The sequence below is a fragment of the Pseudomonas sp. GD04019 genome, assembly GCF_029837695.1.
Lineage (GTDB): Bacteria > Pseudomonadota > Gammaproteobacteria > Pseudomonadales > Pseudomonadaceae > Aquipseudomonas.
This window is the reverse complement of sequence record NZ_JAOEEA010000012.1, coordinates 111,996-167,428: the sequence shown is the minus strand read 5'-3', so window position 1 is coordinate 167,428 and position 55,433 is coordinate 111,996. Positions and strand designations below refer to the sequence as shown.

56 protein-coding genes and 1 other RNA gene (2 of these 57 cut by a window edge) are annotated in these 55,433 nt (G+C 66.0%); 9 read left to right on the top strand and 48 right to left on the bottom strand.

Annotated elements, in window-relative coordinates; translation table 11 throughout:
- Positions 1–867, bottom strand: the start of a protein-coding gene (gene dnaX, locus N7607_RS18935; RefSeq protein ID WP_279867413.1) for a DNA polymerase III subunit gamma/tau. The gene continues 1,287 nt to the left of window position 1, outside the view; the window shows 867 of its 2,154 coding nt (coding positions 1–867); the start codon lies at positions 865–867; its stop codon lies off the left edge, out of view.
- 195 nt (positions 868–1,062) lie between these two features.
- Here dnaX and imuA point away from each other — a divergent pair, with 195 nt between their 5' ends.
- The 3 genes from imuA to N7607_RS18920 are packed head-to-tail and all read left to right on the top strand — an operon-like array spanning position 1,063 to position 6,156.
- Positions 1,063–1,668 (top strand): translesion DNA synthesis-associated protein ImuA, encoded by a 606-nt coding sequence (gene imuA, locus N7607_RS18930; protein WP_279867411.1) that lies wholly within the window; start codon positions 1,063–1,065, stop codon positions 1,666–1,668.
- Between the two features lie 7 nt (positions 1,669–1,675).
- Positions 1,676–3,082: a DNA polymerase Y family protein gene (locus N7607_RS18925; protein ID WP_279867409.1), complete on the top strand. Its 1,407-nt coding sequence runs from the start codon at positions 1,676–1,678 to the stop codon at positions 3,080–3,082.
- Positions 3,079–6,156 (top strand): error-prone DNA polymerase, encoded by a 3,078-nt coding sequence (locus tag N7607_RS18920; RefSeq protein WP_279867407.1) that lies wholly within the window; start codon positions 3,079–3,081, stop codon positions 6,154–6,156. The genes N7607_RS18925 and N7607_RS18920 overlap by 4 nt, the downstream gene beginning before the upstream one ends.
- Positions 6,157–6,219: 63 nt before the next feature.
- Here the strand turns inward: N7607_RS18920 and ffs are convergent.
- Both ffs and N7607_RS18910 read right to left on the bottom strand, forming a co-directional pair.
- An RNA gene (ffs, locus tag N7607_RS18915) (signal recognition particle sRNA small type) lies at positions 6,220–6,316 on the bottom strand.
- Positions 6,317–6,408: 92 nt separating this feature from the next.
- Positions 6,409–8,043 (bottom strand): methyl-accepting chemotaxis protein, encoded by a 1,635-nt coding sequence (locus N7607_RS18910; protein WP_279867406.1) that lies wholly within the window; start codon positions 8,041–8,043, stop codon positions 6,409–6,411.
- Between the two features lie 216 nt (positions 8,044–8,259).
- Here N7607_RS18910 and N7607_RS18905 point away from each other — a divergent pair, with 216 nt between their 5' ends.
- Positions 8,260–8,538, top strand: a complete 279-nt coding sequence (locus N7607_RS18905) for an HU family DNA-binding protein (RefSeq protein ID WP_279867405.1) — start codon at positions 8,260–8,262, stop codon at positions 8,536–8,538.
- A 134-nt stretch (positions 8,539–8,672) separates the two neighbouring features.
- A complete protein-coding gene (locus N7607_RS18900) occupies positions 8,673–8,981 on the top strand; it encodes a TRL-like family protein (RefSeq protein ID WP_279867403.1) in 309 nt (102 codons plus the stop codon).
- 36 nt (positions 8,982–9,017) lie between these two features.
- On the opposite strand, the gene ligA is transcribed toward N7607_RS18900, so the two are convergent.
- From ligA to smc, 3 genes are all read right to left on the bottom strand, one after another.
- Positions 9,018–11,375 carry an NAD-dependent DNA ligase LigA gene (gene ligA, locus N7607_RS18895; RefSeq protein WP_279867402.1) on the bottom strand — a complete coding sequence of 786 codons (2,358 nt, stop codon included), beginning with the start codon at positions 11,373–11,375 and terminating at the stop codon, positions 9,018–9,020.
- A gap of 68 nt (positions 11,376–11,443) precedes the next feature.
- Positions 11,444–12,250 carry a cell division protein ZipA gene (zipA, locus tag N7607_RS18890; RefSeq protein ID WP_279867400.1) on the bottom strand — a complete coding sequence of 269 codons (807 nt, stop codon included), beginning with the start codon at positions 12,248–12,250 and terminating at the stop codon, positions 11,444–11,446.
- 186 nt (positions 12,251–12,436) lie between these two features.
- Complete coding sequence (gene smc / locus N7607_RS18885) at positions 12,437–15,925, bottom strand: chromosome segregation protein SMC (RefSeq protein WP_279867399.1); 3,489 nt, start codon at positions 15,923–15,925, stop codon at positions 12,437–12,439.
- Positions 15,926–16,111: 186 nt separating this feature from the next.
- Between smc and N7607_RS18880 the strand changes: the two genes are divergently transcribed.
- Complete coding sequence (locus tag N7607_RS18880; protein ID WP_279867397.1) at positions 16,112–16,744, top strand: hypothetical protein; 633 nt, start codon at positions 16,112–16,114, stop codon at positions 16,742–16,744.
- 112 nt (positions 16,745–16,856) lie between these two features.
- Here the strand turns inward: N7607_RS18880 and N7607_RS18875 are convergent, their stop codons facing one another.
- From N7607_RS18875 to ccmA, 10 genes are read right to left on the bottom strand one after another with little or no spacing between them, the layout of a single operon-like run.
- On the bottom strand, positions 16,857–17,180 hold the full coding sequence (locus tag N7607_RS18875; RefSeq protein ID WP_279867395.1) for a hypothetical protein: 324 nt from the start codon (positions 17,178–17,180) through the stop codon (positions 16,857–16,859).
- Positions 17,177–18,373 (bottom strand): c-type cytochrome biogenesis protein CcmI, encoded by a 1,197-nt coding sequence (gene ccmI, locus N7607_RS18870; RefSeq protein WP_279867392.1) that lies wholly within the window; start codon positions 18,371–18,373, stop codon positions 17,177–17,179. The genes N7607_RS18875 and ccmI overlap by 4 nt, the downstream gene beginning before the upstream one ends.
- Positions 18,373–18,855 (bottom strand): cytochrome c-type biogenesis protein, encoded by a 483-nt coding sequence (locus N7607_RS18865; RefSeq protein WP_192398456.1) that lies wholly within the window; start codon positions 18,853–18,855, stop codon positions 18,373–18,375. The genes ccmI and N7607_RS18865 overlap by 1 nt, the downstream gene beginning before the upstream one ends.
- Positions 18,852–19,385, bottom strand: a complete 534-nt coding sequence (locus N7607_RS18860; protein ID WP_279867390.1) for a DsbE family thiol:disulfide interchange protein — start codon at positions 19,383–19,385, stop codon at positions 18,852–18,854. The genes N7607_RS18865 and N7607_RS18860 overlap by 4 nt, the downstream gene beginning before the upstream one ends.
- Positions 19,382–21,355 carry a heme lyase CcmF/NrfE family subunit gene (locus N7607_RS18855; RefSeq protein ID WP_279867428.1) on the bottom strand — a complete coding sequence of 658 codons (1,974 nt, stop codon included), beginning with the start codon at positions 21,353–21,355 and terminating at the stop codon, positions 19,382–19,384. The genes N7607_RS18860 and N7607_RS18855 overlap by 4 nt, the downstream gene beginning before the upstream one ends.
- An 11-nt stretch (positions 21,356–21,366) precedes the next feature.
- Positions 21,367–21,822: a cytochrome c maturation protein CcmE gene (gene ccmE / locus N7607_RS18850; RefSeq protein ID WP_279867389.1), complete on the bottom strand. Its 456-nt coding sequence runs from the start codon at positions 21,820–21,822 to the stop codon at positions 21,367–21,369.
- Positions 21,819–21,995 (bottom strand): heme exporter protein CcmD, encoded by a 177-nt coding sequence (gene ccmD / locus N7607_RS18845; protein ID WP_137972875.1) that lies wholly within the window; start codon positions 21,993–21,995, stop codon positions 21,819–21,821. The genes ccmE and ccmD overlap by 4 nt, the downstream gene beginning before the upstream one ends.
- Complete coding sequence (locus tag N7607_RS18840) at positions 21,992–22,750, bottom strand: heme ABC transporter permease (protein WP_279867387.1); 759 nt, start codon at positions 22,748–22,750, stop codon at positions 21,992–21,994. Before N7607_RS18840 ends, ccmD begins: the two co-directional genes overlap by 4 nt.
- A gap of 13 nt (positions 22,751–22,763) precedes the next feature.
- A complete protein-coding gene (gene ccmB, locus N7607_RS18835; protein ID WP_279867385.1) occupies positions 22,764–23,435 on the bottom strand; it encodes a heme exporter protein CcmB in 672 nt (223 codons plus the stop codon).
- Positions 23,432–24,067: a cytochrome c biogenesis heme-transporting ATPase CcmA gene (gene ccmA / locus N7607_RS18830; RefSeq protein ID WP_279867384.1), complete on the bottom strand. Its 636-nt coding sequence runs from the start codon at positions 24,065–24,067 to the stop codon at positions 23,432–23,434. Before ccmA ends, ccmB begins: the two co-directional genes overlap by 4 nt.
- A gap of 150 nt (positions 24,068–24,217) precedes the next feature.
- On the opposite strand from ccmA, the gene N7607_RS18825 reads away from it, so the two are divergent.
- Together N7607_RS18825 and N7607_RS18820 are read left to right on the top strand one after the other, a co-directional pair.
- Positions 24,218–25,768 (top strand): flagellar hook-length control protein FliK, encoded by a 1,551-nt coding sequence (locus N7607_RS18825; protein ID WP_279867382.1) that lies wholly within the window; start codon positions 24,218–24,220, stop codon positions 25,766–25,768.
- Positions 25,765–26,109 carry an EscU/YscU/HrcU family type III secretion system export apparatus switch protein gene (locus N7607_RS18820; RefSeq protein WP_279867380.1) on the top strand — a complete coding sequence of 115 codons (345 nt, stop codon included), beginning with the start codon at positions 25,765–25,767 and terminating at the stop codon, positions 26,107–26,109. Before N7607_RS18825 ends, N7607_RS18820 begins: the two co-directional genes overlap by 4 nt.
- Here N7607_RS18820 and N7607_RS18815 read toward each other — a convergent pair.
- The 15 genes from N7607_RS18815 to flhA form a co-directional block, all read right to left on the bottom strand.
- Positions 26,063–26,530, bottom strand: a complete 468-nt coding sequence (locus N7607_RS18815; RefSeq protein WP_279867378.1) for a rhodanese-like domain-containing protein — start codon at positions 26,528–26,530, stop codon at positions 26,063–26,065. The genes N7607_RS18820 and N7607_RS18815 overlap by 47 nt on opposite strands.
- Before the next feature lie 120 nt (positions 26,531–26,650).
- A complete protein-coding gene (locus N7607_RS18810) occupies positions 26,651–27,055 on the bottom strand; it encodes a DUF2802 domain-containing protein (protein WP_137972868.1) in 405 nt (134 codons plus the stop codon).
- A 3-nt stretch (positions 27,056–27,058) separates the two neighbouring features.
- Entirely contained in the window at positions 27,059–27,538 is a 480-nt protein-coding gene (locus N7607_RS18805; protein ID WP_137972867.1) for a chemotaxis protein CheW, read from the bottom strand.
- A 79-nt stretch (positions 27,539–27,617) separates the two neighbouring features.
- The gene (locus N7607_RS18800; RefSeq protein ID WP_279867376.1) at positions 27,618–28,442 is read right to left on the bottom strand and encodes a CheW domain-containing protein; all 825 of its coding nucleotides are present in this window, start codon (positions 28,440–28,442) and stop codon (positions 27,618–27,620) included.
- 85 nt (positions 28,443–28,527) lie between these two features.
- Entirely contained in the window at positions 28,528–29,316 is a 789-nt protein-coding gene (locus N7607_RS18795; protein WP_279867374.1) for a ParA family protein, read from the bottom strand.
- Between the two features lie 52 nt (positions 29,317–29,368).
- Positions 29,369–30,253, bottom strand: a complete 885-nt coding sequence (motD, locus tag N7607_RS18790) for a flagellar motor protein MotD (protein ID WP_279867373.1) — start codon at positions 30,251–30,253, stop codon at positions 29,369–29,371.
- A 17-nt stretch (positions 30,254–30,270) separates the two neighbouring features.
- The gene (locus N7607_RS18785; RefSeq protein ID WP_192398473.1) at positions 30,271–31,011 is read right to left on the bottom strand and encodes a flagellar motor protein; all 741 of its coding nucleotides are present in this window, start codon (positions 31,009–31,011) and stop codon (positions 30,271–30,273) included.
- Entirely contained in the window at positions 31,011–32,135 is a 1,125-nt protein-coding gene (locus N7607_RS18780; protein ID WP_279867371.1) for a chemotaxis response regulator protein-glutamate methylesterase, read from the bottom strand. The genes N7607_RS18785 and N7607_RS18780 overlap by 1 nt, the downstream gene beginning before the upstream one ends.
- A gap of 39 nt (positions 32,136–32,174) precedes the next feature.
- Positions 32,175–34,394 (bottom strand): chemotaxis protein CheA, encoded by a 2,220-nt coding sequence (locus N7607_RS18775; RefSeq protein ID WP_279867369.1) that lies wholly within the window; start codon positions 34,392–34,394, stop codon positions 32,175–32,177.
- A gap of 29 nt (positions 34,395–34,423) precedes the next feature.
- Positions 34,424–35,212: a protein phosphatase CheZ gene (locus N7607_RS18770; RefSeq protein WP_279867368.1), complete on the bottom strand. Its 789-nt coding sequence runs from the start codon at positions 35,210–35,212 to the stop codon at positions 34,424–34,426.
- 19 nt (positions 35,213–35,231) lie between these two features.
- Positions 35,232–35,606, bottom strand: a complete 375-nt coding sequence (locus tag N7607_RS18765) for a chemotaxis response regulator CheY (RefSeq protein WP_171016308.1) — start codon at positions 35,604–35,606, stop codon at positions 35,232–35,234.
- An 83-nt stretch (positions 35,607–35,689) separates the two neighbouring features.
- On the bottom strand, positions 35,690–36,436 hold the full coding sequence (fliA, locus tag N7607_RS18760) for an RNA polymerase sigma factor FliA (RefSeq protein WP_279867367.1): 747 nt from the start codon (positions 36,434–36,436) through the stop codon (positions 35,690–35,692).
- Positions 36,433–37,266: a flagellar synthesis regulator FleN gene (fleN, locus tag N7607_RS18755; protein ID WP_137972858.1), complete on the bottom strand. Its 834-nt coding sequence runs from the start codon at positions 37,264–37,266 to the stop codon at positions 36,433–36,435. Before fleN ends, fliA begins: the two co-directional genes overlap by 4 nt.
- Before the next feature lie 96 nt (positions 37,267–37,362).
- Positions 37,363–38,688, bottom strand: coding sequence for a flagellar biosynthesis protein FlhF (gene flhF / locus N7607_RS18750; protein WP_279867365.1), 1,326 nt, complete (start codon positions 38,686–38,688; stop codon positions 37,363–37,365).
- Positions 38,689–38,700: 12 nt separating this feature from the next.
- Positions 38,701–40,824 (bottom strand): flagellar biosynthesis protein FlhA, encoded by a 2,124-nt coding sequence (gene flhA, locus N7607_RS18745; protein WP_279867364.1) that lies wholly within the window; start codon positions 40,822–40,824, stop codon positions 38,701–38,703.
- A 182-nt stretch (positions 40,825–41,006) separates the two neighbouring features.
- On the opposite strand from flhA, the gene sodC reads away from it, so the two are divergent.
- Positions 41,007–41,528, top strand: coding sequence for a superoxide dismutase [Cu-Zn] SodC (sodC, locus tag N7607_RS18740; protein ID WP_279867362.1), 522 nt, complete (start codon positions 41,007–41,009; stop codon positions 41,526–41,528).
- A gap of 4 nt (positions 41,529–41,532) precedes the next feature.
- Here sodC and flhB read toward each other — a convergent pair whose 3' ends face one another.
- The 17 genes from flhB to fliF all read right to left on the bottom strand — a co-directional run.
- The gene (gene flhB, locus N7607_RS18735; RefSeq protein ID WP_279867361.1) at positions 41,533–42,669 is read right to left on the bottom strand and encodes a flagellar biosynthesis protein FlhB; all 1,137 of its coding nucleotides are present in this window, start codon (positions 42,667–42,669) and stop codon (positions 41,533–41,535) included.
- 12 nt (positions 42,670–42,681) lie between these two features.
- Positions 42,682–43,458: a flagellar biosynthetic protein FliR gene (fliR, locus tag N7607_RS18730; RefSeq protein WP_279867360.1), complete on the bottom strand. Its 777-nt coding sequence runs from the start codon at positions 43,456–43,458 to the stop codon at positions 42,682–42,684.
- The gene (fliQ, locus tag N7607_RS18725) at positions 43,458–43,727 is read right to left on the bottom strand and encodes a flagellar biosynthesis protein FliQ (RefSeq protein WP_279867358.1); all 270 of its coding nucleotides are present in this window, start codon (positions 43,725–43,727) and stop codon (positions 43,458–43,460) included. Before fliQ ends, fliR begins: the two co-directional genes overlap by 1 nt.
- A gap of 11 nt (positions 43,728–43,738) precedes the next feature.
- Positions 43,739–44,527 carry a flagellar type III secretion system pore protein FliP gene (gene fliP / locus N7607_RS18720; protein WP_279867357.1) on the bottom strand — a complete coding sequence of 263 codons (789 nt, stop codon included), beginning with the start codon at positions 44,525–44,527 and terminating at the stop codon, positions 43,739–43,741.
- Complete coding sequence (gene fliO / locus N7607_RS18715; protein ID WP_279867356.1) at positions 44,527–44,961, bottom strand: flagellar biosynthetic protein FliO; 435 nt, start codon at positions 44,959–44,961, stop codon at positions 44,527–44,529. Before fliO ends, fliP begins: the two co-directional genes overlap by 1 nt.
- A gap of 7 nt (positions 44,962–44,968) precedes the next feature.
- The gene (fliN, locus tag N7607_RS18710; protein ID WP_279867355.1) at positions 44,969–45,448 is read right to left on the bottom strand and encodes a flagellar motor switch protein FliN; all 480 of its coding nucleotides are present in this window, start codon (positions 45,446–45,448) and stop codon (positions 44,969–44,971) included.
- Positions 45,449–45,532: 84 nt separating this feature from the next.
- The gene (fliM, locus tag N7607_RS18705) at positions 45,533–46,504 is read right to left on the bottom strand and encodes a flagellar motor switch protein FliM (protein WP_279867353.1); all 972 of its coding nucleotides are present in this window, start codon (positions 46,502–46,504) and stop codon (positions 45,533–45,535) included.
- 12 nt (positions 46,505–46,516) lie between these two features.
- Positions 46,517–47,056: a flagellar basal body-associated protein FliL gene (gene fliL / locus N7607_RS18700; protein ID WP_279867351.1), complete on the bottom strand. Its 540-nt coding sequence runs from the start codon at positions 47,054–47,056 to the stop codon at positions 46,517–46,519.
- Between the two features lie 209 nt (positions 47,057–47,265).
- Complete coding sequence (locus N7607_RS18695) at positions 47,266–48,558, bottom strand: flagellar hook-length control protein FliK (protein ID WP_279867349.1); 1,293 nt, start codon at positions 48,556–48,558, stop codon at positions 47,266–47,268.
- Between the two features lie 69 nt (positions 48,559–48,627).
- Positions 48,628–48,978 (bottom strand): Hpt domain-containing protein, encoded by a 351-nt coding sequence (locus N7607_RS18690; RefSeq protein ID WP_279867348.1) that lies wholly within the window; start codon positions 48,976–48,978, stop codon positions 48,628–48,630.
- Positions 48,979–49,007: 29 nt separating this feature from the next.
- Positions 49,008–50,702, bottom strand: coding sequence for a fused response regulator/phosphatase (locus tag N7607_RS18685; protein ID WP_279867347.1), 1,695 nt, complete (start codon positions 50,700–50,702; stop codon positions 49,008–49,010).
- A 5-nt stretch (positions 50,703–50,707) separates the two neighbouring features.
- Positions 50,708–51,013, bottom strand: a complete 306-nt coding sequence (locus N7607_RS18680; RefSeq protein WP_137972844.1) for an STAS domain-containing protein — start codon at positions 51,011–51,013, stop codon at positions 50,708–50,710.
- Between the two features lie 70 nt (positions 51,014–51,083).
- The gene (gene fliJ, locus N7607_RS18675) at positions 51,084–51,533 is read right to left on the bottom strand and encodes a flagellar export protein FliJ (RefSeq protein ID WP_137972843.1); all 450 of its coding nucleotides are present in this window, start codon (positions 51,531–51,533) and stop codon (positions 51,084–51,086) included.
- Between the two features lie 3 nt (positions 51,534–51,536).
- Positions 51,537–52,895 carry a flagellar protein export ATPase FliI gene (gene fliI, locus N7607_RS18670; RefSeq protein WP_279867345.1) on the bottom strand — a complete coding sequence of 453 codons (1,359 nt, stop codon included), beginning with the start codon at positions 52,893–52,895 and terminating at the stop codon, positions 51,537–51,539.
- Entirely contained in the window at positions 52,885–53,664 is a 780-nt protein-coding gene (gene fliH / locus N7607_RS18665; RefSeq protein ID WP_279867427.1) for a flagellar assembly protein FliH, read from the bottom strand. Before fliH ends, fliI begins: the two co-directional genes overlap by 11 nt.
- Positions 53,665–53,670: 6 nt before the next feature.
- Positions 53,671–54,687 (bottom strand): flagellar motor switch protein FliG, encoded by a 1,017-nt coding sequence (gene fliG, locus N7607_RS18660; protein ID WP_192398504.1) that lies wholly within the window; start codon positions 54,685–54,687, stop codon positions 53,671–53,673.
- A protein-coding gene (fliF, locus tag N7607_RS18655; protein ID WP_279867344.1) for a flagellar basal-body MS-ring/collar protein FliF crosses the window boundary here: on the bottom strand, positions 54,680–55,433 show its final stretch. The gene runs 1,040 nt beyond the window's last position; 754 of the gene's 1,794 nt are visible here — the last part of the coding sequence; its start codon lies off the right edge, out of view; the stop codon is at positions 54,680–54,682. The genes fliG and fliF overlap by 8 nt, the downstream gene beginning before the upstream one ends.

The following is a 55,433-nucleotide window of genomic DNA, read 5'->3' as shown; positions in this document are numbered from 1 at the left end:
CAGCACGTTGAGCATCTCGGACAGCACGCCGTTCCAGTCCGGGCCCTGTTCGGCCAGGTGGCGCACCGCTTCGAGCAGCGCGCGGGCATCGCCTTCCAGCAGCGCATGCAGCACGCCGTAGACCTGGCCGTGATCGAGAGTACCGAGCATCGAACGCACATCGCTCGCCACTACCTTGCCCTCGCCGAAGGCGATGGCCTGGTCGGTCAGGCTCATGGCATCGCGCATCGAGCCATCGGCGGCGCGGCCGAGCAGCCACAGGGCGTCTTCCTCGAACGGAATGCTCTCGGCGGTCAGTACGTGGGTCAGGTGCTCGACCACACGCTCCGGCGGCATGTTCTTCAGGGAGAACTGCAGGCAGCGCGAGAGGATGGTGACCGGCAGTTTCTGCGGGTCGGTGGTGGCGAGCAGGAACTTGACGTGGGGCGGCGGCTCTTCGAGGGTCTTGAGCAGCGCGTTGAACGAGTGCGTGGAGAGCATGTGCACTTCGTCGATCAGGTAGACCTTGTAGCGCCCGCGGCTCGGCGCGTACTGCACGTTCTCCAGCAGCTCGCGGGTGTCCTCGACCTTGGTGCGGCTCGCGGCGTCCACTTCGATCAGGTCGACGAAGCGGCCCTCGTCGATCTCACGGCATACCGAGCAGGTGCCACAAGGCGTGGAACTGATGCCGGTTTCGCAGTTCAGGCACTTGGCGATGATCCGCGCGATGGTGGTCTTGCCCACGCCGCGGGTACCGGTGAACAGGTAGGCGTGGTGCAGACGCTGGCTGTCCAGGGCGTTGATCAGGGCCTTGAGCACATGGGTCTGGCCAACCATCTCGCGGAAGCTGCGCGGGCGCCATTTACGTGCAAGAACCTGATAACTCATGAAAAACCGTCGCGGCTGGGATAGCGGAAGTGGCTAATCCTAGCGGAGCACCGGGCAAATTGCATCCGCCGCGGACAGCACCCCTCATCGGAGCGGGCTTGTCGACATGCGCCTGATCAAATACTGTTTTTATATACAGTATTTTAGCGACACTGCCATGCCCGCCCTCCCCACTCTTTCTTCCCGGTGCTCCGCATGAATGCATCGGTCATCGCCCTGGATCGCCTGCTCGACGAGCGCCGTGTCTGGAGGGGGCAACCCCAAGGCCAACCCAGCAGCCTGCAACCCAGTGGCCATAGCCGCCTGGACGCCGCCCTGCCCAGCGGCGGCTGGCCAGAGGCGGCGCTCAGCGAAATCCTTCTGCCCCGGCCGGGCCTGGGCGAGCTGCATCTGCTGTGGCCGACCCTGGCGCGCCTGAGCCAGGCCGGCGAGCGCCTGGTATTGATCGCCCCGCCCTACTTGCCCTACGCGCCGGCCTGGCAGGTGGCCGGTATCGATCTCCACTGCCTGGAGATCGTGCGCACCAACGAGGGAGACGCCCTCTGGGCCGCCGAGCAATGCCTGCGCTCCGGCAGCTGCGGTGCGGTCTTGTGCTGGCCGAGCCAGGCCAGCGACCGAGCCCTGCGCCGCCTGCAGGTAGCCGCCGAAACCGGGCAGACCCTGGGCTTCGCCTATCGTCCGGCCAGTGCCGCGCACAATCCCTCGCCCGCCGCACTGCGCCTGCTGCTGGAGGGGCCGGCGCAAGTGCGCGTGCTCAAGTGCCGCGGCGGCCTGGCGCCGGCACGCGCCATCGCGCTCTGAGGCCGAGATGCGCTGGGCCTGCATTCTCCTGCCGCAACTGGCGCTGGACCACGCACTGCGCCAGCGCGATGACCCGCAGGCGCCGCTGGCACTGCTCAGCGGGCCGGCCAATCGCCGCGTACTGCAGGCGCTCAACCCGGCGGCGCGCGAACTCGGCCTGCGCCCCGGCATGGCGCTGAACGCCGCCCAGCTGCTCAGTCGCGACTTCGCCACTGCCGACTACGACCTGGCCGCCGTGGAGCGCTGCCAGCAGTTCCTCGCCGCCTGGGCCTATGGCTTCAGCTCGCAGGTCAGCCTGCACTACCCACGTGCCCTGCTGCTGGAAGTGCATTCCAGCCTGGCCCTGCTCGGCCCCTGGCCCCGCCTGGAGCAACGGCTACGCACGGAGCTGGATGCCCTGGGCTATCGCCACCGCATCGTCCTGGCCCCCAATCCGGCCGCTGCCCGCGCCCTGGCCAATGTTCACGCCGAGCTGGCCGTCGACGAGCGAGAGCTGCCCCGGGCCATCGCTCAGCTGCCGGTCACCCGCGCCGGCCTGCCCGGCGAGATGGCCAGCGCCCTGACACGCATGGGCCTGCGCCAGCTGCGCCAGGTGCTGGAGTTGCCGCGCGAAGGCCTGGCCAGGCGCTTTCCATCCCAGCTGCTGGGGCACCTGGACCAGTTGCTCGGCCACCGCCCGCTGGGGCTGGACTTCTACCTGCCGCCGGACGAGTTCAGCACGCGCATCGAGCTGAACTTCGAGGTTGCCTCGCACCAGGCCCTGCTGTTTCCGCTGCGCCGCGCCCTGGGTGACCTGGCTGCCTACCTGGCCAGCCGCGACGGTGGCGTGCAGCGTTTCAGCCTGACCCTGGAGCACCGCAGCGGCGTGGCCACCGAACTCAAGGTCGGCCTGCTCGCCGCCGAACGCGATGCCGGCCTGCTCTTCGAGCTGACCCGCGTGCGCCTGGAGCAGCTGCAACTGCCTGCGCCGGTGCTGGCCCTGACGCTGACGGCCCGCGATCTGCCGGCCTTCGTGCCCGAATGCCGCGAGCTGTTCGATCCACGCCCCCAGCAGAACCAGAGCTGGGAGCAGCTGCGCGAGCGCCTGCGCGCCCGCCTCGGCGATGACGCCCTGCACGGCCTCAGTGCCCATGCCGACCCACGCCCCGAACACGCCTGGCGCCCTTTCTCCGGCAAGGCCATGGCTCTCGCCGATCGGCCGCGTCCGGGCTGGCTGCTGCACGAGCCACAGCCGCTGCGCGAACCGCTGGCGCGCATCCTCGCCGGCCCGGAGCGCATCGAGTCCGGCTGGTGGGACGGTGGCGACCTGCGCCGCGACTACTACCTGGTGGAAACCCGCAACGGCCAGCGCGCCTGGGTGTTCCGCAGCGTCGGCACGGACGAGCCGTTCCAGCTGCACGGGTGGTTCGCATGAACGGTTATGCCGAGCTGCACTGCCTGTCCAACTTCAGCTTCCAGCGCGGCGCCTCCAGCGCCCTGGAACTGTTCGAGCGCGCCCGGCGCCTGGGCTACCGCGCCCTGGCGATCACCGACGAATGCAGCCTGGCCGGTATCGTGCGCGCCTGGCAGGCGGCCAAGGAAAGCGGCGTGCCCCTGATCGTCGGCTGCGAGCTGCGCATCGACCACGGCCCCAAGCTGGTTCTGCTGGTGGAGAACCTGGCGGGTTACCAGCGCCTATGCCAGTTGATCACCCGCGCCCGTCGGCGCGCCGACAAAGGCAGCTATCGCCTACTGCGCGAGGACCTGTCGGCGCCGCTCGAAGGCCTGCTGGCGCTGTGGCTGCCCGACCGGCACAACGCGCAAGACGGCCACTGGCTACAGACGCTGTTCCCCCAACGCCTGTGGCTGGGCGTGGAGCTGCACCGCGGCCCGGACGATGCCGGGCGCCTGGCCGAGCTACTGGCACTGGCCGAGCACACCGGCATTCCCGCCGTGGCCTGCGGCGATGTGCATATGCACGCCCGTGGCCGCCGCGCCCTGCAGGACTGCATGACCGCCATCCGCCATCATCTGACCGTGGCCGAGGCCGGCCAGTACCTGTTCGCCAACGGTGAACGCCACCTGCGGCGCCTGGGCGAGCTGCGTGAGCTGTATCCTCCTGAACTGCTGACGGAGAGCCTGCGCATCGCCGAGCGCTGCCATTTCGATCTCGACCAGCTCAAGTACGAATATCCTCATGAGGTCGTCCCAGCGGGCCAGACGGCTACCACCTGGCTGCGTCATCTGGTCGAGCAAGGCGCGCGCAATCGCTGGCCGAATGGCATGACACAGAAGGTTCGGGATCAGCTGGAGAAGGAGCTGCAGCTGATCGCCGAGCTGGAGTACGAGAGCTACTTCCTCACCGTGCACGACATCGTCGCCTTCGCTCGCAGCCAGCACATCCTCTGCCAGGGCCGAGGCTCGGCGGCCAACTCGGCGGTGTGCTTCGTGCTCGGCATTACCGAACTCGATCCCTTACAGGAAGGCCGCCGACTGCTGTTCGAACGCTTCCTGTCACGCGAGCGCAACGAGCCGCCGGATATCGACGTGGATTTCGAGCACGAACGGCGCGAGGAAGTCATCCAATACGTGTTCCGCCGCTATGGCCGCGACCGCGCCGCCCTTACCGCCGTGGTCAATACCTACCACGGAGCCGGCGCCATCCGTGACGTGGCCAAGGCCCTCGGCCTGCCGGCGCAGCAGCAAGGCGCCCTGGCCGACTGCTGTGGCCGCTGGACCGACCGCCTGCCGCCGCCCGAGCGCCTGCGCGAGGCTGGCTTCGACCCGGAAAGCCCGGCGCTGCGCCGGGTGCTGGCGCTGACCGACGCGCTGATCGGTTTTCCCCGCCACCTGTCGCAACACCCCGGCGGCTTCGTCATCTCCGAGCGACCGCTGACCGAACTGGTGCCGGTGGAGAACGCCGCCATGGCCGAGCGCACGGTGATCCAGTGGGACAAGGACGACCTGGACGAGGTCGGCCTGCTCAAGGTCGACGTACTGGCCCTGGGCATGCTTACCGCCCTGCGCCGCTGCTTCGACCTGATCGCCCACTACCGCGGCAAGCGCTGGACCCTGGCGACGCTCCCCGAGAAAGACCAGGCCACCTACGAGATGATTAGCCGTGCCGACACCATCGGCGTGTTCCAAATCGAGTCGCGGGCGCAGATGGCCATGCTGCCGCGGCTCAAACCCAAGGAGTTCTACGACCTGGTGATCGAGGTGGCCATCGTCCGCCCGGGACCGATCCAGGGCGATATGGTCCATCCCTATCTGCGTCGTCGCAACGGTGAAGAAGAAGTCACCTACCCCAGCGAGGAACTGAAGAATGTCTTCGAGCGCACCCTGGGCGTGCCGCTGTTCCAGGAGCAGGTGATGGAGCTGGCGGTGGTCGCCGCCGGCTATACCCACGGCGAGGCCGACGACCTGCGCCGCTGCATGGCCGCCTGGAAACGTCGCGGCGGCCTGGAGCCGCACCAGCAGCGCCTGACCGAGGGCATGCTGGCGCGTGGTTACAGCGCCGAATTTGCCGCGCGCATCTTCGAGCAGATCAAGGGCTTCGGTAACTACGGCTTCCCCGAGTCCCACTCGGCCAGCTTCGCCCTGCTCACCTATGCCAGCAGCTGGCTCAAATGCCACGAGCCGGCAGCCTTCGTCTGCGCCCTGATCAACAGCTGGCCGATGGGTTTCTACAGCCCGGACCAGCTGCTGCAGGACGCTCGCCGGCACCAGGTCGAAATCCGCCCGCTGGACGTGCGCCACAGCGACTGGGATTGCAGCCTGGAGCCCGGCGCGGATGGCCAGCCCGCCCTGCGCCTGGGATTGCGCCTGATCCGTGGCCTGCGCGAGGAGCACGCGCGGCGCCTGGAGAGGGTCCGCCAGATGCAGCCCTTCAGCGATATCGCCGATCTCTGCCTGCGCGTCGACCTGGACGACCGCTGCCGCGCCCTGCTGGCCGATGCCGGCGCCCTGCAGGGCCTGGTCGGTCATCGCCACCAGGCGCGCTGGGCGATCGCCGGGGTGGAGCGCCAGGCGCCGCTGTTCGCCGAGCTGCCGGCCGCCGACGAGTCGCCGGTGCAGCTACCGCAGCCGAACCAGGGCGAGGACGTGCAGACCGACTACGCCATCATCGGCACCACTCTGGGCCCGCACCCGCTGACCCTGCTGCGCGACGACCTGCGCGCACGGCGCTGCCGCAGCTCGCGGGAGCTGGATGGGCTCAGCAACGGCCGCCTGGTCAAGGTCGCCGGCCTGGTCATCGGCCGACAACGGCCACAGACCGCCAGCGGCATCACCTTCGTCACCCTGGAAGACGAGCACGGCATGCTCAACGTGGTGGTCCGCCTCGAACTGGCCGAGCGCCAGCGCCGTGTGTTGGTTGGCGCCCGGCTGATGCAGGTAGACGGTCACCTGGAACAGGCCAGCGGCGTACGCCACGTGATCGCCGGCCGCCTGCACGACCTCACACCCCTGCTCGACGGCCTGGACGTGCGCAGCCGCGACTTCCACTAGGCACGACGAAGCGCGGAACGAGTCCGTTTGAACGAATGATTGGCGGGGAGAGATTGGAGGCGGCCCCACCAGCCACACCCCGGCACACGATGTTCCCGCTGTGGCTGCTTCCTTCCGGACCTGACCAGGTTGACGGGTAATCGTTGCGGGGGGACCGATGGGACCACCATAACGCAGCCCGTCAGGCGACGGGACGCGCCATTGTACTGGCAAACCGAGAAGTTACAACCACTTAGACGCGCAGACGGCGGATCAGACGCGGAACCGCCCGACCAGTTGCGCCAGCCCGTGCGACAGCTCGGACAGCCGCGCGCTGGCCTGGGTGCTCTGCTCCGAAGTCTGCGCCGCCTCGTTGGACAGGTCGCGGATATCGCTGATGTTGCGCGCGATCTCCTCGGTCACGCTGCTCTGCTCGTCGCAGGCATTGGCGATCTGCGCGGCCATGTCGTTGATCCGCGCCACCGAGTCGCCGGTGGCCGACAGCGCGCCGTCCACCCCCGCGGCGCGCTCCACGCTGTCGCGAGCCCGGGCGCTGCCCGAATGCATGGCCTTGACCGCGTTCTGCACGCCCGATTGCAGGCGCTCGATCATCTGCTGGATGTCCTTGGTCGACTCCTGGGTGCGCGCGGCCAAGGCGCGCACCTCGTCAGCCACCACGGCAAAACCACGGCCCTGCTCGCCGGCCCGCGCCGCCTCGATGGCGGCGTTGAGCGCGAGCAGATTGGTCTGCTCGGCGATGCCCTTGATCACCGCCAGCACGGCGCCAATATTGGCGGTCTCCTGTTCCAGGGTCTGGATGGTGTCAGAGGCGCTTTCGACCTCGTGGGCCAACTGGCGAATCGCATGGATGGTGGCACCGACCACCTCGGCGCCCTCGCGCGACTGCACCTCGGCGGTACGCGCGGCATCCGCGGCGTTCTGCGCGCTGCGCGCCACCTCGTGCACCGCAGCACTCATCTCACTGGCCGCAGTGCTGACCTGGTCTACCGCCGCGTGTTCGCTGCTGATCAGGCGGTCGTTGGCCGCCGCCATCCCAGCCAGAGTCTGGGCCGAGTCGGCGACCTCGCCGGTGACCCGACCTACCTCGCGGATCAGCGGCTGCAGCTTGTCGAGGAAACGGTTGAAGGCATGGCTGAGCTTGCCCAGCTCGTCACGCGAGAGCACATCCAGACGCACGCGCAGGTCGCCATCGCCATCGGCGATCTGCTCGATACGGTGCAGCAGATTGTGCAGCGGGCGAGTCACCAGCACCGGGAAGCCCAGCACCAGCACGGCACAGATCAGCAGGCCGAACACGGTGATGCCGCCCTGCTGCCAGCTGCGCTCCTCGCCCAGGGCAATGGCCAGGTTGCCTTCGTCGTTGGCCTCCTTGTCCTCCAGCTCTCCCAGCTTGTCGATGGAGTCACGCATGGCCTCGAACTGGGCCTCGCTGTCGCCGAAGCTGAGGGCCGAGGCGGCCGCAGGATCGCTGCCGATCAGTTCAAGCACCTTGGCCGAGGTGGCCTTCCATTGGGCGAAACCGCTGTCGAACTTGGCCACCAGGGCCATGGCCTCGGCGCCGGGCTGCATCTCTGCGTATTTATGCACGCGGTCGTAGGCCTGCTGGGCATTCTCCGCATGGGCCGCGCGCAAGGCCTCGACGTGCTCGCTGGCCGCCTCGTCGAGCAGGCTGCGTTCAGCAGTGAAGGCCTGATAGAGATCGCGGTCGGCATTCAATAGCAGACTGATGGCGGGCAGATAGCGGTTGGTCAGCTTGGTGCTGGAGTCGGCCACTTGACCGATGCCAAATACACCGAGCGTGCCCATCAGCACCAGCAGTACGGCCAGCAGCAGAATCGGCAGCGCGATCTTCCAGCGGAATCCGAGATCGGCGAATAGACGCAACATGGCAAGCTCCAGCGGGGTCGTCAGCAATATTGTTATGCCACTAAGCATAGACACTGCATGCACGACTGGCCGTAGGGGAATTCCAACGCGACCGGGTCGCAAAATAGCCTGCCCAGCCTCGGGAAAAACCTGACCCGCAGCCGCGTGGACAGCGACCGGGAAGATGAAGCCGCTTTGTGGTAGCTTGCCGGCCAAACCCTCTCACCGGAGCGCCCCATGGCCATCACCAAAGACCAGCTGATTTCCGACCTCGCCGAAGCCACCGACCTGCAGAAGAGCGACGTGCGCGCCCTGCTCGACCAGCTTGGCGACATAGTCGCGGATGCCCTGGAGAACGATGGCGAGATCAGCCTGCCGGGCATCGGCAAGCTCAAGGTCAGCGAGCGTCCGGCACGCACCGGTCGCAACCCGGCCACCGGCAAGGCGATTCAGATCGCCGCGAAGAAGGCGGTCAAGCTGGTGCCGGCCAAGGCGCTGCTGGACGGCCTCAATTAACGCGATGGAATTGCGCAGAATTTGAACCAGTCAACGCTGCGGGCAACCACGTTTGCTCCGCGGCGCCTCCTTGGTTAAGGTCGCCGCGAGCCCGGTGTTGGGCCGGGACATACCAAAAGCCAAGGATGCTAAAAATGCTGAAACGTATTCTGACTGCCACTGCCTTCGCCACCCTGCTGAGCGGCTGCGCCAACGGTCTGTCGCCGGTAGGCGTAGGCCTGATCACCGACGTTAAAGGTCCGATCACCGCCACCACCGCTCAGGGCGGCAAGCAGGGCACCTCCTGCGCCACCACCATCATCGGCCTGGTCAACAAGGGCGACGCTTCCATCGAAGCCGCCAAGGCCAACGGCAGCATCTCCACCGTTGCCACCGCCGACTACCACACCAAGGGCTTCTACCCCTTCTACGGCAAGACCTGCGTCAACGTCACCGGCCAGTAATGGTCAGGGCCCCGGCGTTCGCCGGGGCCTCTTAGCTCAAAGACCGTAGCCGGCCAGCAGCTGCAGAAATTCCGCTTCGTCCATCACCTTCACGCCCAGCTCGCTGGCTTTCGTCAGTTTGGAGCCGGCGCCAGGCCCGGCCACCACGCAGTGGGTCTTGGCCGATACCGATCCCGCCACCTTGGCGCCCAGGCCTTCCAGCTTGTCTTTGCCGACATCGCGGCTCATGGTTTCCAGCGTGCCGGTGAGCACCCAGGTCTGCCCGGCCAGCGGCAAGCCCTCGACCACCCTCTTCTCGCTCGCCCAGTGCATGCCGAAGTCACGCAGCTGCGCCTCGATGCGTGCGGCGCGCTCGGCATTGGCTGGCACATCGAAGAAGTCGCGCAGGGACTTGGCGGCCTTCTCGTTGAGGCGCTCGACCTGGCGCAGGTCCAGCCAGTCGGCCTTGATCACGCCCTCCAGGCTGCCGAACTTGGCCGCCAGCTTCTCGGCACCGGTGGCGGCGATAAAGGGGATGTTGAGCTTGTCGATAAAGCCGGGCAGGGTCGCGCAGGCGGCGAACTCGGCGCTGAGCTCGCCCTCCTCCTGCAGCTCGACGCCACGCGCCAGCAGCTCGTCGATGACTTTGAGGTTGTGCGAGTCGCCGAAGAAGTTGTGGATCTCGAAGGCCACCTCCAGGCCCACATCCGGCAGGTAGGTCAGCACTTCCGGCAGGGCCTGGCGGATGCGCGCCAGCGAGCCGAGCGCGCGGGCCAGCAGCTTGGCGGTCTCCTCGCCGACATCTGGGATGCCTAGGGCATAGATGAAGCGCGCCAGGCTCGGCTTGGCGCTGGCCTTTATCGCCGCCAGCAGGTTGCGGGTCGACAGGTCGGCGAAGCCTTCCAGCACCACTACCTGCTCGTAGGTCAGGGTGAACAGGTCGGCCGGCGAAGCTACCAGCCCGGTGTCTACCAGTTGTTCGACGATCTTGTCGCCCAGGCCTTCGATATCCAGGGCGCGGCGCGAGGCGAAGTGAATGATCGCCTGCTTCAGCTGGGCACCGCAGGCCAAGCGGCCGACGCAGCGGTAGACCGAGCCTTCGCTGGTGGTCTCCTTACCCTTGGCGCGTTTGACCAGCTGGGTGCGCTCGACGGCGGAACCGCACACCGGGCACTGCTCGGGCACGTGCACTTCGCGGGCGTCGGCGGGGCGGCGCTCGGTCACCACCTGCATCACCTGGGGGATCACGTCGCCGGCGCGGCGGATGATCACGGTGTCGCCGATCATCAGGCCCAGGCGCGCCACTTCATCCATGTTGTGCAGGGTGGCGTTGGCCACGGTGACGCCGGCCACCTTGACCGGTTTGAGGCGCGCCACCGGGGTAACGGCTCCGGTACGGCCGACCTGGAACTCCACGTCGAGCAGCTCGGTGAGTTCCTCCTGGGCAGGGAACTTGTGGGCCAGCGCCCAGTGCGGGGTGCGCGCGCGGAAGCCCAGCTGCTGCTGGTCCTCGATGTTGTTGACCTTGAACACCACGCCATCGATGTCATAGGCCAGGCCCATGCGCCGCTCGCCGATGTCGCGGTAATAGTCCAGGCAGGCCTCCACGCCCTTGGCCAGCTTCAGCTCGCGGCTGATCGGCACGCCCCAGGCCTTGAGCTGCTGCAGCATGCCGACCTGGGTGGCCGGCAGCTCGCCGCTGACCTGGCCGACACCGTAGCAGCAGAACTCCAGCGGGCGACTGGCGGTGATCTTCGGGTCCAGTTGACGCAGGCTGCCGGCCGCGGCATTACGCGGGTTGGCGAAGGTCTTGCCGCCACTCTCGGCCTGGCGCGCGTTGAGCTCGTCGAAGCCGGCCTTGGGCATGTAGACCTCGCCACGCACTTCCAACAGCGCCGGCCAGCCTTCGCCCTTGAGCTTCAGCGGCACGTTGCGGATGGTGCGCACGTTGGCGCTGATGTCTTCGCCGGTGCTGCCGTCGCCACGGGTGGCGCCGCGCACCAGTTGGCCGTCGCGATACAGCAGGCTGACGGCCAGGCCATCGAGCTTGGGCTCGCAGCTGTATTCCACCGCGGCGCTACCGCCGAACAGATCGCCACCGGAGAGACCCAGGCCGTTCTGCACGCTGCGGTCGAAGGCACGCAGGTCTTCTTCCTCGAAACCGTTGCCCAGGCTGAGCATGGGCACCTCGTGGCGCACCTCGCCGAAGGCGCTCAGCGCCTCACCACCGACGCGCTGGGTCGGTGACTCGGGCGTCACCAGCTCCGGATGCTCGGCCTCCAGGGCCTGCAGTTCGCGGAACAGGCGGTCGTACTCGGCGTCCGGCACGCTGGGCTCGTCCAGCACGTAGTAGCGGTAGTTGTGCTCATCCAGTTCGGCACGGAGGTCGGCAATGCGTTGGGTGGCGTCGGTCATGGTGCGGGTGTCCTTGAAAACGACAAGAGCAGCCTAGGCTGCTCTTGGGATTGCATGCGGTGAAGCGGTCAGCGCTTGCCGGCGAGCTGCTTCTTGCGCTCGAACTCGACGATGCGTTGACGGTAATGCTCGATGGTCTGCGCGGTCATCACGCTGCGCTGGTCGTCCTTCAGCTCGCCGTTCAGCTCGTGGGCCAGCTTGCGCGCGGCGGCGATCATCACGTCGAACGCCTGCTTCGGATGGCGCGGGCCCGGCAGGCCGAGGAAGAAGCTCACCGCCGGGGTGTAGAACAGCTCGAAGTCGTCCAGGTCGAAGGTGCCCGGCTTGACGCCGTTGGCCATGGAGAACAGCACTTCACCGTTACCGGCCATGCTCTCGTGGCGGTGGAAGATGTCCATCTCGCCGAAGCGCAGGCCGCTCTCCAGGATGTTCTGCAGCAGCGCCGGGCCCTTGAAGCCGTCGGCATCGCGGGCGATCACGTTGATCACCAGCACTTCCTCCACCGGTAGCGCTTCGCGGGCCTGGGTGGGCAGCTCCTCGTCATCTTCGACAGGAATCAGCAGGGTTGGCACCGGCTCGTCGGCGTCCAGCCCCAGGTCGCCCTGTTTCGGCTCGAGGTTGCGCTTGCGGTTGAGCTCGCTGGCGCTGACGGTGGGCATGTCCGCTTCGTTGAATTCGGGTTCGCGCTTGCGATCGATGACGCGTGCGGGGCCAAGCAGGTCGGGATCGGCATCGTCGTCGGGGAGGTTGCTGAAACTGTGGTCCAGCTTGAACTTCAGCTTGCCACTGCCCCCACGCATGCGGCGCCAGCCATCAAACAGAATGCCGACGATGACGATGACACCGATGACGATCAGCCAATAGCGCAGCTCCATGAAACTCCCAAGCCCCTGAACGATGAAAAATGTAATGAAAATAAGGGCTTCCTGCCCCTTTGGAACGCGAACAACTGTATGTTTCTACAGATATTTTTCGCGCGTAACAAAAGTGAGGCCTAAGCTAGCACGACGAACGGTAAATGTGCACCGTTGCAAGGCATTTTGCCCCGCTTAATGCCTGGTTCAGGCCTCCACCAGCGTCATCGCCTCCTCGACATCCACCGCCACCAGGCGCGAGCAACCTGGCTCGTGCATGGTCACCCCCATCAGTTGATCGGCCATCTCCATGGCGATCTTGTTGTGGGTGATATAGATGAACTGCACCGTCTCCGACATCTCCTTGACCAGCCGTGCATAGCGGCCGACGTTGGCGTCGTCGAGCGGCGCATCCACTTCATCGAGCATGCAGAACGGCGCCGGGTTCAACTTGAATATCGCGAACACCAGGGCCAGGGCGGTCAGCGCCTTCTCACCACCGGACAGCAGGTGGATGGTGCTGTTCTTTTTGCCCGGCGGGCGCGCCATGATGGCCACGCCGGTATCCAGCAGGTCTTCGCCGGTCAGCTCCAGGTAGGCGTGACCGCCGCCGAAGACCTTGGGGAACAGCGCCTGCAGGCCGGAGTTGATCTGATCGAAGGTCTCCTTGAAGCGGTTGCGGGTTTCCTTGTCGATCTTGCGGATGACGTTTTCCAGGGTCTCCAAAGCCTCCACCAGGTCGGCATTCTGCGCATCCAGGTAGCGCTTGCGCTCGGACTGCTGCTGGTATTCGTCGATGGCCGCCAGGTTGATCGCCCCCAAACGGGCGATACGCCCCGCCAGCTGCTCCAGCTGCTGGTCCCAGGCCGCTTCGCTGGCCTCGGTGGGCAGCGTGGCGAGCACCCCGTGCAGGTCGTAGCCGTCTTCCAGCAACTGATCCTGCAGCGCCTTGCGCCGTATGTTCAGGCCCTGCCAGTCCATGCGCTGCTGTTCCAGCTGGCCACGCAGCAGCTGCGCCTGCTGCTCGGCCTGGCTGCGCCGCTTCTCGGCGTCGCGCAGCTCGCGGTCGGCATCTTCCAGCGCCAGGCGCGCGAGCTTGAGCTCGTCCTCCACGCCCATGCGTCTTTCCAGCAGTTCCTCGAGCTTCATGCGCAGCTCTTCCAGCGGCGCGGCGCCCTCCTCCAGATTGAGATTGAGCTGCTCGCGGCGCTCGATGGCACGCTCGAACTGCAGCTCCAGGCGCTCCAGGGCCTGGCGCGTGGACTCATGCTGGGCGCGGATGCTGCCCAGGCGCACCGCCAGCTGATGGGCATGGTCCTTGTGCTGGCGCGCCTCCTGGCGCACCCGGTCGAGGCGCTCGCGCAGCTGGTCGCGGCTGGCCAGCAGAGTCTCGCGCTGCTCGGTGTCGGTGGCCATGGCATCCAGCGCGTCCTGCAGGACCAGGCGCGACTCGCCCAACTGTTCCTGCTCCAGCTCGCGCTGCTCGGCGGCCTCGCCCTGCTCTTCCTCCAGGCGACGACGACGCAGGGCCAGCTGCTCGGCCTTGGCCTGGCCGGCGGAGAGTTTGGCCTTCAGCTCGCCCTGACGACGCGCTTCATCCTGCACCAGACGGCGCTGCTGTTCGCGCGCCTCTTCCTGCTGGCGCTGTGCGGCCTGCAAGCGCTGCAGATTTTCCTCGAGATCAGCCAAGGCCGCTTCGCGCTCGTCACGCTCGGCCTGCAGCCGCTCCAGCTCCTGACCGCGCGCCAGCACGCCGCTCTCGGCCTCGCTGGCTCGCCGCACACGCAGGAACTGCCGGCCGACCCAGTAGCCGTCGCGGCTGATCAGCGACTCGCCATCGCCCAGTTGCAGGCGCTGGGCCAGGGCCTGATCCAGGCTCTCGACCGGGCGCACCTTGCCCAGCCAGGGCGCCAGGTCGATGCTGGCCTCGACCTTGTCCAGCAGGCTGCCGGCGATGCGCGCGCCACCGCTTTGCGGGTTGATCAGGCGCAGTTCGCCCTGGTCGAAGCCGTTCAGGTTCAAACCATTGAAATCATCCAGCAGCACGGCCTGCAGATCGGCACCCAGCACCGTCTCCACGGCCAGTTCCCAGCCGCTCTCCACGCGCAGGCCCTCGGCCAGGCGCGGACGGTTGCTCAGTTGCTGCTCGCGCAGCCATTCGGCGGCGCCCTTGCCGGGATTGAGCGCGGCCTGCTGCAGCGCCTCCAGCGAGGCAATGCGGCCGTTCAGCCGCTGCAGTTCGCCCTGGGCCTGTTGCTGGGCCTGGCTGGCCTGCTGCAGTTCGCCACGCAGCTGTTCAAGGCGCTCGGCCTGGCCCTCTTCGGCGGCGTGCAACTCGTCCAGCTGCATGTCGCTGACGGCCAGTTGCTCGGCCAGCTCGAGGATGGCGGCGTCTTCGGGATCGGCGGCCAGCTGGGCCAGCTCGTCGCTTAGGCGGCGCTGACGCTCGACCAGGCGCTCCAGGCTTTGTTCCAGCTGGGCGATGCGTGCCTGCTGCACTTCGGCCTGGCGACGCGGCTCGGCGCTGCGCTGGTTGAAGCTTTCCCACTGTTCCTGCCAGCCGTGCATGGCGCCTTCGGCCTCTTCCAGGGCGGCGGCGGACTCCTCGGCGGCGGCGCTGGTCAGCTCCTGTTCGGGTTCGAGCATGGCCAGCTCTTCACCCAGGGTGGCCAGCAGGGTGCGGTCGTGGCCCAAGTGTGATTCGGTTTCCAGACGCGCGCGCTCGGCCTCGTTGAGATCGTCCTGCAGCTGGCGCAGACGCTGCTGGCCATGCTGGATGCTCTGCTCGACGCGGGCGATGTCGCCGCCCACTGAGTAGAAGCGTGCCTGGACCTGGTTGAAGCGTTCGGACAGCTCATGATGGCCGTCGCGCAGCCGCTCGATGCTGGCGTCGGCGCTGCGCTGCTCGGCCACCAGGGCCTCGTAGGCCACTTCCTGGTCGCCGATCACCTGCTCGCGACTGCCCACCTGCAGGTTCAGCGCCTGCCAGCGCAGGGCCGACAGCTGGGCCTTGAGCTGGCGCTCCTCGGCCTTGTATTCCTGGTACTTCTCGGCGGCCTGGGCCTGGCGATGCAGGCGTTCGAGCTGGCGTTCCAGCTCTTCGCGCAGGTCGGTCAGGCGCGCCAAGTTTTCCTGGGTGCGGCGGATGCGGCTCTCGGTCTCGCGGCGGCGCTCCTTGTACTTGGAGATGCCGGCGGCCTCCTCGATGAAATTCCGCAGATCCTCGGGCTTGGCCTCGATCAGCTTGGAGATCATGCCCTGTTCGATGATCGAGTAGCTGCGCGGGCCCAGGCCGGTGCCGAGGAAGATATCGGTGATGTCACGCCGACGGCACTTGGTGCCGTTGAGGAAATAGGTGTTTTGCGAGTCGCGGGTCACCCGGCGGCGGATGGAAATCTCGGCGAAGGCGGCGTATTCGCCGACCAGACTGCCGTCGGAGTTGTCGAAGATCAGCTCGATGGAGGCCTGGGTCACCGGCTTGCGGGTGTTGGAGCCGTTGAAGATGACGTCGGTCATCGACTCGCCGCGCAGGTTCTTCGCCGAACTCTCGCCCATCACCCAGCGTACGGCGTCGATGATGTTGGACTTGCCGCAGCCGTTGGGCCCGACCACCGCCGCCATGTTGCTGGGGAAGTTGACCGTGGTCGGGTCGACGAAGGACTTGAAGCCCGCCAGCTTGATGCACTTCAGGCGCATGCCAGGGCCTCCGCGGGCGCGGATCGGGAAGACTGCAGAACGCGGCTATCCGCTGCCATGAAGCTCATGGATTTCCTTGGAAAAGGGGGGCAAATCTGGGGGTCGGCGGAGTGTATCACAGGGTTTTTCGCGGCCAAGAGCCGCGCCCGCGCTATGCTGGCGGCCCCGATTCTGGCGAGGTGAAGGATGCTCTCGGAAACACGCTGGCAAGCACTCTGGCAGGAACTGGGCGGCTCGGCACCGAACGGCAGTTACGCCGAGCTATCGGCGGCCTATGCCGCGCCGGACCGCCACTACCACGGCATCAGCCATATCCAGGCCTGCCTGGCCCATCTGCAACGCTGGCAGCACTTGGCCAGGGACCCCGCGCTGGTGGAGCTGGCCCTATGGACCCATGACCTGGTCTACGACACCCGCCGCCAGGACAACGAGGCGGCCAGCGCCGAGCGCGCCTGCCAGTGGCTGGAGGACGCGGACCTGGGCGAACGGAGCGCGGCGCTGCGCGAGATGATCCTCGCCACCCGCCATCAGCAGGCGCCGGAAGACGCCGATGCGGCGCTGGTGGTGGATATCGATCTATCGATTCTGGCGAGCGGTGCAGAAGTGTATGCGGGCTACGAAGCGGCCGTGCGCGCCGAGTATGCCTGGGTGCCGGAGCCGCTGTTCCGCGCCGGCCGCGCCAAGCTGTTGCGCCAGTTGCTGGATACACCGGCGCTCTATCACCATGCGCCGCTGGCGGCGCTATGGGAAGCGCCGGCCCGGCGCAATCTGGAGGCGGCGCTGGCCGCTCTAGAACCTATTCCGAATCTTTTGAGCTAGAGCCAGGCAAGGCGAAATGGGGTGAGGACGCGCAGTTTACGAGGTGTAAATGAGCAGTCCGAACCCCATTTCAACGCAGCATGGCCGACGATCAAGAGATACGGGATGGTTCTTAGTCGGCGATGGTGCGACCGAGACCCGCCGGCACACCGCTGCTGTCGGTGGGCTGCCAGGGGCCGCTCGGACTACTGGCCCAGTTCCAGCCGCGATCCCAGCGGTAGTAGACACGCTCGCGGTAGTACAGCTTGGTAGAACCCTGGATCACATACACGCCCAGCGCCGGGTCCCAATAGGCATTGCCACCGGGTGGCGGCGCATAGCGCGGATGGCTCTGCTGCTTCTGCGCAGGCTCGCCGCCCTTGGGCGTGACGCCTGGCTGCAGGGCGCAGCCGCTCAGGGCGAGCAGCAGGGTGAGAGAAACCAGCGACTTGTTCATTGCGCTTGCTCCGGGCTGTCGATCAGCAGTTGCTGGGGCTCGCTGGTGCTGCTGGCGATCGGTTGACCACGACCGACCCACTCACCCTGGGTCGCCACACCACTGCGCGAAACCCGCGCCACCAGTTGGATCTGCGGGAAGCTGGAGAGCTTGAGCTGCTCCATCATCGCGTCCTTGTCGCTCAGTTCGACCTTGGCCGGCAGGTCGGCCACGGTCAGGCGCTTGACCGCCAGCGGCATGGGCGGGCCAGACGCGGCGCGGGCGAAGACGAACACCGTATCGCCAGGCTGCACCTTGGACTTGAGTGTAGGAGCCAGATCGACGCTGACGCGGATCACCGCCATGGATTTGTTCACCACTTCGCCCGGCGCCGGCTGGCCGGCGGCCTGCATTTGCTCGCGGGCACGGTCGATACCGACCTGGATCGAGGCGCGGGCCGGGTCTTCCGCCGGCATCTGCGCCGACAGGCGCTGCCAGTAGTCGATGGCCTCGGCGAAGCGCTCTTCCTCGAAGGCGGCGATGCCCAGCAGGCCGAGGCTGGTGGCCTCGTTGGGATCGGCCTTGAGCGCCTCGTCGGTGAGCGCCTGCATCTGCGCGCTCCACTGCTTGTCCGCGGCGAAGTACAGGGCCTGGGCCCACAGGCCGAGCAGCTCGGGCGCGCGGCCGGCGGCACGCACCGCATGCTCGTAGGCCATGGCGGACTTACCGGCGTCGCCGTTACCCATGTAGATGCGGCCCAGGTAGTACCAGGCCTCGGCGGAATCCGGGTTGTCCTTGACCGCCTGTTCCAGGCGCGCAGTCATCTGGTCGATGGTCGGGCGATCCTGCATGGCGGCCAACTCCTGGCTCGCGCCCCAGTGCCAGTACAGGCCGAAGGTCAGGCCCGGCAGCGCCAGGGCGATCAACAGCGGCAGGGCCTTGCCCAGCAGGCGACCACGGCCATTGCCGGCACCCTCGGTGTCGGCCAGCAGTTCGCGCGCGGCCTCGGCCTGGCCGGCGTCGAACTGTTCGCCAGTCAGCGTGCCGGCCTCGCGCTGCGCGGTGAGTTCGGCCAGGCGCTCCTGGTACAGGGCGACGTTGAGTGCGGTGCGGTCTTCCTCGGCCTGGGCGCGACGGCCACGCAGCACGGGAATCAGCAGGAAAGCCGTGCCGACCAGCAGCAGCAGGCCGACGGCGAGCCAGAATTCGATCATCAGTCTTGGGTATCCCGGGTTTCTTTCAGCAGAGCGTCCAGGCGCTCACGTTCGGCGGCGCTCAGGGCCACCTGTGCCGGCGCCTGTTCCACCTTGCGGCGGCGCAACACCAGCACGCAGAGCGCGATGGCGCCCAGGCCCAGCAGGCCGAAGGGGCCGTACCAGAGCAGCCAGGTGCGGCTGTCCAGCGGCGGCTTGTACATCACGAAGTCGCCATAACGCATGACCAGGAAATCGACGATCTCCTTGTCGCTCCTGCCCTCTTCCAGCATGCGGAAGATCTCGCGACGCAGGTCGGTGGCGATCGGCGCATTGGAGTCGGCGATGTTCTGGTTCTGACACTTGGGGCAGCGCAACTCTTCGGTGAGGCCGCGGAAGCGCTCGCGCTCGACCTCGTCCTTGAACTGGTAGGTATCGATGGCGGCACGGGCGGCGCCGACCAGGCTAAGCCCCAGCAGGCAGGCGATCAGCAGACGCTTCACGGTGTCTCCTCCTGCAGGGCCTGGTAACGCGGCGCCAGCTCCTTGCGCCAGACGTTCTCGTCGATGGCGCCGACGTACTTGTGGCGGATGACGCCCTGGGCATCGATCAGGAAGGTCTCCGGCGCGCCATACACGCCCAGGTTGATGCCGAGCGAGCCCTGCGGGTCGGCTACGTTGACCTGGTAGGGGTCGAGGTAATCCTTCAGCCACTTGCGCGCGGCCTCGCTGTCGTCCTTGTAGTTGACCCCGTGGATCACCACGCCGGCCTCGGCCAGGCGATTGAGCATGTGGTGCTCGGCCTTGCAGGTCGGGCACCAGGTGGCCCAGACGTTGACCAGCGCCGGGCCCTTGAGGTCCTTCTCGGTGATCATGCGCTGCTCGTTCTTCAGGTCCGGCAGGCTGAAGGCCGGCAGCGGCTTGTCGATCAGCGCCGAGGGCAGCTCCTGCGGATTGAGGAACAGGCCGCGGTAGAGGAACACGGCCATGGCCAGGAACAGCGCCAGCGGCAACAGCAGGATCAGGCGCTTCATGCAGTCGCCTCCGGCATGCCCAGCACGTCGCGCACGCGGCTACGCACCTTGACCCGATAGCGCGGGTCGAAGGCCGCCAGCAGGCCGCCGAGGCCCATCATCAAGCCACCCAGCCAGATCCAGCGCACGTAGGGCTTGATGTGCACGCGCACGGCCCAGGCGCCATTCTCCAGCGGCTCGCCGAGGGCGACGTAGAGGTCGCGGGTCAGCCCGGCGTCGATGCCGGCCTCGGTCATCGGCATCTGTTGCACGGTATACAGGCGCTTCTCCGGGTGCAGCACGGCGACTTCCTCGCCATCCTGCAGCACGCGCACGGTGCCCTTGTCCGAGGTGAAGTTGGGGCCTTCGAAGTGCTTGGCACCCTCGAAGACGAACACATAGCCGCCCAACTCCAGGGACTCGCCCGGCGCCAGACGCAGGTCGCGCTCGGCGCTGCCATGGCTGACCAGCACCACGCCGATGGCGCACACGGCGATGCCGAGGTGCGCCAGCTGCATGCTCCAGTAGCTGCTGGAGAGGCTGCGCATACCCTTCAGCAGCCCCTTGTGGCGGCACTTGTCGAGCAGGTCGCGTGCGCCGGCCAGCAACACCCAGAACGCCAGCAGGAACACTGCCAGCACGCTCCAGTGGAAATCACCGAAGGCCCAGCTGGCGAGGAAGCCGAGCACCACGCTGCCGACCAGCACCGGGGTGAGCATGCCGAGCAGCCATTGCACCGGGGTGTCCTTCCAGCGCACCAGCACGCCGACGGCCATCACCAGCATCAGCAGCGCCATCAGCGGCACGAACAGCGCGTTGAAGTACGGCGGGCCGACCGACAGCTTGGCACCGGACAGCGCATCCAGCACCAGCGGGTAGAGGGTGCCGAGCAAGATCATCGAGGCGGCCACCACCAGCACCAGGTTGTTGGCCAGCAGCAGGGTCTCGCGCGACCACAGGGCGAAGCCGACCTGGCTCTTGACCACCGGCGCGCGCACGGCGAACAGCGCCAGCGAGCCACCGACCACCACCAGCAGGAAGATCAGGATGAACACGCCGCGTGCCGGATCGTTGGCGAAGGCATGCACCGAGGTCAGTACGCCGGAACGAACCAGGAAGGTGCCGAGCAGGCTCAGGGAGAAGGCGGCGATGGCCAGCAGCACGGTCCAGCTCTTGAACACACCACGCTTCTCGGTCACGGCCAGCGAGTGGATCAGCGCGGTGCCGACCAGCCAGGGCATGAACGAGGCGTTCTCCACCGGATCCCAGAACCACCAGCCGCCCCAGCCCAGTTCGTAGTAGGCCCACCAGGAGCCGAGGGCAATGCCGATGCCGAGGAAGGCCCAGGCGACTATGGTCCAGGGCCGCGACCAACGTGCCCAGGCGGCGTCCAGCTTGCCGCCGAGCAGCGCGGCGATGGCGAAGGCGAAGGCCACCGAGAAGCCGACGTAGCCCATGTACAGCATCGGCGGATGGACGATAAGGCCGAAGTCCTGCAGCAGCGGGTTGAGGTCGCGGCCGTTGAGCGGCGCGTCCGGCAGCAGGCGCTCGAAGGGGTTGGAGGTGATGATCAGGAACAGCAGGAAGCCGACGCTGATCATGCCCATCACGGCCAGCACGCGGGCCAGCATCACGTCCGGCAATTGGCGCGAGAAGATCGCCACGGCGAAGGTCCAGCCGCTGAGGATCAATGCCCAGAGCAGCAGCGAGCCCTCGTGGGCGCCCCATACGGCGCTGAACTTGTAGTACCAGGGCAAGGCGCTGTTGGAGTTGTTGGCCACGTAGGCGACGGAGAAGTCGTCGACCATGAAGGCCCAGGTCAGGCAGGCGAAGGCGAACGCCAGCATGGCGAACTGGCCCCAGGCCGCCGGCTGGGCCAGGCCCATCCACTGGCGGTCGCCGAGCCAGGCGCCGATCAGCGGCAGGGTCGCCTGCACCAGGGCCAGGCACAGGGCGAGGATCAGGGCCACATGGCCCAGCTCGGGAATCATCAGCGCGGCGTTCATGGCTTGACCTCGCCGTCTTGCGGCAGCTTGCCGCTGTCCTTCAGGGCCTTGGTGACTTCCGGCGGCATGTAGTTCTCATCGTGCTTGGCCAGTACCTCGTCGGCGATCAGCACGCCCTCGTCATTAAGCTTGCCCAGCGCGACGATGCCCTGCTTCTCGCGGAACAGGTCCGGCAGGATGCCCTGGTAGCGGATGGTCACGTTCTTGGCGAAGTCGGTGACCACGAACTCCACCTGCAGCGAATCGCTGGAACGCTTGACCGAGCCCTCGGCGACCATACCGCCGGCGCGGATGCGGGTGTCCTTGGGCGCCTCGCCATTGGCGATCTGGGTCGGGGTGTAGAACAGGTTGATGTTCTCCTGCAGCGCGCTGAGGGCCAGGCCTACCGCGGCGGAGACGCCGACGAGGATGGCCAGGACGATGTACAGCCGTTTCTTGCGGACCGCATTCACTGTTGTTTCTCCCGGCGCAAACGGCGCGCCTCGTCTTGCAGGTAACGCCGGCGGGCCAGAATCGGCAACGCGACGTTGAGGGCCAGTACCGCCAGGCTGATGCCGTAGGCCGACCACACGTAGGCGCCATGGTGGCCCATGGCGAGGAATTCGGCGAAGGAGGCGAAGCTCATGCCCTGCCCTCCACCAGACGGCCGATCTCGGCCTTCACCCAGCTGCTGCGGGCCTCGCGCTTGAGCACCTCGGTGCGCATGCGGTAGAGCAACACGGCGCCGAGGAAGCAGTAGAAGCCGAGCACGCAGAGCAGCAGCGGCAGCCACATCTCCACGCTCATGCTGGCCTTGCCGGTGACCTTGAAGGTGGCCGGCTGATGCAGGGTATTCCACCACTCCACCGACTTCTGGATGATCGGGATGTTCACCGCGCCGACCAGCGCCAGCACGGCACAGGCCTTGGCTGCGCTGTCGCGGTTGCTGATGGCGTTGCCCAGGGCGATGACGCCGAAGTAGAGGAACAGCAGGATCAGCATCGAGGTCAGACGCGCGTCCCAGATCCAGTAGGTGCCCCAGGTCGGCTTGCCCCAGATGGCGCCGGTGACCAGCGCGACGAAGCACAGCCAGGCACCGATGGGCGCGGCCTGCTGCAGGGCGACATCGGCCAGCTTCATCTTCCACACCAGGCCGACCAGGCCGGCCACCGCCATCATCAGGTAGCAGGACTGGGCGAGGAACGCCGCCGGAACATGGATATATATGATCCGGTAGCTGTTGCCCTGGTACTTCTCGGGCGGCGCGAAAGCCAGGCCCCAGACGATGCCGACGGCCAGCAGCACCACAGCAGCCGCGGCCAGCCACGGCAGCCAGCGACCGCTGCGCTCATAGAACCACTTGGGCGAACCCCACTGGTGAAACCAGGTCCATCTCATCACGGTGACTCTTTAGTTATTCGCCGACGCTGATCTTCAGCCCGGCGCCGATTGCAAAGGGTGTCAGGGTGACCGCCAGGGCGGTCAGGCTGGCCAGCCACAACAGGTGGCCGGCCGCCGGCAATCCTTGCAGGGCCGCCTGTAGCGCCCCGGTGCCGAGAATCAGCACCGGGATGTACAGCGGCAGAATCAACAGCGCCAGCAGCAGCCCGCCGCGCTTGAGGCCGACGGTCAGTGCCGCGCCCACCGCGCCGAGCAGGCTCAGCACCGGGGTACCGAGCAACAGCGAGGCCAGCAGCACCGGCAGGCAGCGACCCGGCAAACCGAGCATCAGGGCCAGCAGCGGCGCCAGCAGCACCAGGGCCAGCCCCGAGAACAGCCAGTGTGCCAGCACCTTGGCCAGGACCAGAAGGGGCAGCGGGTGCGACGAAAGGACCCACTGCTCCAGCGAGCCGTCCTCGAAATCACTGCGGAACAGCCCGTCCAGCGAGAGGAGCACGGCCAATAACGCCGCCACCCAGATCAGCCCGGGCGACAAGGTCTGTAACAGATTGGTCTCGGGGCCGACCGCTAGCGGGAACAGGGCGATGACGATGGCGAAGAACACCAGCGGGTTGGCCAGCTCGGCCGGGCGGCGGAACAGCAGGCGGGCTTCGCGTGATAGCAGCAGGAGGAAGACGTTGTTCATGCGCTGCGCCGCCCCAGGTCCAGCTCGCGGTAGCCGGCAGGCTTTTCGCTGAGCGTGTGGTGGGTGGTCAGCACCACCAGGCCGCCCTGCTCGCAGTGCCGCGCCAGATGCGCTTCGAGCTGCGCCACGCCTTGTTTGTCCAGGGCGGTGAAGGGTTCGTCGAGAATCCACAACGGCGGCGCATCCAGATACAGCCGGGCCAGGGCCACGCGGCGCTGCTGGCCGGCGGACAGGGTGTGACAGGGCACATCCTCAAAACCTCGCAGTCCGACCGCTTCCAGCGCCTGCCAGATCGCCTCGCGCGCGGCCGGCTGGTGCAGCGCGCAGAGCCAGGCGAGGTTCTCTTCGGCGGTGAGCAGGCCCTTGATGCCGGCGGCATGGCCGATCCACAGCAGGCTGCGCCCCAACTCGCCATGCTGGCTGGCCAGCGGCTTGCCGTTCAGCAGCACCTCACCGGCAGTCGGCTGCATCAGCCCGGCCAGCAGGCGCAGCAGGCTGGTCTTGCCGCTGCCGTTGGGACCAGCTACCTGCAACAGGGTGCCGCCGGCGAGGTCCAACTCCAGGTGCTCGAATAGCAGACGCCAGTCCCGCTCGCAGGCGAGGGCAACGGCTTGGAGTCGTGGACTGATCACTGCATGGCATCCCGGAGGGGTTCAAGTCAGAGGGGGGCTGGCCGCTATACTGTGGCAAGTTGACCGTACAGCCAGCCCGGAAACGGCCGGCATTATACATGCCGGGCTTTACCCTCCGAAGCCGGCTTTTTGACAGGGTGTGACCCGGCCATGGCAGAAATCAGCAGTCCTCGCCCGCTTCCCGCGACGTCGCCGGTCGTCCGCCCCGCTACGCCCAACGCCGCCGATCTGGCGGTGAAGCTGCTGCAGCCGTTGGAAGGCATGCTGGCCGCCGGCGAAACCGCCAAGGCCGAAGTGCTGGCAGCCAAGGAAGTGGCGCAAAGCTTCCAGTTGCTGCTCAAGCTGACGCTGAACGGCGGCAAGCAAGCCACACTCGAAGCCAGCAGCCCACGTCCATTGGCCCAGGGCACCACCCTGGCCGTCACCGCGCTGTCCGAGACGCGCCTGGCCGTAGCCCTGCAGGGCGGCGACACGCGCTTGCTGACCAGCCTGGACCTGGAGCAGCTACCGGTCGGCACCCTGCTGCAAGGCAAGGTCGAATCCCGTGAGCAGATCGCCCAGCTCAAGACCCAGCAGGCGCTCTACCGGGTGGTGGTCAATCTGCTCAACACCTCGCTGTCCGGCAGCAAGCTGAGCGTGGAAACCCCGCTGCCGTTGCCCATCGGCAGCCTGCTCACCGCCCAGGTGCAGGGCAGCCAGGCGCTCAACTTCCTGCCACTGAGCGGGCGCCTGGACCAGCTGGTGCTGGGCCAACAGCTGGCCGCCCAGCAGAGCCGCCAGGGTTCGCTCGAAGGCCTGTTCAAGGGCCTGCAGGGCATGACGCAGCAGGACGGCCTGCCGAGCGAACTGCGCACCAGCATCGACAAGCTGCTCGGCATGCTTCCGGACGGCAAGCAACTGGGCAGCGCCGAAGGCCTGGCCAAGGCCATGGAGCAGAGCGGCGTGTTTCTCGAGGCCAAGCTGCTCAGCGGCCAGGCGCAGAACCTGCCGCAGGATCTCAAGGCCAACCTGCTGCGCCTGGTCGCCCAGCTGTTGCCGACGCTACCGGGCGGCGCGCCACTGCCCGCCGCCAGCGCCGGCAATGCGCTGGCCCAGGCCATGCCCGCCTTCGTGCGCAATGCTCTCGGCGCACTCGGCCAGGTCAGCCTGCGCCAGCAGGCCATGAGCTTCCCCCTGCCCTCGCGCCTGCTGCAAGCGATGGACGAGGAGGCCGACCTGGAAGCCCTGCTCAAACTGGCCGCCGCCGCCGTATCGCGCCTGCAGACGCACCAGCTGTCGAGCCTGGCCCAGTCCCAGGTGACGCCCGAAGGCAACCTGCTGACCACCTGGCAGCTGGAGTTGCCGATGCGCAACCAGCACGACGTGGTGCCGCTGCAGGTCAAGCTGCAGCGCGAGGAACCGGGAAACACCGGCAACAAGAAGGAGCAGAAGGAAACCCTGTGGCGCATCGATCTGGCCTTCGATCTCGACCCGCTGGGCCCGCTGCAGGTCCAGGCGCAGCTGCTGCGCGGCAGCCTGTCCAGCCAGCTGTGGGCCGAGCGCGCGGATACCGCGCAGCTGATCGACCAGGAGCTGGACAACCTGCGCCAGCGCCTGCTCGGTGCCGGCCTGGAAGTGGGCGAGCTGAGCTGCCGCCAGGGCATGCCACCGCAGGGCCCGAAGACCAATCTGGAACAGCGCTGGGTGGATGAAACCGCATGAAGCAGGATAAAGCCCCGCGCCAGGCAATCGCCCTCGCCTACGACGGCAGCAATGCGCCCAGCCTCACCGCCAAGGGTGACGACGAACTGGCCGAGGCGATTCTGGCCATCGCCCGCGAGTACGAAGTGCCGATCTATGAGAACGCTGAACTGGTGCGCCTGCTGGCACGCCTGGAACTGGGCGATGCGATCCCCGAGCCGCTCTACCGCACCATCGCCGAGATCATCGCCTTCGCCTGGTACCTCAAGGGCAAGCGTCCGGCCGGCTTCGTCGAAGAGCCGGCGGAGCGCGACGTCACTCCGCAGTCTGACCGGCCGCGGTTGGCGGCTCCCCGGCGATAAAGGCTAGCAACTCGCCTTCCTGCCCCCGGCCCTGGGGGAAGTCAAGCAACTGCCAGGCGAAGTAACCCGAGCGGAAGTAAAAGACCTGCTGGAAGCCCCAGCCCACGGCCAGGCGCGCGGCCTCGGCGCTCTCCGGACAGACCTCGCTGTCGCAGTACAGGACGATGGGCATGTTGCGCGGCCAGTCCGGCCCGGACAGCTCGACGAAGCGCTGGTCCAGTTGCAGATGCAACGCCCCGTGCACATGCCCCCAGCCCCATTCGCGGGCCGGGCGCACATCGATGAACAACACGCCGAACTCATAGAGCTGGCGAGCCTGCACGGCGTTCACCGTGGTCGCGCCCCTGACCTCCAGCGGCGCCTCACTGGCACCCACACTCGGCACGACCAGGCACAACAGCAACAACAATGCGAAACGCATGGTGGACCTCCTCGGGAAGTCAGCTCCATGTATTCAGCTTAGGCACAGGGATACCGCGCGCTTGGAACGGTTAGCGCCACACGATCGGAAAGTCAGAACCGAAGGATGTAAGGAAAAGGCTCAAGAACGCTGCTTTGGCGCCTTGTGCAGGCGACTGACCAGCTCGGCCTCGGCCTGGGTCAGGCCGCAGGAGTGGGTAAGATCATCGACGCTGGCGCCCATCCCCACCAGGCGGGCGGCCTGGGTGAAGGACAGGCTGGAGGGATCGCGCTGCTCCATCTGGTTGAGCTTGTCCGGCAGCGGCGCCACCACGCGGCGCAGCTCGTGCAGCTCCTCGCCCATGCGGATGCTACCGGTAAGGTAGGCATCCAGGCGGCGGGAAAGCTCTTTCAGGCGTTGATCGCGGAGAGCGTCGCGCTCCTTCTGCAGCTCCGCCTGCTGGCGCAGCTTCAGCGACAGCTGATAGCAGAAGCCGGCAAGCAGCACGCTGAACACACCGAGCACGGCAACCGCGATCTCCAGCATGGGTCAGATGCTCTCCAGCTCGGACCACTCTTCTTCGCTCATCATCTTGTCCAGTTCCACCAGGATGAGCAGCTCGCCGTTCTTGTTGCATACGCCCTGGATGAACTTGGCCGATTCCTCGTTGCCCACGTTCGGCGCGGTCTCGACTTCGGATTGGCGCAGGTAGACAACCTCGGCGACGCTGTCGACCAGGATGCCGACCACCTGCTTGTCCGCCTCGATGATGACGATACGGGTGTTGTCGGTGACCGGCGCCGGCGACAGGCCGAAGCGCTGACGGGTGTCGATCACGGTGACCACGTTGCCGCGCAGGTTGATGATGCCCAGCACGTAGGTCGGTGCGCCCGGAACCGGGGCTATCTCGGTGTAGCGCAGTACTTCCTGCACCTGCATCACGTTGATGCCGTAGGTCTCGTTATCCAGGCGGAAGGTCACCCACTGCAGAATCGGATCTTCGGAACCTTGCGCTGACGATTTCTTCATGTCCCTAGCCTCGGTCAAGTTCGCGGGTGAGCCCGCTTGTCGTTAACTATAGAGCCCCGCGCGAAACGGGGCGTTGCACTCAATTCGCGCGGATCGCTCCGTTGCGCGTGGCGCCGCTGGCGATCAGCTCGGCCAGGGCCGAGACATCCAGCAGCGCGCACATGTGTTCGATCACCGTACCGGCCAACCAGGGGCGTTGCGAACGCTGGCTGCGCCATTTGATCTCGCTCGGGTCCAGGCGGATCGAGCGACTGACCTGGTGTACCGCCAGGCCCCATTCGTAGCCCTGCACGGAAATCACGTACTGCAGGCCGTCGCGGAAGTCTTCGCGGTAGCGCTCGGGCATCACCCAGCGTGCCGTGTCCAGCACCTTGAGATTGCCGTCCTGGCCCGGTAGAAGGCCGAGGAACCAGTCCGGCTGACCGAACAGCGGGGTCAACTCGGTGCCCGCCAGCGGGTGGATGGTGCCCAGGCAAACCAGCGGCACCGCCAGGGTCAATCCGGCCACATCGAACAGCAGGCACTCGAAGGGCTCTTCCGCCCAGCTCGGCCGTCCCTCCAGGCTCGGCGCGGCAGCCGGCGCCTGTTCCACACGCGCCTCGACCTCTGGCTCGGCAGGTGCCACTGGCACCTCGATGATCGGCGGCACGTCCGGCATGCGCAATTCGATGGTCGGCAGCACTTGCGGCTTGGCTTCCGCCAGGGCCAGCGGTCTGGCCAGTACCGGCTTGGCCTCCACGCGACGAGCATCGCGCACCTGTTCCTCGAGCACGGCGGCCTCGAACTCGTCGAAACTCAGCTCCTGCTCCTGTTCCAGCTCGACAGCCGCCTCCTGCAGCAGCGCATCCAGGTAGGACTGCAGGGCCTGCTGTGGGCGAGTGGCGGTGGCGGCGGTACGGCTCATAGGGAGTTCCACGAAATAGGTCTTACAGACTATCGGCAGGGCTGGCCGATGACTTGAACCGGTCTGATCAGCATAGCCTGCTCCGTCAGGCTACCTGACTGGCCGGTTGCCCCGCCAGCAAGTGCTTGAGCAGCGCGCGATACGCGATGACGCCGCGACTGTTGTTATCGAACTGGGAGGGCGTCTGCCCTGCCCGGCTGGCGTCGCGCAGGCGCGTGTCCACCGGCACATAGGCCTGCCACAGGTGCTCAGGATAGGAGTTGCGCAGCACCCGCAGGGTATTCAGTGAGGCCTGGGTACGGCGGTCGAACAGGGTCGGCACGATGGTGTAGGGCAACGGCTGCTTGCGCGAGCGGTTGATCATGGCCAGGGTGCTGACCATGCGCTCCAGCCCCTTCACGGCGAGGAACTCGGTCTGCACCGGGATCACTAGCTGCTGGCTGGCGGCCAGGGCATTGACCATCAGCACGCCGAGCAGCGGCGGGCTGTCGATGATCGCGTGATCGAACTTCTCCCACAGCTGCGCCAGGCTTTTGGCGACCACCAGGCCCAGGCCGTTCTGCCCCGGCGACTGGCGCTCAAGAGTGGCTAGCGCGGTGCTGGAAGGCAGGAGGGAGATGTTCTCATGGCTGGTCGGCAGCAGCAGGCGCGCCGGCAGCCCCTCGGGCACCGTGCCCTGGTACTGGAACAGGTCGAAGCTGCTGTGCTCCAGGCTATCCGGATCATGGCCGAAATAGCTGGTCATCGAACCGTGCGGGTCGAGGTCGACCACGACCACGCGCTTGCCGGCGTCGGCCAGCAGGCCCGCCAGGGCGATGGAGGTGGTGGTCTTGCCGACTCCACCTTTTTGATTGGCTACTGCCCAGACTTTCATCTTCTTCGTCCTCCCGGCCTGGCCGTCCCCCTGCCGAGAACTGGATGACGCCTCACGGTGCGGGCGTCGGAATATTGGCGGAACCACTCACCGGTGCCGCTTGAGTCTGTGCCGGTGCAGGTTGCGTGCCAGCCCGCTTCAGGGCGGCATCGGGCTTGGCGTTACCGCTGCCCACGCCACTGACGCTGCGGCGCACATCCAGATTGCGCGAGATCACCAGCACCACGCGGCGATTGCGCGAGCGGCCCTCCTCAGTGGCATTGTCGGCCACCGGTTGGAATTCGCCATAGCCGACCGCCGCCAGACGTCCGGGATTCACTCCGTCCATCGCCAGCATCCGCACTATGCTGGCCGCCCGCGCCGTGGAAAGTTCCCAGTTGCTGGGGTACTGGGCAGTGCTGATCGGCAGGTTGTCGGTGAAGCCTTCGACGTGCACCGGGTTCTCGTAGGGCGCGATGATCTTCGCCACCTTCTCGATCAGGGTGAAGGCCATTTCATTGGGCACCGCATCGCCGCTGGGGAACAGCAGGCTGGAGTTCAACTCGATCTCCACCCACAGCTCGTTGCCGCGCACGGTCAGCTGCTCGGAGGCGATCAGGTCGCCGAAGGCATCGCGCATGCTGCTGGCGATCTGCTGCAACGGGTCGCTGGGATCCTCGCTGGAGGTGCTGCTGTTGGGGTTGTCCTCGATCATCGAGCGATCGGGCTCGGTGGTCCGCGGCTTCTCGTCACCGATGGGAATCGGCTTGATTGCCCGCTCCGGCTCGCTGAACACGCCGACCAGGCTTTCCGAGAGCACCTTGTACTTGCCCTCGTTGATCGAGGAAATCGAGTACATCACCACGAAGAAGGCGAACAGCAGGGTGATGAAGTCCGCGTAGGACACCAGCCAGCGCTCGTGATTCTCGTGTTCCTCGTGGTGGCGCCGCCGGGCCATGTCGGTCCCCTACCTCGTCAGTCCATGAAGCCTTGCAGCTTCAGCTCGATGGAGCGCGGATTCTCGCCCTCAGCGATGGAGAGGATGCCTTCCAGCAGCATCTCGCGGTAACGCGACTGACGCGCCGCGATCGACTTGAGCTTGTTGCCGATCGGCAACAGCAGCAGGTTGGCGAAGGCCACACCGTAGATGGTGGCGACGAACGCCACGGCGATGCCGGCGCCCAGCTTGCTCGGGTCGGCCAGGTTGCCCATGACATGGATCAGGCCCATCACCGCACCGATGATGCCGATGGTCGGCGCATAGCCGCCCATGCTCTCGAACACCTTGGCCGCCTGGATATCGCGCCCTTCCTGGGTGTACAGGTCGACCTCGAGGATGCTGCGGATGGCTTCCGGCTCGGCGCCGTCCACCAACAGCTGCAAGCCCTTGCGAGCATAGGGATCGGGCTCGGCATCGGCCACCGGCTCGAGGCCGAGCAGCCCTTCCTTGCGCGCCGCCATGCTCCAGCTGACCACGCTGGCGATGCCGCCGGCCAGATCGACGCGTGGCGGGAAGACGATCCAGCGCAGGATCACTAGGGAGCGCTTGAACACGCTCATCGGCGCCTGCAGGAATGCCGCGCCCAAGGTGCCACCGATCACGATCAGCGCCGCCGGGCCATTGAGCAGCGCTCCGGCGTGGCCGCCTTCCAGGTAGTTGCCGCCCAGAATGGCGACGAACGCCAGGATGATCCCGATGAGGCTCAGTACATCCATCAGATGCAGGCCTCGGCCAGATGCCGGCCGATATCGTCCAGACCGTACACCGCGTCGGCCAGGTTGGCCTTCACCACCGCCATGGGCATGCCGTAGATCACGCAGCTGGCTTCGTCCTGGGCCCACACCTGGCTGCCGCCCTGCTTGAGCAGGCGCGCGCCTTCGCGGCCATCGGCGCCCATGCCGGTGAGTACCACGGCCAGCACCTTGTCGTTGTACGACTTGGCGGCGGAGCCGAAGGTGATATCGACGCAGGGCTTGTAGTTCAGGCGCTCGTCACCCGGCAGGATGCGCACCGAGCCGCGCGGGTCGACCATCATCTGCTTGCCGCCCGGGGCCAGCAGGGCGACGCCGGGGCGCAGCAGGTCGCCGTCCTCGGCTTCCTTGACAGTAATCCGGCACAACTTGTCCAGGCGCTCGGCAAAAGCCTTGGTGAAGGCCGCCGGCATGTGCTGGATCAACACGATGGGGGCCGGGAAATTGGCCGGCAGCTGGGTCAGCACCCGCTGCAGAGCGACTGGGCCGCCGGTGGACGTACCGATGGCGACCAGCTTGTAGGACTTACGCTTTAGGGCGCCACCACTGGGCGCCACCGGTGCAGGCGCCGCGCTCGGCCGGCTGGCGGCCGGAGCAGGTGCAGCAGGCGCCGGGCGCGCCGGGGCACTCGACGTGCTGGTGGCCGGGGCCGCCGCGCTGGGCGGGGCGCTGAAGGTGCTGTAGCGACGATTGCTGCGGGCGATGGTATGCACCTTCTCGCACAGCATGGCCTTGACCTTCTCGGGGTTGCGCGAGATGTCTTCGAAGTTCTTCGGCAGGTAGTCGACCGCACCGGCATCCAGCGCATCGAGGGTGACACGGGCGCCCTCATGGGTCAGCGAGGAGAACATCAGTACCGGCGTCGGGCAGCGCTGCATGATGTTCCGCACGGCCGTGATGCCGTCCATCATCGGCATCTCGTAGTCCATGGTGATCACGTCCGGCTTCAACGCCAGGGCCTGATCGATGGCTTCGCGGCCGTTGGTGGCGGTACCGACCACCTGGATATCGGGGTCGGCGGAGAGAATCTCCGAGACCCGGCGGCGGAAGAAGCCGGAATCATCCACCACCAGGACCTTGACTGCCATAAACACTCCAGAGCGACTGGCCGGGCCAGCCGCGATCGATCAGATACGACGCGCGTAGCGCTTGAGCATGCTCGGCACGTCGAGGATGAGGGCGATGCGCCCGTCACCGGTAATGGTAGCGCCAGACATACCGGGCGTGCCCTGCAGCATCTTGCCGAGTGGCTTGATCACCACTTCTTCCTGGCCCACCAACTGGTCGACCACGAAGCCGATGCGCTGGCTGCCCACGGTGAGGATCACCACGTGGCCTTCGCGTTGTTCCTCGTTGGAGGCACCGACCACCAGCCAGCGCTTGAGATAGAACAGCGGCAGCGCCTTGTCGCGCACGATCACCACTTCCTGGCCGTCCACCACGTTGGTGCGCGACAGGTCGAGATGGAAGATCTCGTTGACGTTGACCAGCGGGAAGGCGAAGGCCTGGTTGGCCAGCATCACCATCAGGGTCGGCATGATCGCCAGGGTCAGCGGCACCTTGATGATGATCTTCGAGCCCTGGCCCTTGGCCGAGTGCACGTTGATGATGCCGTTGAGCTGGGAAATCTTGGTCTTCACCACGTCCATGCCGACACCACGGCCGGACACATCGGAAATCTCGGTCTTGGTCGAGAAGCCCGGGGCAAAGATCAGGTTGTAGCACTCGGTCTCGCTCAGGCGGTCGGCCGCGTCCTTGTCCAGCAGCCCCTTCTCCACCGCCTTGGCGCGGAGGATTTCCGGGTCCATGCCTTTGCCGTCGTCGGAGATCGACAGCAGGATGTGGTCACCCTCCTGCTCGGCGGACAGCACCACGCGCCCACCGCGTGCCTTGCCGGCGGCCTCGCGCTCGTCCGGGCCCTCGATGCCGTGGTCGACTGCGTTGCGCACCAAGTGCACCAGCGGATCGGCCAGGGCCTCGACCAGGTTCTTGTCGAGGTCGGTCTCTTCGCCGACCAGCTCCAGGTTGATCTCTTTCTTCAGGTTGCGCGCCAGATCGCGGACCAGGCGCGGGAAGCGCCCGAAGACCTTCTTGATCGGCTGCATGCGGGTCTTCATCACCGAGGTCTGCAGATCGGCGGTGACCACGTCGAGATTGGACACGGCCTTGGCCATGGCCTCGTCGCCGCTGTTCAGGCCCAGGCGAACCAGGCGATTACGCACCAGCACCAGCTCGCCGACCATATTCATGATCTCGTCCAGGCGCGCGGTATCGACCCGCACCGTGGTTTCCGCCTCGCTGGCGGCACCGGCTGGTGCACCGCCCGCAGCAGCTGGCGCCGGCGCCGGCACCGCGGCGGCGGGCTTGGCTGGCTCGGGTTTGGCCGCCGGTTTGGCGACAGGCTTGGCCGGTTCGGCTTTTTTCGGCTCCGCCTTCTTGGTGGTCGGGGCAGCGGCCGCAGGCTTGGCAGCTGGCGCGGCGCTCTCGTCCGGGCCGGTGAACTTGCCCTTGCCGTGCAGCTGATCGAGCAGTGCCTCGAACTCGTCGTCGGTGATTTCGTCACCACCACCGGCTGCCGCGGGCGCGGCGGCCGCCGGCTTGGGCGCAGGCGCCGCTTCTTCGGCGCTGAACTTGCCCTTGCCGTGCAACTGGTCGAGCAGCGCCTCGAATTCGTCGTCGGTGATCTCGTCACCGCCGGCGGCCGGCGCAGGAGCGGCAGCCTTAACCGAAACGGCAGGAGCCTCGTCCGCGGCGAACTTGCCCTTGCCGTGCAGCTGGTCGAGCAGTGCTTCGAATTCGTCGTCGGTGATCTCGTCACCGCCGGCTGCCGGCGCGGGAGCCTCTGCCGGCTGGTCGCCGATGGCATCCAGGAGCTGTTCGAACTCGCTGTCGGAGATGTCTTCATCGGCGGCCGCTTCCGGCTCCGGCTCGGCCGCGGCGGCCAACTCTTCGGCGCTTTCCGGCTCGGCCAGGCGCGACAGTGCGGCCAGCAATTCGGGGGATGCGGGGGTAGGCTCGACCCGCTCGCGCACCTGGCTGAACATCTCGTTGACCGAGTCCAGCGCCTGCAGCACCACGTCCATCAGTTCGGCGGTAACGCGGCGCTCACCCTTGCGCAGGATGTCGAATACGTTCTCCGCAATGTGGCAGCACTCCACCAGCTCGTTCAGCTGGAGGAAGCCCGCGCCACCCTTGACGGTGTGGAAACCACGGAAAATCGCATTGAGCAGGTCCATGTCATCGGGTCGGCTTTCCAGCTCGACCAGTTGCTCGGACAGCAACTCAAGAATTTCGCCGGCCTCTACCAGGAAGTCCTGGAGGATTTCTTCATCGGCGTCGAAGCTCATCGGTGCGCTCCAAAGGCTCTGTTAGAGCCTTAAAATCCAAGGCTGGACAGCAGATCGTCGACGTCGTCCTGACTGGACGCCACGTCCTCACGCTTATCGGCATGAATCTGCGGACCTTCACCCTTGGAAGGCTCTTTTTGTTGTTCTTGCTCGGCGCGAAGCGCTGCGTGGTCGTGCTCGATGCCAGCGAAACGGTCGACGTGGCTGGCCATGAGCACCAGCTTGAGCAGGTTGCTTTCCACTTCGGTGACCAACTGGGTCACCCGCTTGATCACTTGCCCGGTGAGATCCTGGAAGTCCTGCGCCAGCAGAATGTCGTTCAGGTGGCCGGAGAGTTTCTGGCTGTCGCGCTCGCTGCGGGCGAGGTACAGCTCGATGCGTTTGGCCAGGTCGCGGAAGGCGTCGGCGCTCATCTCGCGGCGCATGAACTTGCCCCATTCGGCCGACAGGCTCTGCGCCTCGTCGCCCAGGTCATTAACCAGCGGCGCGCTCTGCTCGACCAGGTCCATGGTGCGGTTGGCCGCCTTCTCGGTCATCGTGACCACATAGGACAGACGCTCGGTGGCATCGGATATCTGCGAGATTTCCTGGGCGCCCGGCATGCGCGGGTCGATCTGGAAATTGACTATCGCGTTGTGCAGCTCGCGGGTGAGCTTACCGACTTCCTGGTACAGGCCATGATCGCGCGCCTTGCCCAGCTCATGGATCAGCTGTACCGCTTCGCCGAAACGGCCCTTCTCCAGGCTTTCGACGAGTTGGGTCGCATGTGTCTTCAGGGTCGATTCGAGTTCGCCCAGGGTTGAATCATCGTTTGCCATAGCGCCCTCGCGGCGGACATCAGCCGTTAACCCGTTCGAAGATCTTCTCGATCTTCTCCTTAAGCACCTGGGCGGTGAACGGCTTGACCACGTAGCCATTCACACCGGCCTGGGCGGCTTCGATGATCTGCTCGCGCTTGGCTTCTGCAGTCACCATCAGCACCGGCAGGGTCTTCAGGCGGTCATCGGCGCGCACCGCACGCAACAGGTCGATGCCGGTCATGCCGGGCATGTTCCAGTCGGTCACCAGGAAGTCGAAGCTGCCGCTCTGCAGCATGGGCAGAGCGGTGTTGCCGTCGTCGGCCTCCGCGGTATTGGTGAACCCCAGATCACGCAGGAGGTTCTTGATGATCCGTCGCATCGTCGAAAAATCGTCAACGATGAGGATTTTCATGTTCTTGTCCAAGTCGACCTCCGTACAGTCCTAAACGCCTCCGGCAGCCCGGTAGCGTCGCAAATCATGAAACCGGTTAGCCGTCAGCTGGCCCGCCACTCGCCCAACCTGGACCGCAGACGCGCGGCGCACTGGCTGTGCAACTGGCTGACCCGGGATTCGCTGACCCCCAGGACTTCGCCGATTTCCTTCAAATTCAATTCTTCGTCGTAGTACAGCGACAGCACCAGGCGCTCGCGCTCCGGCAGGTTGGCGATGGCATCGGCCAGGGCCGCCTGGAAGCGCTCATCTTCCAGACCATGCAGGGGCCCTCCGTGACTGCTGCTGACATCCTCGTGCATACCGCCGCTCTCGCCGTCCTGAACCAGGTCGTCGAAGCTGAACAGGCGGCTGCCCAGAGTGTCGCCAAGAATGCCGTAGTAATCCTCGAGACTCAATTGGAGTTCGGCCGCAACCTCTTGATCTTTAGCGTCTCTTCCGGTGCGCGCCTCGATTGCGCGAATCGCGTCGCTGACCATGCGGGTATTACGGTGTACCGAACGCGGCGCCCAATCGCCCTTGCGCACCTCGTCCAGCATGGCGCCGCGGATGCGGATGCCGGCGTAGGTTTCGAAGCTGGCGCCCTTGCTGCCGTCGTATTTCTTCGAAGCTTCCAGCAGACCGATCATGCCCGCCTGGATCAGGTCATCGACCTGCACGCTGGCCGGCAAGCGCGCCAGCAGGTGATAGGCGATGCGCTTGACCAGGGGCGCGTAGCGCTCGATCAATTGGTGCTGGGAATCCTGCGCCTGCGCCTTGTTGTACATGCGTAGTCCACTGGCTGCTGTCATACGGCCGTACCCGCGATCGGTTGCTGCACCAGACGCTCGACGAAGAACTCCAGATGGCCGCGCGGGTTGGCCGGTAGCGGCCAGGTGTCGACTTTCTGGGCGATCGCCTTGAACGCCAGTGCGCATTTCGAGCGCGGGAAGGCTTCGTATACCGCGCGCTGCTTCTGCACGGCCTTGCGTACGGACTCGTCGTAAGGGACGGCGCCGACGTACTGCAAAGCCACATCGAGAAAACGGTCGGTTACCTTGGTCAGCTTAGCAAACAGATTGCGCCCTTCCTGCGGCGTATGGGCCATGTTGGCCAGCACACGGAAGCGGCTCATGCCGTAATCGCGATTGAGCAGCTTGATCAGCGCATAGGCGTCGGTGATCGAGGTCGGCTCGTCGCAGACCACCACGATGACTTCCTGCGCCGCGCGCACGAAGCTGACCACGCCGTCGCCAATGCCGGCGGCGGTGTCGATGACCAGTACATCGAGGTTGTCGCTGATGTCGCTGAAGGCCTGGATCAGGCCGGCATGCTGCACCGGCGACAACTGCACCATGCTCTGCGTGCCGGACGCCGCCGGCACGATGCGCACACCGCCGGGGCCCTGGATCAGCACATCCTTGAGATCGCACTCGCCGGCGATCACGTCGGCCAGGGTGCGCTTGGCGGTCAGGCCGAGCAGGACGTCGACGTTGGCCAGGCCCAGGTCGGCGTCCATCAGCATGACCCGGCGACCGAGGTCGGCCAGCGCCAGTGACAGATTCACCGACACGTTGGTCTTGCCGACACCGCCCTTGCCGCCTGTGACTGCGATCACCTGTACGGGATGCATACTACCCATGTTCTTCTCTTACCTTGTCTTGCCTGGACTGGGCTGGTCGGGCAACCACACCGACCCTTTCCTAACACTAGAACGCCTTGCACGCTGCCGCCTGCCTTACCCCACGCGGCGCGCCGGGTGGTGATACAGGCCGGCGAACATATCCGCCATGGCCTCCTCGCTCGGATCGTCGGCGGTCTGCAGGCTCACGGCGCGGCTCACCAACTGATGGCTGCGCGGCACCTGCAGATCGTCCGGAATCTTCGGCCCATCTGCCAGATAGGCTACCGGTAGATGCTGGCTGATAGCCAGCCCCAGAACTTCACCCAGGTTGGCGGCTTCATCGACCTTGCTCAGGATGCACCCGGCCAGGCCGCACAGCTTGTAGCTGTGATAGGCGGCCTTGAGCACCTGAGCCTGGCTGGTAGCGGCCAGCACCAGATAGTTTTTCGATTTGACCCCACGCGCGGCCAGACTCTCCAACTGCAGACGCAGCGCAGGGTCATTGCCCGGCAGGCCGGCGGTATCGATCAACACCACCTTCTTGCGCGCCAGCGGGGCCAGGGCCTGGACCAGCGACTGGCCCGGGTCGACCTGGGTCACCGGTACGTTGAGGATGCGGCCGAGGGTCTTGATCTGCTCCTGGGCGCCGATGCGGAAGCTGTCCATGCTGACCAGGGCGATGCTCTGCGGGCCGTATTTCAGCACGTAGCGCGCGGCCATCTTGGCCAGGGTGGTGGTCTTGCCCATGCCGGCGGGACCGACCAGGGCAATCACACCGCCCTCTTCCAGCGGCTCGACGTCGGGCGTCTTGATCGCGTGGGCCAGATGGGCCAGCAGCATGCGCCAGGCCTGGCGCGGCTCGGCGACCTTGGCCACGCGCTCCAGCAGGGCCTTGGACAGCTCGGCGGACAGGCCCATCCGCTGCAGGCGGCGCCACAGGTTGGCCTGTTGCGGCTTGCGATTCTGCAGCTGGCCCCAGGCGATGGAGCCCAGCTGTACTTCGATCAACTCGCGTAGGCCGTGCAGCTCAAAGCGCATGGCATCCAAGGCGCGCTGATCCACCGCAGCGGCAGCCGGCTTGGCTGCAGGTTGTGCGGCGACCACCGGACGCTGGGCCTTGACGGCGGTGGCCGGCAGCTCCGGGGCGACCAGCGATTCGTTGGCGAACAGTTGACGATCCTTGCGCTCGTCAGCCACGGCACGCACGGTCAGTTCGGCCTGGGCATTGGCGATTTTCGCCTGGGTCTTGCGCAGCTCGGCTTCCAGCGCCGGGTTGGCCTGACGCGCCGGGGTCGTCGGCTGGTAATCCAGGGCCGCGGTCAGCTCCACGCCACCGGCCACACGGCGATTGCCAATGATGGCGGCATCGGCGCCCAGCTCATCACGCACCAGTTTCATGGCGGTACGCATATCGGCGGCGAAGAAGCGTTTGACTTGCATGGCTTAGAACCCTCAGTTCTGGCCGACCGTAGCAACGATCGTGACCTGCTTGTTATCCGGTATTTCCTGGTAGGCCAGTACATGCATGGCCGGTACGGCGAGCCGCGCGAATCGCGACAGCATCGCCCGGACCGGACCGGCTACCAGCAGGATCACCGGTTTGCCGAGCATTTCCTGGCGCTGCGTCGCTTCCACCAGGGAGCGTTGCAGCTTCTCGGCCATGCCGGGCTCGAGGAGGATGCCATCCTCGGAGCCCTGACCGGCCTTCTGCAGGCTATTGAGCAATAACTGTTCCAACCTGGGTTCCAGAGTGATCACAGGCAGCTCCGGCTCTAGTCCCACAATGCTTTGCACGATTGCGCGAGAAAGCGCGACGCGAACCGCGGCCACCATCGCGGCGGGATCTTGACTCTTGCCGGCCACGTTGGAGATGGCTTCGGCGATGCTGCGGATGTCGCGCACCGGCACCTGTTCCTGCAGCAGGGTCTGCAGCACCCGCAGCAGGGTGGACAAGGAAATCATGCCCGGCACCAGCTCCTCGGCCAGCTTCGGCGAGCTCTTGGCCAGCAGCTGCATCAATTGCTGGACCTCTTCGTGGCCGAGCAGTTCATGGGCATGCTTGTGCAGCACCTGGTTGAGATGGGTGGCGACCACGGTACTGGCATCCACCACCGTGTAGCCGAGCGATTGCGCCTGGTCGCGCTGGGTCGGATCGATCCACACCGCCTCCAGTCCGAACGCCGGATCTTTGGCGGCGATGCCATTGAGGGTGCCGAACACCTGGCCGGGGTTGATCGCCAGTTCGCGCTCCGGATACACCTCGGCCTCGGCCACGCTGACGCCCATCAGGGTCAGGCGATAGGCGTTGGGCAACAGGTCGAGGTTGTCGCGGATATGCACGGACGGCATCAGAAAGCCCATTTCCTGGGACAGCTTCTTGCGCACACCCTTGATCCGCGCCAGCAGCTGGCCGCCTTGGTTGCGGTCGACCAGCGGAATCAGGCGATAACCCACTTCCAGGCCGACCATGTCCACCGGAGTCACGTCGTCCCAGCCCAGCTCCTTGACCTCCTGGGCCTTTTGCGCCGGCAGCAGCTCCTGCTGACGCTGGACTTCCTTGACCGCATCCTCCTTGGTCTTGCGCTGCTTGTGCGCGATCCAGTAGGCCGCACCGGCGGCCACCAGACCGAGGCTGATAAAGGAAAAGTGCGGCATGCCCGGCACCAGACCCATGGCGATCATGATCGCCGCCGACACGGCCAGGGCCTTGGGTGAGGCGAACATCTGCCGGCTGACCTGGGCGCCCATGTCTTCCGAGGTGGATACGCGGGTCACCATGATCGCGGCGGCGGTGGACAGCAGCAGGGACGGGATCTGCGCCACCAGGCCGTCACCGATGGTCAGCAGGGTGTAGATACGCCCGGCGTCGCCGAAACTCAGGTCGTGCTGCAATACACCGATAGCGATACCACCGATCAAGTTGATGAACAGAATCAGCAGGCCGGCGACGGCGTCACCACGGACGAATTTCGAGGCACCGTCCATCGAGCCGTAGAAGTCGGCCTCCTGGGCCACCTCGGTACGGCGCTTCTTGGCCTCGGCCTGGTCGATCAGGCCGGCGTTGAGGTCGGCGTCGATGGCCATCTGCTTGCCAGGCATGGCGTCCAAGGTGAAGCGTGCGCTTACCTCGGAGATACGCCCGGCGCCCTTGGTGACCACCACGAAGTTGATGATCATCAAGATGGCGAACACCACGGCACCAACCACGTAGTTGCCGCCGATCACCACCTCACCGAAGGCCTGGATCACTTTGCCCGCGGCATCGTGACCCTCCTGGCCGTGCAGCAGCACCACGCGCGTGGACGCCACGTTCAACGCCAGGCGCAGCAGGGTCGCGGCCAGCAGCACCGTGGGGAACACGGCGAAGTCCAGCGGGCGCAGGGAGTAGATGGCGACCAGCAGTACCACGATGGACAGGGCGATGCTGAAGGTGAACAGCACGTCGAGCAGGAACGGCGGGATCGGCAGCATGACCATGGCGAGCATGACCAGCAGCAGCAACGGGATGCCCAGATTGCCCTGGCGCAACCCCACCAGATTGCTGCGTACATCACCGATGATTTGCGCCCGATCCACTGCCACTTGATTACCCCAGCCAGTTCAATCTTTTGACGCGAAAAGGCGCCGTGGGCAGGTCAGAGCAAGAACCCGGCCAGATTTCCCAGGCTATTGAAAAACAATGGCTTACATTCGAAACAGGAAACCCTGGCAGCGGCTGACAGTCACAAGCTCTCCAACCACTTATCAGGAGAACCGCCATGCGCCCATGGACCCTCGCCGCCCTGCTCGTCGCGGCCGGCAGCGTGCAAGCCGCCCCGCTCAACATCCCGCTGCACGCCGTGGATGCCAAAGGCAGCGGCCAGCAGGTCGGTAGCGTCAAGGTCGAGCAGAGCCGCTATGGCCTGGTCTTCACCCCTGCCCTGTCCGGCCTGGTGCCGGGCATCCATGGCTTCCACCTGCACACCAACCCGGACTGCGCGCCTGGCAGCAAGGACGGCCAGCCCTCGGCCGCCGAAATGGCTGGCGGCCACTGGGACCCGGACGGCGCCGGCAAGCACGGCACGCCGTGGCAGGACGACGCCCATCGTGGCGACCTGCCGGCGCTGTACGTGGATGCCAGCGGCAACGCCGGGCAGCCGGTGCTGGCGCCGCGCCTGAAAAGCCTGGACGAGCTCAAGGGCCATGCCCTGATGATTCACGCCGGAGGCGACAACCATGCCGACCACCCCAAGCCGCTGGGCGGTGGTGGTGTGCGCGTGGCTTGCGGCGTGATCGAGTGACGCGTCACTCGTCGCGACGCAGGTCCGGCGGGATGGGCAGATTCGCCAGCGGCGCCGGGCGCTTGCCCTTGCCGGAGCGGAACTGCTTGAGCTGGTAGACGTAGGCCAGTACCTGGGCCACGGCCAGGTACAGGCCGGCGGGAATCTCCTGGTCCACCTCGGTGGAGTAGAACACCGCCCGCGCCAGGGCCGGCGATTCGAGCAGCGTGACCTTGTGCTCCTGGGCGATCTCGCGAATCTTCAGCGCCAGGAAGTCGCCGCCCTTGGCCAGCAGCATCGGCGCATTGCCCTTCGCCGGGTCGTACTTCAGTGCCACGGCGAAGTGGGTCGGGTTGGTGATCACCACGTCGGCCTCGGGCACCTGCTGCATCATCCGCCGCTCGGCCATCTGCCGCTGCAACTGGCGAATCTTCGACTTGACCTCGGGCTTGCCCTCGCTGTCCTTGTATTCGTCGCGCACTTCCTGCTTGGTCATCATCAGCTTCTGCTTGGTGTCCCAGAGCTGGAACGGCACATCCACAGCGGCAATCAGGATCAGCCCGCAGGCCATCCACAGCAGGCTCCAGCCGGTTACCTGCATGGCATGCAGGATGGCCGACTCGACCGACTCGTTGGCGATGGCCAGCAAGTCGTCCTGGTCCGACTTGAGCACCGCCAGGGCCACCATCAGGATGATCACGAACTTGGCCAATGCCTTGAGCAGCTCCACCAGGGCCTTGGTGGAAAACATGCGCTTGAGCCCTTCCAGCGGGTTCATCCGGCTGAACTTGGGCGCCAGCGCTTCGGCGGAAAATAGCCAGCCGCCCAGGGCCACGGGGCCGATGATCGAGGCAATAAGCATCACCACAAAGAATGACTGCAACGCCAATAGAGCTTCGAAACCCGTGGCGAGCAAGTGGCGGGCCATGGAGCCTTCGTCCAGCAACACCTCACGCGGCAGGGCAAAGTTGCCGCGCATCGTCCCCAGCAACACTTGGCCTATATCTGCACCGTAAATCAGCAGCGCCGCCGCCCCTCCGAGGGTCACCGCCAAGGTGCCGAGCTCCTTGGAGCGGGCTATCTGGCCTTTCTTGCGCGCCTCTTCCAGGCGCTTGCCAGTGGGTTCCTCACTCTTGTCCGCGCCGCTTTCGCTCTCAGCCATGGCAGAGCCTCCTCAGCGTATGCGCGCCAGTTCGCGCAGTTGTTGCAGAGCCTCGCTGGTGAGCGTCTGAAAATGTGCGAGGAAGTCGGAAAGCCCTATCCAGAAAATCAGCAGGCCCAAGACCAGCGTCAGGGGGAAGCCAATGGAAAAGATGTTCAATTGTGGCGCCGCTCGGGTCATCACACCGAAGGCCAGGTTGATGATCAGCAGCGCAGTGACCACCGGCAGCGCGATCAACAGACCGGCGGCGATCACCCAGGTCAACTTACCGGCCAGGGTCCAGTAGTGATCCAGCAGCAAACCCTCACCCACCGGCAGAGTGACGAAGCTTTCCGCCAGCACCTCGAACACCACCAGATGGCCGTTCATGGCCAGGAACAGCAGGGTCACCAGCATCAGCAGGAACTGGCCGAGCACCGGCACTGACACGCCATTGGCCGGGTCGACCATGGAGGCGAAGCCCAGGCCCATCTGCGTGGCAATCAGTTGTCCGGCAACCGTAAAGAGGTGGAAGTACAACTGCAGAATGAAGCCGAACATCACCCCGACCAGCACCTGCTCACCGATCAGCAGCATGGACTGCAGGCTCACGGCGTCCACCTGCGGCATCGGCGGCAGGTTCGGCGCCAGTACCAGGCAGATGGCCAGGGACAGGTACAGGCGCACCCGCATCGGCACCAGCTGGGTACCGATCACCGGCATCACCATCAGCATGGAGGCGATGCGGAACAGCGGCAGGAGGTACTGGCCTACCCAGCCGCCGATCTGCATGTTGGTCAGCTCCAACATCAGCCGATCAACAGCGGAATGTTCTGCACCAGCGTCTGGGTGTACTCCATCAGCTCGCGCACCAGCCAGGGGCCGGCCCACATCAGCGTCAGCAGCATCACCAACAGGCGTGGAACGAAGCTCAGGGTCTGTTCGTTGATCTGCGTGGCGGCCTGGAACATGGCCACCAGCAGCCCCACCAGCAGGCTCGGCAGCACCAGCAGGCCGACGATCAGGGCGGTCAGCCAGAGCGCTTCGCGGAACAGGTCGACGGCGATTTCCGGGGTCATCTGCGCGTCCTCTATAACGTGCCGAAACTACCGGCAAGGGTGCCCATGATCAGCGCCCAGCCATCGATCAGGACGAACAGCATGATCTTGAACGGCAGGGAAATGATCAGCGGCGACAGCATCATCATACCCATGGCCATGAGGATGCTCGCCACCACCATGTCGATGATCAGGAACGGGATGAAGATCATGAAGCCGATCTGGAATGCGGTCTTCAGCTCGGAGGTGACGAAGGCCGGGATCAGGATGGTCAGCGGCGCCTGCTCCGGCGAGAGGATGTCGGTGCGCTTGGACAGGCGCACGAACAGCTCCAGGTCCGAGGCGCGGGTCTGCGCCAGCATGAACTCCTTGATCGGCACCTCGGCCTTGGCGATCGCCTGCGGCGCCGTCAATTGCTCGTTGAGATAGGGCTGCAGGGCGTCGCGGTTAATCTGTTCGAACACCGGCGCCATGATGAACATGGTCAGGAACAGGGCCAGACCGATGAGTATCTGGTTCGATGGGGTCTGCTGCAGGCCCAGGGCCTGGCGCAGGATGGAAAACACGATGATGATCCGGGTGAAGCTGGTCATCAGCATGACGAATGCCGGGATAAAGCTCAGCGCCGTCATGATCAGCAGGATCTGCAGGCTGACCGAGTACTCCTGCTGCCCCTCCGCGTCGGTGGACAGGGTAATGGCCGGGATCGACAGCGGATTTTCGCCCTGCTGGATCAGCGCAGAAACGCCCGGCGGAGTCTCTTCGGCGAAAGCCAGCGAGGCGCCCAGGCTGAGAACCAGTACCAGCAACAAACGCAGCATCAGGATTTGTCCTTCTGGTCCTTGCCAAGCAGTTCCATCAGGCGCTGGGCGAACTCGGGCGTGGCGGGCTCGGCAGCTTCCAGGCTTACCGGCTCCTTGAGCACGTGCAGCGGTGTGATGCGTCCGGCAGTGAGGCCGAGCAGTACCTGCTCGCCGCCCACTTGCACCAGCAATAGGCGGTCACGCGGACCGAGGGCCTGGCTGGCTACCAGCTTGATCGCCTGGTTGCCGCGCGGGCCGATCTGCTGCACCCGCCGCATCACCCAGGCCAGGGCGAAGATCAGGCCGATCACCAGCAACAGGCCGAGCAGCAGCTGCGCCAGCTGGCTGCCGATGTCGCTACCGGCCATGGGGGTGGTCACCGCCTTGGCCGCCGGCTCGGCGGCCAGTACCGTCAACGGGGCCAGCAGGAAAAGGCTGCAGAATGCGCGCATCATCGCCTCAACGCAGCTTCTTGATGCGTTCGCTGGGGCTGATCACATCGGTCAGGCGAATGCCGAACTTCTCGTTGACCACCACCACTTCGCCGTGGGCGATCAGGGTGCCGTTGACCAGCACGTCCAGCGGCTCGCCGGCCAGGCGGTCCAGCTCCACCACCGAGCCCTGGTTGAGCTGCAGCAGATTGCGGATGGAAATCTCGGTGCTGCCCACTTCCATGGAGATGGACACCGGGATATCGAGGATCACATCCAGGTTCGGTCCATCCAGCGAGACCGGGCCATTGCCCGGCTTGGGTGCGGCACCGAATTCCTCCATCGCCATGCGCGGCGCGGCCGGTGCTGCAGCACCGCCGCCCTGGCTCATCAGCGCGTCGATGTCCGCCTGCCCGGCGTCATCACCGGCCTCGGCGAGGGCCGCGGCCCATTCGTCGGCCAGGGCCTGCTCCTCGGGGCTGGTGCCTTGTTCGTTTTCGTCTGCCATCGCTCTACCTCGGCTGGCTGTTCATCTGAGGGGCAGTCGGACCGAAAGCGACTGCCCGGAAAATTGACCCAGGGCTCCGCGCGCTCAGCGCATGCGCTCCACGGGTTCGAGAATCTGCAGGGCCAGATTGCCCTTGTGGGCACCCAGCTTGACCTTGAAGGCCGGCACGCCGTTGGCGCGCATGATCATCTGCTCCGGCAGGTCCACCGGAATCACGTCGCCGGGCTGCATATGCAGGATGTCGCGCAGCTTGAGTTCGCGGCGCGCCAGGGTCGCCCCGAGCGGCACGCTGACATCGAGGATGTCCTCGCGCAGGGCCTTGATCCAGCGCTCGTCCTGATCGTCCACGTCGGACTGGAAGCCGGCGTCGAGCATCTCGCGGATCGGCTCGATCATCGAATAGGGCATGGTGATATGCAGGTCGCCGCCGCCGCCGTCCAGTTCGATATGGAAGGTGGACACCACCACCACTTCGCTGGGGCTGACGATGTTGGCCAGGGCCGGGTTCACTTCCGAGTTCATGTACTCGAAATTGACGTCCATCACCGCGTGCCAGGCCTCCTTGAGATCGATGAAGGCCTGATCGATGACCATGCGCACCACGCGCAGCTCGGTGGGAGTGAACTCGCGGCCCTCGATCTTGGCGTGGCGGCCGTCGCCGCCGAAGAAGTTGTCCACCAGCTTGAACACCAGCTTGGCGTCGAGGATGAACAGCGCGGTGCCGCGCAGCGGCTTCATCTTCACCAGGTTAAGGCTGGTCGGCACGTACAGCGAGTGCACGTACTCGCCGAACTTCATCACCTGCACCCCGCCCACCGCCACATCGGCGGAGCGGCGCAGCAGGTTGAACATGCTGATGCGGGTGTAGCGAGCGAAGCGCTCGTTGATCATCTCCAGGGTCGGCATGCGTCCGCGGACGATGCGATCCTGGCTGGTCAGGTCGTAGTTCTTGACGCTGCCCGGGTCGGCATCGGCCTCGGTCTCGACCAGGCCATCGTCGACGCCATGCAGCAGCGCGTCGATCTCATCCTGTGACAGCAGGTCTTGTACGGCCATGCGGGGCTCCTGCTACTGCAGCACGATGTTGGTGAACAGTACCTGTTCGACCACGGTTTTACCGGTTTCTTTCTGCGCCACTTCCTGCACCACGGCGGTCGCCTGGCTGCGCAGCATCTCCTTGCCGACCGGGGTCATGAGCGCGCTGAAGTCCTGACCGGAGAACAGCATCACCAGGCGGTTGCGGATCAGCGGCATGTGGACCTTGAGGGCATCCAGCTCGGCCTGGTTGCGCGCCATCAGCGCGACGCTGACCTGCATGTAGCGCTGCCGGCCCTGGTGCTTGTAGTTGGCGATGAAGGCTGGGGCGATGCTCTCGTACAACGCCGGCTGCTTGACCGGGGCGGCGCTTTCACTGGTTTCTTCCTCGGCCGGCTTCTCTTCGTCTGCGCCCTTGTCTTTGCCGAGCAGGAACCAGGTCGCGCCCACGGAGCCCCCGATCGCCAGCAGAAGCACCACCACGATAATGATGATGAGTTTGAGCTTGCCCTTGCCGCCGGCCTTTTCGCCGCCTTCGGCTGCCGGGGGTGTAGGAGCTGGTTTCTTTGCCATGCCAAAAATCCGTCACTATTCAGTGTTTTGTCCCTGGTCAAGGGCTTAGGAGCAAGTGTTATGCCACCTTGTAAACAAGATAGCCGCTATCGCCCCACCCGACACAGGCAGCCGATATACCAAGGCAACGACCGCCTGTCACCCGAAAACGACTGCGCCCGGTGCTTTATCGGCACCGGGCGCAGGTAATTACAGGGCTTGGCGAAGCGTCAGGCGTAGTAGTCCACCAGGCCACGCGGCGCGGCAGAGGACGGGCCACGCAACTCACTGACGCCGGTCAGCACCTCTTCATCGCCGGAGCCACCCATGCCTCGGCCGCCGGACTGCCGCCGCCCTTCCTCACCACCGCCCTGGGAACCATGGGCCATGGACTGGTCGGAAACGTTGACGTCCAACTGGTTCATGCCCTGCTGGGCGAACAGCTCACGCAGGCGGTGAACCTGGCCTTCCAGCTGGTCACGCACGTTGGCGTTGGCGCTGATGAACGTGACCTGGGCCGCCTGGTCCTTGTTGAGCTCGATGCGCACCTCCATGCGCCCCAACTCGGCAGGGTCAAGCTGGATCTCGGCGGACTTGAGGTTCTGGCTGGACAGCCACATCACCTTGTCGACCACCGCCTCGCTCATGCCGGGATGGTTCACCTGCACCGGCTGGCCGGGCACCAGCGGCAGGCGCTGCACGTTGTTGTGCTGGTTGATGGCCTGGCTGAGCGCGCTGAGCTTGCTGGCGAAAGCCTCGGCACGGGCGTCGGCCTGGCCTTCGCGAACCGTGGTCAGGGAGTTGTCCAGCCCTTCGCCGAGCAATTCGCCTTCCAGACTCTCGGTCGATGTTTCCTCGCTGGGCACGGCATCGCCGGAGAAGGCGGCCAGGGCATTGGCGAAGCCCTGGCTGGCATTGGCCGATTTCTCGGCGGCGACCGCTCCTGGGCTCAGCTGCTGCTGAGCGGCAGCCTTCTCCTGCGCGCCCACTTCAAGCGCCAGCTTTACCGCCGGCAGGCTGTTGAGCATGTCCAGTTCGGGATCGTGGCTGGCTTCGGTCATGGTCGCCGGTGTGGCGCTGGTCATCGTCGACGTGGTTGTCTGCAACAGAGCATCGCCTTCGACCGGAACCTCGCCTTGGGCAGCCAGCGGATCGACCGTCTCAGCCGCCGGCAGCTGGCCCGACATGGCCATCAGCAGCAACGGATCGACGCCCTCCTCGCCGCCCTCGGCCGGCTCTTCCGGCAAGGCATTGCCGCTTTCGGCAACGACCGGCTGTTCGGCGGCAGGCTCGGTCGCTGCCTCGTCTGTCGATTTGGCCTCGGCAGAGCGCTCCTCGGCGGCCTTGGCACTGGCCTCCTTGCGCTCCGCAGCCTTGCTCTGCCGCTCCTTGGCGTAGACCTCGGCGAAGCTGGAAGCCTCGTTCCTGCTGGGTTCAGGACCATTGGCGGGGGCCTTGACCGCGGATGTCTTCGGCCGCACTTCGGGCGCGGACTGAAGGAGAAAGTCGGGTGCAACGGACATGGGTACTCTCCGTTTGTGGGGGATCGTACCGGGGTAGAGCAAGGGCCGGGCCAACTTTGCCCGAGGCGCTCAGCGATAGCGTTGGCGCTCGGACTTGAGCAGGATGCGCACGATGGCGAACTCGCGGCCGATCTGTTCGACCAGGGCCGGCGCCTCGTCCAGCCGCTCGCGGCGGGCGGCCTCTTCCAGGTGCTTGCACAGGCCGGCCAGCAGCGTGGCGCCCATGTTGCTGCAACTGCCCTTGAAGCTGTGCGCCGCCAGGCGCAGGGCCTGGGCGTCCTCGGCGGCCATGGCCTCGTGGATATGGCGCTGGCGCTCCTCCGAGTCGAGCAGGAAGGTATCCAGCAGCACGGGGTATTCCTCCCCCATGACATCCAGCAGGGAAGCCAGCACGCTCTGATCGAGATGGGAATCGGACACCAGCTCACTCCATGATCGGGAAGCGCCGATTATGCCTGAGCCGCCCAGCGAAACTCCACGATGGCGCCACGGCCGTCGGGCGACCACTGACACTGGTCGGCGAGTTGGCAGATCAGGCGTAGGCCGCGGCCACTGAGACTGTCGCAATCGCGATGCCGAGCCAGGGCACTGCTCACATCGAAACCGGCGCCGCTGTCCTGCACGTGGATGCGCAGGCAGCCACCATCGGCCTCCGGCAGCAGCTCCAGGTCGAAGCGCACGAAGCCCTCTTGCAGCGCTAGCAGACGCTGGCTGCGCTCGCGGTAGTACTGGGCAAAGCCCTGGGCATCGGACTTAAGCCCGGACTTCAGGCCCAACACGCCGTGCTCCAGGGCGTTGGAATACAGCTCGGCCATCACCGTGTACAACGCCCCGCCCTGAGCTCGCAGGCCGCGCACCTCCATCAGCAGCTGGAGCAGGAACGGCAGCGGGTTGAAGCGCTTGAGCGCCTCGGCGCGGAATTCGAAGCTGGCCGACCAGTCCAGCGGGCTGCTCTGGCCGCTGTCGGAGAAGGCCAGCGGCGGGCGACTGAGGGCACAGTCATCGACCATGCTCAGCTCGATCATGCTGACGTCGTCCTGGGCTTCGCCACGGAACGCCGCCAGCGCGCGCTGGATCTCGTCGAACAGACGCTCCGGTGCGTGACCACCGGCGAACACCTGCAGCAGGCGCTCCTCGCCGAACAACTGCTCGCTGGCGTCGCGGGTTTCCAACACACCGTCGGAGAGCAGGAAGATACGATCGCCGAGCTGCAGCGGATGCACCTCGTAGGCCTCGTTGAACGACGCCGGGTCCAGCACGCCCAGCGGCAGGTGGCGCGACACCAGCGGCACCCGCTCGCCGCTGCCGACGCGCAGCAGATGGCCATCCGGCAGGCCGCCGTTCCACACCTCCACCACCCGGCGCTGGAAGCTCAGGTTGAGCATGGTGGCGCAGCAGAACACGCCGACCGGCAGGATGCGCTTGAGCTTGGCATTCATCTCGCGAAGGATTTCCGCCATGGAGAAACCCTTGGCGGTCATGCCGTAGAACACCTCGGACAGCGGCATGGCCCCGATGGCCGCCGGCAGGCCGTGACCGGTGAAGTCGCCGAGCAGCACGTGCATGCCACCGGAGGGCTTGAACGCGGCCAACAGCAGGTCGCCGTTGAACAGGGCGAAGGGCGATTGCAGGTAGCGGATGTTGGTGGCGCTGAGGCAGCCGGAGTGGGCCACCTTGTCGAACACCGCCTTGGCCACCCGCTGCTCGGTGAGCAGGTGCTCGTTGTGCTTGGCGATCAGGTCGCGCTGCTCCAGCACCGTCTTCTGCAGGCGGCGCAGACGGTCCATGGCGCTGATCTTGGCTTGCAGGATGACCTGGTTATAGGGCTTGGCGAGGAAGTCGTCACCCACCTCCAGGCAGCGCACCAGTGCTTCGCTCTCGGTCAGTGAGGTGAGGAAGATGATCGGCACCAGCGCCTCGCCGGCCAGCTCCTTGATCCGCCGCGCCGCCTCGAAGCCGTCCATCACCGGCATCAGCGCATCCATCAGCACCAGTTGCGGGCGCTCCTGCTGGAACAGCCCGACCGCCTCCAGGCCATTGCTGGCGGTGAGCACACGATGGCCCTGACGGCTGACGATGGTGGACAGCAGCATCCTGTCCGCCGCGCTGTCCTCGGCGATCAGGATGGACAGGCGGTTGGGCATGGCGGTCAGCCGATCTGGAACAGCTGTTCGAAGTTGGAGATCGAGAGGATCTTGCGCACGTCCGGATTGCAGTTCACCAGGCTGATGCGCGCATGATCGCCACCGGCGTGGTCGCGCAGCAGCAGGAGCATGCCCAGGGCCGAGCTATCCAGGTAGGTGGCGCCCTTGAGGTCTACCACGTAGCGCTTGGGGGTGGCGCTCACACGCTCGTAGGCATCGCGAAATTCCTGGTGCGCAGAGAAGTCGAAGCGCCCCTGGATGTGAATGGTCAGCTCCTGCCCGTCGCCCGAAGGTAGCGCGGTGATGGCCATGTAGCACTCCTTGTTGATTCTTATGCAAAGAGAAGATGTAGCACCCGCAGATGACGGCGGCAACCGCGCGTCAATTCTGCTCGCGTTGCGGCAGGCGTTGTGACAGCTCGTCGAGCAGCTTCTGCTCGCGCTTGTCCTCGGCCGCACGCGCCTCGTCCAGGTAGCGTTGAACGAGCTTACGCAGACCTTCCACCCGCGTATAGCGCTGTTGCCAGGCGGCTCGCGCCTTGTTGAGATTCTGCCGGTGCCAGTTGATGCTCTGCAGCTGCTGGCCGATGGCGGTTTCCAGCTGGCTGAGGAAACGCTGGTAATTCATCAGCCATTGCCCGGACACGCCCTTGCTGCCCTCGCTGATCCACTGCTGCTGGTAGTCGGCGCGGTAGCGTTCCAGCTCGCCCAGCTGCGCTTCGGCCTTGGCCAGCAGACCTTGCATATGGGCCATCTGCCGGGCGGCTTCACGCTCGGCGCGCTCGGCCATCTCGACCACCGGCGCCAGGCGCGCGGCGCGGCTGTTGGCCATCTATCAGGCCTGCGCCTGCGGATTGAACACCTGCGCCAGCTGGCTGACGCTATCGGCCATGGACTCGCTTTCGCCCAGGCTCTGCTTCAGGTAGCGGGCCATGGCCGGCTGGCGGGCGATGGCCAGGTCGGTGTCGGGATCGCCGCCCGGCACGTAGGCGCCGACGCTGATCAGGTCACGGCTCTGCTGGTAGCGCGACCACAGCTGCTTGAAGCGCTGGGCCTGCTTGAGATGCTCGGGGCTGACCACCTGGGGCATGACCCGGCTGATCGAGGCCTCGATATCGATGGCCGGGTAATGGCCTTCCTCGGCCAGCCGGCGCGACAGCACGAAGTGGCCGTCGAGCACGCCACGGGCGGCATCGGCGATCGGGTCCTGCTGGTCATCGCCCTCGCTGAGCACGGTGTAGAAGGCAGTGATCGAACCACCGCCCTGCTCCGCGTTGCCGGCTCGCTCGACCAGGCGCGGCAGCTTGGCGAACACCGACGGTGGATAACCCTTGGTCGCCGGCGGCTCGCCGATGGCCAGGGCGATTTCACGCTGGGCCTGGGCGAAGCGGGTCAGCGAATCCATCAGCAACAGGACGTTCTTGCCCTTGTCGCGGAAGTATTCGGCGATGCGCGTGCAGTACATGGCGGCGCGCAGGCGCATCAGCGGCGCATCGTCGGCCGGCGAGGCGACCACCACGGAACGTTTGATGCCCTCCTCGCCGAGAATCTCGTCGATGAACTCCTTGACCTCGCGGCCCCGCTCGCCGATCAGGCCGACCACGATGATCTCCGCCTCGGTGAAGCGGGTCATCATGCCCAGCAGCACCGATTTACCCACGCCGGTACCGGCGAACAGGCCCAGGCGCTGGCCACGACCGACGGTGAGCAGGCCGTTGATGGAACGGATGCCGACGTCCAGCGGCACATGAATCGGGTCGCGATTGAGCGGGTTGATGGTCGGGCCGTCCATCGGCACCCAGTCCTCGGCCTTCATCCCGCCCTTGCCATCCAGGGCGCGGCCGGCGCCGTCCAGCACCCGGCCGAGCATGGACATGCCCATGGGCAGGCGACCGGTGTCCGGCAACGGCACCACGCGAGCACCGGGGGCGATGCCGGCCAAGCTGCCGACCGGCATCAGGTAGATCTTGCCGGCAGAGAAGCCCATCACCTCGGCCTCTACCTGCACCGGGTGATAGCTGTCGTCGTTGATCACCAGGCAGCGGCTGCCGAGGGCGGCGCGCAGACCCTCGGCCTCCAGGGTCAGGCCTACCATGCGCAGCAGGCGGCCTTCCACCACCGGCTGAGTCGGCAGCTCGACGGCCTCTGCATAGCCGGCCATGCGTTTGGCGAAGCTGGTGCGCTCAAGGCGCATCGGGGCTCTCCAGATCGACCTGGATATCGGCCTCCGGGGGATTGGTGACCTGCGCCCGCTGCTGTTCGAACAGCTGCTTGAGAGCCATGGCCATGCGCGTCTCGACACTGGCGTCGATGCGGCTGTGCTCGCTCTCGACCCGGCAGCCGCCGGGCTGCAGGGACTCGTCCTCGAGGATGCGCCAGCTCTCCTCGTGGCGCTCGCGCAGGGCCTTCACCAACTCGAAGTCCTGCGGATGAATGTGGATGCGCACGTTGCTCGCGCCCATGGGCAGCAGCTTCAACGCCTCGCGCAGCACATGGCGGATCTGGCTGGAGTCGCTAGTCAATTCGCGCTTGATCACCTGGCGAGTCATCTGGCTGACCAGATTGACCAGCACCTTCTCCAGTTCCTGGTCCTGCTCAGCGATGGGCGCCATCAGGTGGCCCATGAGCTGCTCCAACTGCGTCAGCTTGCCGGCCAAGGCGGCATCGGCCTCCTGCTTGGCCTTGAGCTGGCCCGCGCGGAAGCCGTCCTTCTCGCCGGTGGCGAAGCCTTCGTTGTAGGCGTCCTGGCGGATCGCCTCGAGCTCGTCGAGCGTCAGCGGCTTGACGTCCTCGACCGCCACTTCCTCCACCTGAACCTGCTCGACCTCGACCGCAGGTGCGGGCTCCGGCTCGGGTTCGGGCGGAGTCTCGACCTCGGGATCGAAGCTGGGTATGGCCCAGCGGTCGAAGCCCGCCACGTCCTTGGCGCGGATCAGCTCGCTGGGCGCTTCCTTGGGCGGCACCATGGCTTAGATCATCGCCTCGCCGCCGGCGCCGCCGAGGACGATCTCGCCGGATTCGGCCATGCGCCGGGCGATGGTGAGGATTTCCTTCTGCGCCGTCTCCACTTCGCTGACGCGCACCGGGCCCTTGGCCTCCAGGTCGTCGCGCAGCAGCTCGGCGGCGCGCTTGGACATGTTCTTGAAGACCTTTTCCTTGATGCCGTCGTCGGCGCCCTTGAGGGCCAGCACCAGGATGTCCGAAGACACCTCGCGCAGCAGCGCCTGGATGCCGCGGTCGTCGACGTCGGCCAGGTTGTCGAAGACGAACATCAGGTCCTCGATCTGGCTGGACAGGTCCTCGTCGACCTCGCGGATGGAGTCCATCAGCTGGCCCTCCACCGAGCTGTCGAGGAAGTTCATGATGTCCGCCGCGCGTTTCACGCCGCCCAGGTTGGCGCGGGTGGTGTTGGCGCTGCCGGAGAACTGCTTCTCGAGGATCTGGTTGAGCTCCTTGAGCGCCGCCGGCTGCACGGTGTTGAGCGAAGACACGCGCAGGATGATGTCCAGGCGTACCTTGTGGTCGAAGTGGCTGAGCACCTCGCCGGCCTGGTCCGGATCGAGGTAGGCGACCACGATGGCCTGGATCTGCGGGTGCTCGTAGCGGATCACGTCGGCCACGGCGCGCGGCTCCATCCACTTCAGGCTGTCCAGGCCGCTGGTACTGCCGCCGAGCAGGATGCGGTCGATCAGGTTGCCGGCCTTGTCCTCGCCCAGCGCCGCGGTGAGCATCTTGCGGATGTAGGCGTCGGAACCGACGCCCAGGCTGGTCTGGTCGCCGACGATATCGACGAACTCGCCCATCACCTGCTCGACCTGCTCGCGCTGCACGTTGCGCATGCCGGCCATGGCCACGCCGACCCGCTGCACTTCCTTCGGCCCGAGGTGACGCAGCACCTGCGCCGCGTCCGTCTCGCCGAGGGACAGCAGGAGAATGGCGGCCTTGTCGACCTTGTTCAGCTTGACGGCGGTGCGATTGTCACTCATCGGCGTTGATCCACTCTTTGACTACCTGGGCGACGCGGCCCGGATCTTCCGCCACCAGGCTCTTGATGGCGTTCAGTTGTGCATCATAACCCTCGGTGGGGCTTGGCAGCAGGATGCTCTGCGGGCCGCCGAGGCTTACCCGATCAGAGGACAGTTCGCCCTCCAGGCCACCCATGTCGCCCAGCTCCACATCGCCCTCGCGGCCTTCGCCCGCGGCGTTCTTGCCACCACCGGCGATGTTGTTGAGCACCGGGCGCAAAACGAACCACACCAGAAGGAAGATCAACAGCGCGGGGAAAAGTTGCTTCAGGGCACCCATGCCCATCAGGAACAGCTCGCTCTGATACCAGGGGGTCTCGATGACCTCGCCGAGCTCGGAGGAGAACGGCGCGTTGATCACGCTGACGCTGTCGCCGCGGCTGGCGTCGAAGCCCACCGAGTCCTGCACCAGACGGGTGAAGCGGGCCAGATCATCAGCGCTCCAGGGACTGCTGGTGGTATCGCCGGTTTCGGGGTTGATGCTGACCTTGTCGTCCAGCACCACGGCTACCGACAGGCGCTTCAAGCGGCCCTGCTGCTGCTTGGTGTAGCTGATCGAACGGTCCAGCTCGAAATTGCGGGTGGACTGCTCGCGCTTGTCCGCCGGATACGGCGCCAGCATCGGCTGGCCGGTGGCCGGGTCCATGATCTGCGCGCCATTGGCGTCCAGCAGCGGCTGGCCGGGGGCGACCGGGCCGGCCGGCGCC

What these genes read in the sequence shown, in the direction of transcription:
- ligA (WP_279867402.1), bottom strand. Translation starts at nt 11,375, where the DNA reads ATGACCGACGCCACCCAACGCATTGCCGACCTCCGTGCCGAACTGGAT.
- ccmB (WP_279867385.1), bottom strand. Translation starts at nt 23,435, where the DNA reads ATGAACAACGTCTTCCTCCTGCTGCTATCACGCGAAGCCCGCCTGCTG.
- imuA (WP_279867411.1), top strand. Translation starts at nt 1,063, where the DNA reads ATGAATGCATCGGTCATCGCCCTGGATCGCCTGCTCGACGAGCGCCGT.
- N7607_RS18925 (WP_279867409.1), top strand. Translation starts at nt 1,676, where the DNA reads ATGCGCTGGGCCTGCATTCTCCTGCCGCAACTGGCGCTGGACCACGCA.
- ccmD (WP_137972875.1), bottom strand. Translation starts at nt 21,995, where the DNA reads ATGAGCTTCGCCTCCTTCGCCGAATTCCTCGCCATGGGCCACCATGGC.
- fliR (WP_279867360.1), bottom strand. Translation starts at nt 43,458, where the DNA reads ATGTTGGAGCTGACCAACATGCAGATCGGCGGCTGGGTAGGCCAGTAC.
- N7607_RS18880 (WP_279867397.1), top strand. Translation starts at nt 16,112, where the DNA reads ATGCTCTCGGAAACACGCTGGCAAGCACTCTGGCAGGAACTGGGCGGC.
- N7607_RS18770 (WP_279867368.1), bottom strand. Translation starts at nt 35,212, where the DNA reads ATGGCAAACGATGATTCAACCCTGGGCGAACTCGAATCGACCCTGAAG.
- N7607_RS18785 (WP_192398473.1), bottom strand. Translation starts at nt 31,011, where the DNA reads ATGGATGTACTGAGCCTCATCGGGATCATCCTGGCGTTCGTCGCCATT.
- fleN (WP_137972858.1), bottom strand. Translation starts at nt 37,266, where the DNA reads ATGGGTAGTATGCATCCCGTACAGGTGATCGCAGTCACAGGCGGCAAG.
- N7607_RS18805 (WP_137972867.1), bottom strand. Translation starts at nt 27,538, where the DNA reads ATGAAGAAATCGTCAGCGCAAGGTTCCGAAGATCCGATTCTGCAGTGG.
- N7607_RS18680 (WP_137972844.1), bottom strand. Translation starts at nt 51,013, where the DNA reads ATGGCCATCACCGCGCTACCTTCGGGCGACGGGCAGGAGCTGACCATT.
- N7607_RS18920 (WP_279867407.1), top strand. Translation starts at nt 3,079, where the DNA reads ATGAACGGTTATGCCGAGCTGCACTGCCTGTCCAACTTCAGCTTCCAG.
- ccmI (WP_279867392.1), bottom strand. Translation starts at nt 18,373, where the DNA reads ATGATCGAATTCTGGCTCGCCGTCGGCCTGCTGCTGCTGGTCGGCACG.
- N7607_RS18900 (WP_279867403.1), top strand. Translation starts at nt 8,673, where the DNA reads ATGCTGAAACGTATTCTGACTGCCACTGCCTTCGCCACCCTGCTGAGC.
- fliJ (WP_137972843.1), bottom strand. Translation starts at nt 51,533, where the DNA reads ATGGCCAACAGCCGCGCCGCGCGCCTGGCGCCGGTGGTCGAGATGGCC.
- N7607_RS18875 (WP_279867395.1), bottom strand. Translation starts at nt 17,180, where the DNA reads ATGAACAAGTCGCTGGTTTCTCTCACCCTGCTGCTCGCCCTGAGCGGC.
- N7607_RS18795 (WP_279867374.1), bottom strand. Translation starts at nt 29,316, where the DNA reads ATGAAAGTCTGGGCAGTAGCCAATCAAAAAGGTGGAGTCGGCAAGACC.
- fliI (WP_279867345.1), bottom strand. Translation starts at nt 52,895, where the DNA reads ATGCGCCTTGAGCGCACCAGCTTCGCCAAACGCATGGCCGGCTATGCA.
- N7607_RS18685 (WP_279867347.1), bottom strand. Translation starts at nt 50,702, where the DNA reads ATGCCCAACCGCCTGTCCATCCTGATCGCCGAGGACAGCGCGGCGGAC.
- N7607_RS18815 (WP_279867378.1), bottom strand. Translation starts at nt 26,530, where the DNA reads ATGCGTTTCGCATTGTTGTTGCTGTTGTGCCTGGTCGTGCCGAGTGTG.
- N7607_RS18765 (WP_171016308.1), bottom strand. Translation starts at nt 35,606, where the DNA reads ATGAAAATCCTCATCGTTGACGATTTTTCGACGATGCGACGGATCATC.
- N7607_RS18860 (WP_279867390.1), bottom strand. Translation starts at nt 19,385, where the DNA reads ATGAAGCGCCTGATCCTGCTGTTGCCGCTGGCGCTGTTCCTGGCCATG.
- N7607_RS18810 (WP_137972868.1), bottom strand. Translation starts at nt 27,055, where the DNA reads ATGCTGGAGATCGCGGTTGCCGTGCTCGGTGTGTTCAGCGTGCTGCTT.
- N7607_RS18905 (WP_279867405.1), top strand. Translation starts at nt 8,260, where the DNA reads ATGGCCATCACCAAAGACCAGCTGATTTCCGACCTCGCCGAAGCCACC.
- fliG (WP_192398504.1), bottom strand. Translation starts at nt 54,687, where the DNA reads ATGAGTGACAATCGCACCGCCGTCAAGCTGAACAAGGTCGACAAGGCC.
- N7607_RS18775 (WP_279867369.1), bottom strand. Translation starts at nt 34,394, where the DNA reads ATGAGCTTCGACGCCGATGAAGAAATCCTCCAGGACTTCCTGGTAGAG.
- zipA (WP_279867400.1), bottom strand. Translation starts at nt 12,250, where the DNA reads ATGGAGCTGCGCTATTGGCTGATCGTCATCGGTGTCATCGTCATCGTC.
- N7607_RS18695 (WP_279867349.1), bottom strand. Translation starts at nt 48,558, where the DNA reads ATGTCCGTTGCACCCGACTTTCTCCTTCAGTCCGCGCCCGAAGTGCGG.
- N7607_RS18780 (WP_279867371.1), bottom strand. Translation starts at nt 32,135, where the DNA reads ATGGCAGTCAAGGTCCTGGTGGTGGATGATTCCGGCTTCTTCCGCCGC.
- flhB (WP_279867361.1), bottom strand. Translation starts at nt 42,669, where the DNA reads ATGGCTGAGAGCGAAAGCGGCGCGGACAAGAGTGAGGAACCCACTGGC.
- fliN (WP_279867355.1), bottom strand. Translation starts at nt 45,448, where the DNA reads ATGGCAGACGAAAACGAACAAGGCACCAGCCCCGAGGAGCAGGCCCTG.
- N7607_RS18855 (WP_279867428.1), bottom strand. Translation starts at nt 21,355, where the DNA reads ATGATTCCCGAGCTGGGCCATGTGGCCCTGATCCTCGCCCTGTGCCTG.
- N7607_RS18820 (WP_279867380.1), top strand. Translation starts at nt 25,765, where the DNA reads ATGAAGCAGGATAAAGCCCCGCGCCAGGCAATCGCCCTCGCCTACGAC.
- fliQ (WP_279867358.1), bottom strand. Translation starts at nt 43,727, where the DNA reads ATGACCCCGGAAATCGCCGTCGACCTGTTCCGCGAAGCGCTCTGGCTG.
- fliM (WP_279867353.1), bottom strand. Translation starts at nt 46,504, where the DNA reads ATGGCCGTACAAGACCTGCTGTCACAGGATGAGATCGACGCGCTGCTG.
- fliL (WP_279867351.1), bottom strand. Translation starts at nt 47,056, where the DNA reads ATGGCAAAGAAACCAGCTCCTACACCCCCGGCAGCCGAAGGCGGCGAA.
- N7607_RS18800 (WP_279867376.1), bottom strand. Translation starts at nt 28,442, where the DNA reads ATGAGCCGTACCGCCGCCACCGCCACTCGCCCACAGCAGGCCCTGCAG.
- smc (WP_279867399.1), bottom strand. Translation starts at nt 15,925, where the DNA reads ATGCGCCTGAAGTGCATCAAGCTGGCGGGCTTCAAGTCCTTCGTCGAC.
- fliA (WP_279867367.1), bottom strand. Translation starts at nt 36,436, where the DNA reads ATGACAGCAGCCAGTGGACTACGCATGTACAACAAGGCGCAGGCGCAG.
- N7607_RS18910 (WP_279867406.1), bottom strand. Translation starts at nt 8,043, where the DNA reads ATGTTGCGTCTATTCGCCGATCTCGGATTCCGCTGGAAGATCGCGCTG.
- flhF (WP_279867365.1), bottom strand. Translation starts at nt 38,688, where the DNA reads ATGCAAGTCAAACGCTTCTTCGCCGCCGATATGCGTACCGCCATGAAA.
- fliP (WP_279867357.1), bottom strand. Translation starts at nt 44,527, where the DNA reads ATGCTGCGTTTGTTGCTGGTACTGGTTCTCAGCCTGGGCGCCTCGCTG.
- N7607_RS18825 (WP_279867382.1), top strand. Translation starts at nt 24,218, where the DNA reads ATGGCAGAAATCAGCAGTCCTCGCCCGCTTCCCGCGACGTCGCCGGTC.
- fliO (WP_279867356.1), bottom strand. Translation starts at nt 44,961, where the DNA reads ATGCGCGCATTCTGCAGCCTTTTCCTGCTGGCCCCGTTGACGGTACTG.
- motD (WP_279867373.1), bottom strand. Translation starts at nt 30,253, where the DNA reads ATGGCCCGGCGGCGCCACCACGAGGAACACGAGAATCACGAGCGCTGG.
- sodC (WP_279867362.1), top strand. Translation starts at nt 41,007, where the DNA reads ATGCGCCCATGGACCCTCGCCGCCCTGCTCGTCGCGGCCGGCAGCGTG.